Origin of the sequence: Vitreoscilla sp. C1 (assembly GCF_002951955.2) — a bacterium.
GTDB classification, from domain to species: domain Bacteria; phylum Pseudomonadota; class Gammaproteobacteria; order Burkholderiales; family Neisseriaceae; genus Vitreoscilla; species Vitreoscilla stercoraria.
Genome location: NZ_CP019644.2, coordinates 1089696 through 1147366 on the forward strand (window position 1 = coordinate 1089696; position 57671 = coordinate 1147366).

Below are 57671 nucleotides of genomic sequence, written 5' to 3' on the forward strand. Positions count from 1 at the left end.
CTCGCCTTTGCTGCGATAGATGCGGCAATACATGCATAAATATGCGCTGAAACCATCGCTGGATGAGGCTGTTTTTTTCAGAGTCACCATTAGGGCTAGCATTGAGTACTTTTAAAGAAAATAACCATGCAAAGCCCGGTGCGTTGGGCGGTAACGGTTGAGAGGTTTTTAAATACAGGCGCAACATATGCGGTGATACCATGGTTTGCCCTAACACCTCAAAATACTGTTTTTGATTGTGATGCAAAGATTTACCTTGTTTCACCATGGCGCTGTATGCCAAATACAGGATTTGCTCTTCCAAATCACCTCTGAGTACAAACGGTATCCATACTTCGGTCTCAGTGGCGTTAGGCGATGAATCAATTGCCAAATAACAACCTTCAACAAAAATATCCAAGAGTTTGGCTGCGCAGGCATCAGCATGGCCATGGGCTTGTGCGATGGCCAATAATTCGGTTTGATGGTCATCGTTTAAATGATCGATGATGTCTATTTTGGCATCAAAGTCAGTGATGGGAGTGTGTTGTTTAGGATTCATGAGGTTTACTTGAAAGAGAAGACAAGACAAAACGGGATAATACAGCTGCGGTAGCCGAACAAGTGACCGCCAAAATGGCGACAAAGGCATAACCAAAATGTTGCGCCAATGACATGCTCAGAGCAGCGGCAATAAAAGCAACCAACATGGGTAATGCGTTTTGTATGGTATAGGCTGTGGCTGGGGCATCGGTTTGAGATGCTTTATCCATCATCACAGCCGTAATGCTGGCATACAGCAAAGGCAAACTGATGAAATAGCCAAACACACCGACATATACCCACAAGCGTCCTGTAAATCCCAATGCAGGTGGAATTAATGCCACTAAGCACACTGCTTGTAACAAAGAGGTATTTTGGACATTGCGCACGCGGCTGTGGCGTTGAAACCAAAATTTAGCCAGTACAACCGCGCCAATGCCGACCAAAGAACCAAATACTTTGATGGCGAAACCAATATCAGGTAAGGCCCAGCCATGGTCTACCAAATTGGGGGTTAAAATGCTGAAAATCGGCATAAAGCCAAACGGGTATAACAACAGCAAAATGAGCCAGCCTCGGTTGCCTTTCCACACGGCAAACCATTGTTTTGCACTGTGATAGAGGGTGTTGGTTTGGATTTTTGCTGCCGAAGGTTCTGGAAAAAAGACCAATTGCAGCCATGCCAAACTGGTGAGTACCGCCATCACCATTAAGCACATTTTCCATCCCCAATCGGGATACAAAATCAACACCAAACCGCCGCCGATCATGTTGCCAATCAGGCCGCAGCCTACTTGTAACAAAGACACAGAGGCACGCTGATTCACAGTAAATACTTTACAACTGAGAGCATCCAAAGCCAGATCTTGGGTGGCTGTTAAGATTGCAAAGCAAAATAAGACCAGCAGCAAGGCGTGTAAATGGACAGCGGGCTGTAAAAAGCCAGCGCCAAACAAGGTTAATACCATGCTCGCTTGTGCCAGCAACAACCAATTTTTGTAGTGGGCACGGGACGTATGCCCCCAACTGTCAATCACAGGTGCCCACAAAAATTTCAATGCCGCTGGCAAGGCCATCAATTGCACCATCGCCAATTGACTTAAGCTATAGCCTCTTGTTGGCGCAATATGGCGATCAAAGCCACGCTGATAAAGCCTATGCCGATGTATTGGGTGATGTATAAGCTACAAAACAAATACCATACCGAATGGGCGCGTGTTTGGGGGTATTGCAACATCTTCTTCCTTAAAACTCGTATTTGTATTTCACACCAACACTGCGACCTTGAGCTTGGATTCCCAATTCATATGTGCCTTGCATCATGGCGTAAGTCATGTAACGCTCATTGGTCAGATTTTTGGTCCATAAAGACAATTCATGCTGTTGGTCTTGAATGCCCAATGCCGCATCCACTAATGTATACGATTTCAATTGCAATTTATTATCGGCTTAGGCGGGGCGTGAGCCGACATAGCGTAAATCCACATTTGCAAATGCTTGCGGTTTCTTTAAGAAAGAAATGGCTACAGGTCGCTTGTATTCCATGCCCAAACTGGCAGCAAAACGCGGTACTTCAGGAATGCGATTGCCATTTTTGGTGGTCACACTGGTGCTGACGATGCTTGGGTCATCTGGCGTAGAAGTGACTTTGGCATCGATAAAACTCAAACTGGATTTCAGATTGAAATAAGGGTGTGGTTTGATAAAACCACTGAACTCGATGCCTTGCGATTGGGTGTCTACGTTGAAGCTTTCAGTGACATAATCGGGCAAGACATAAACTGACAATTTGTCGTTTTTAATTTGATTGTGAAATAAAGCCAACGCCATGCCCCAGCGACCGTCAGATGCACCACCTTTCAAGCCCAATTCAAAGGCATCAATATGGCCTGCATCGTAAGGCAAGTCTTGTTTGCCTTTGGAAACTTGGGTGCCATAGTCGTTGTATCCCGCAGGTTTGTGACCCCGTGAATACGTGCCATATACATGCCAATTGGGTGTAAAGGCATAATCCAAACCCAAGCGTCCTGTAAGCGTGGTATCACTGAATTTTTGATTGTCTTGGCTGTTGACATGGCCTTTTTGATAATCCGCATGGTAGCGAGTGGTGTCATGCGCCACGCGCAATCCTGTGATGCTGGAAAGTTTGCTGGTCCACGGATAAGTGACTTCACCAAACAATGCCATATTGTTGTGCACATATTGACGCGCATATTCACCTTGCCCTGACCATGCATAGTTAAAATCACGGTCAAAGCGGCCATAATACACGCCACCAATCCATTTCACTTCGCTTTCAGGCAAAGAGCTCAAAGTGATTTCTTGTTCAAAATTGCGATTTTCTTCTTGTTGTTGGTTTAAATTGTTGGCCGGAATGCTGAAATACGGCAACATTTGTGGCATGGCTTTGCCAAGGTACTCCAATGCATACAAAGCGCGAGAGGCATCACCTTGATGGTGTAAATAAGCCGTTTTAGAGTTGATTTGGAAGTGATTTGATTGATGGTTCACATCCAAATCCACACCCGAAGTTTGGCGTTTGGAATAATGGGGAATATCGCCTAAGGTTAGATAACTGTCATTGTTGACAAATGGACCTGTCATCACCATCGGCATAAAATTGTTCAATTCCGAATGATGCCCTGTCAACATGATTTGGGTGTGGTCTTTAGGAGTCCACAATAATTTACCGCGCACACTTTGGTTTTTTTGTTGATTGACGGCATCTCCTGTGGTGCGTTCCATCACATAATTGTCTTGCCAGACGCTGCTGCCTGCCAAGCGAAACGCCCAATCTTCTGCCAACGGAATGTTGACCATGCCTTTAAGGCTGCGCTGTTGGTTGTTGGCGTAGCCGACTTCCATATTGGCACCAAAATAAGGAGTAGGGTTGCGCGATTTTACATTGACAGTGCCTGCTTCGGAGCTGCTACCAAACAACGTACCTTGAGGACCTTTGGCGACTTCCAACTGTTCTATGTCATACAGGCCGCTGGCCAAGCCCAATAAACCTTGATTCACACCATCAATACGGATACCGACAGAATTATCATCCAAGCTGGTGTGGCTCACCGCGCCAACACCGCGTATCCACATATAACTCATACCAGGATCACCACCATCATGGATGTCCACGCCAGGTATGTGTTTCAAACTATCTTGTACGTTGGTGAACTGGCGGCGATTGATTTCTGTACCGCTTAAGGTGTGAACGGTTAATGGGGCATCCAAGCTTTTTTCTTGCACACCTCGGGAGGTCACTATGATTTCGGATAATTCTGTATCAGTAGCATCATTGTCATGCTGTAAATCCACAGCGTGGCTCATGCCAGAAAATGCCAGTAATAAGCTAAAGTAAATGGTTTTTGGGGCGGGGTTAAACATTTGTTAACAATTCAATAGACAAGATGTATGAATTATCTTTTCAATGTTATTGATAATCAATATCAATAACATAAAAAATGGAAACAATTTTAAAAATTCGGGAAACTATTTGATTTATTAGGAAATTATTTTCATTCATCCATTAGGCTATTTGGCGTATAACCATGGTAGGTGGTAAAGACTTTAGTAAAATAATGAAGATTACAGTAACCCAAATGATTGGCTACTTTAATAGGACGCATGCCAGAACTTAACAAGACCAGTGCCGTTTCCATTTTGGCTTTCTTGGCATAAGACGCAATGGTCAAGCCTGTGTGATGTTTAAACTGCTTTTTTAAATCGCATTCGTTTAAACCTACTTGTTTGGACAATTGCCGAATCGTGTGATTTTGTATGACCTCTGTATCTAAGATGTGTTGCGCCATGACAATTTGTGTTGGCACCGAGTGGTAATGATGCGTCTGATCAGCGAAGAGATGCGTGAGTAAATTCAATGATATGGATTCGATTTTCAATAAATCGAATTCATTGCTTCCATGCGGTAAGTCGAGCAATTGTTCTGCGAGTAAAAATAAGACAGGGGGAGGTTTGCGCATGATTTGTACGGCTGCTTGGTCAGGGCTAGCCAAGAAAAACTGGCTGATTTCGTTCACTGCCTTATCAGGAAGCAATTGTTCCAATAGTTGTACATCAAAATCTAAACCCACACTTTGAATGATTGTTTGGTTGGGTATGTCAGCTTCGACAACACCCAAGCAACCACGACGCAGCCATACTTGCATAGGGAAAACTGAAATATCGGTGTGCAAATCTGGAAAGTGAAAATCAAAACGGCCTTTGATGGTGATGTTAATACCGAAGTTGAGTAGGTTTTTTTCATTAATCAGATGTTGCGCTGTATTAGATGAATAATTATTACGAAACAATACGATGCGATTGAATCGGTATAAGTCAGTATAACCATTGCAATGAGGGAAAATTCCAACATGATAATTGGGTTTACAATGTGTAAACGTAATCCCATTCATATTCGATGAAAGACCTGTTTCACGCAGCTGACTAAAACTGTTGAAATTACTCATCTCACAAGTATTTGTTGGTTTAGGAGTCATCATACATATCTCTTTGAATTCCAGTATTGTGTAACTTTGGCTCATCCTTGACAAGCAATCATAATAATCAAGACATCATTTCGATATATCGGTGTGGAACCTTACCTCAAATCTATCTTCGTTGAATCATCGTTCAAGCAACCGCGCACCTTTCTATCAAATAGGATTGGCAGCCAGTCATCTGTCACATGAAAAAATAGGAAGTGGTCACAGCGGTTGTTTACGATGTCGCGATTGTTGGTTTGGTTTTTAAATAATTGTAATCATAGGGTTATTTTGTATTTTATAAATTCAAGCTTACAAAGTTAATCAAGCGTCCTGTAAACTTTTTTTACAGGACGCTTGGTGATTGAGTCATGAAAATGCAAAATAACGCAATAGGGTTAATTTGTTTTTGAATGGTGCTGATTTGTACGTTTTAAACTCAACTGGATGGCGCCAATTGAGTTTAGATAGCATGTTTTTGATTGCAGATGCCGTTCCAGATTGGCTCAAGTTCACGAGTAGGAAGAGAACGGATTTAGTGTTTGCGTGAGCAGTTTTCAGATAAGGATTATTTTTTAACAGGATGTTTCTGTAACATTCTTTGCAAGGTGCGCCTATGCATATTTAAGGCTCGGGCAGTAGCAGAAATATTGCCATGATTTTCTTCTAAAACCCGTTGTAAATGCTCCCAAGTCAAACGTTTTAATGACAATGGATCTGCTTCCAAAGGCGTTTCAATGAGCAAATTTTCATCTTTATTTGGCTGGATAAAACAATTTAAAATGGTTTCAACATCAACAGGCTTAGGCAAATATTCACAAGCCCCTAATTTAATGGCACTCACAGCAGTGTTGATACTGGCATAGCCCGTCAAAATGAGAATGGGAGTGTTTGGAAATTGGGCGTGTAAAATGGGCAATAATTTTAAGCCACTTTCTGCCCCCAAATTTAAATCTAAAATAATGCCGTCGCCCGCTTCTTTTAATTGCAATGCTTCTTCTGTGGTATGGCAACATATTAATGTATGACCTAAGCGTTGCATACTGCGTTGGAGTAAGCGTGAAAAGGTTGGATTGTCGTCAATTAAAACATATTGGCTCATAATTCTGTAATCGGTACACAAATAACAGCTTGTACCCCTCCTTGTGGTCGATTAAACAAATTCAAGCTTCCGCCCATTTTTTCAAGAGTTGCATGGGACAATTGTATCCCCAAGCCCAATCCTGCTGGCTTTTGGGTCGCTTGTACTTGCAGACCTTCTTGGTAAAAATAGTGCTCAGTCAGTGAACCTTTTTCATTGATAACATGGACGGTTAACCATCCTTTTTCTATTCGCGTATCCAAGCTCACTTGATTTTCACCGGCATCTGCTGCGTTATTCAAAATATTGAACAATGCCGGCCAAAACAAAGGATCTAGGATGACTTTTTGTGTATTTTTATGAAAATATTGCCACTGTACCACCACTTGCGGGCGCAAATTGCGCCATTGATTCAAATGTTGTTCTAAGACTTGATCGAATACAGTAGGTTGATGGTTGATTTCTTGTTGCTCACGTAGTTGATGTAAAATTTGAGTACATTCATCCAATTGCAATTGCATTAAATCCAAGTCTTCCAAATCTTCAGAGCTGCTTTTGGCTCGATATTCTCCGACTAATAAATACAAGTTATTCAAAGGCGTTGACAATTGATGTGCCAAATTAGCCGCATTCATACCCAACCACAATATGTTTTCATCACGCATTTGGTTGCGATCTGCTTCTCTGAGTAAACGATCTCGTTGTTTTAAATCAGCCATCAGCCATGTCACAGCAGCAGTCATCATACTGATACTGATACCAAAGGTCAGCCACATGCCTAAAAAATGCAATTGAATGTTTTGATGTAGCCAGTGATGGCTGATTAAAGGTAAATACCAAACATACATGATTCCATAAGCCAACACACTGGCGATTGCCATGCCAATGGCAAAAACATATTGGCACATTAAAGCTGCAAATAAAACTGGAATCAAATACAAAAAAATCAGTGGATTGCTGGCGCCACCTGTAAAAAATAAAAATTCCGTCAATACCCACCAATCCAAACACAAACCTAATACCACGGCCCAATAAGGTTGGTAAGCATCGTGTTTTTGATAAACCGACAATAAAATATTGCCCAGTATCAATGTCAACCATGCTTGCGCAATTAAGAGATGCGGCAATGGAATATTCAAACCCAAGCACAATATCCACATTCCTAGAGCAGCCAGTGACCAAAGCCAACGAAGCTTGAGATTGGCATTTGCCAACCGCACTTGATCTATCAACAAACTTTTCATTCACGCAATCCATTGAAAATAAAAAACTAAAATTCAAGTGCGACAATATGTCGCATTGTGAAAAATCATTCATTTTTTAATAATAACCCTGATCGGTTGATTTTAGTCAAATTTGTATTGACGATTTGAAATTCAAAGGGGATTTACTATGTTTGAATGGGATGCGTTGCTTTTGGCACGCATACAATTTGCTTTTACCGTGTCTTTTCACATCATTTTTCCATCTATCACCATCGGCTTGGCCAGTTTTTTGGCTGTGTTAGAAGCTTGTTATTTGAAAACCAAGCAACCGCTTTACAGACAGCTTTATTTGTTTTGGTCGAAGATTTTTGCCATCAATTTTGGGATGGGTGTGGTTTCTGGATTGGTAATGGCTTTTCAGTTTGGTACAAACTGGAGTGGTTTTTCACAATTTGCTGGCAGCGTGACAGGGCCTTTATTGACTTATGAAGTGATGACGGCCTTTTTCTTAGAAGCAGGCTTTTTAGGTGTCATGTTATTCGGTTGGAATAAAGTTGGTCCTAAATTACATTTTTTTGCCACCTGTATGGTTGCTTTGGGTACTTTGATGTCCACTTTTTGGATTTTAGCCTCCAATTCTTGGATGCAAACCCCGCAAGGTTTTGTGATTGAAAATGGTGTGGTTGTGCCCACTGATTGGATGGCGATTATTTTCAATCCGTCGTTTCCATACCGTTTGCTTCATATGACGATTGCTGCTTACATTTGCAGCGCCTTGTTTGTGATTGCCACCGCTGCTTGGCATTTGCGCCAACAACAACATCAGGCCGCTGGTCGCAAAATGCTTTCTATGGGTCTGGGTTTATTGGCGGTATTGGTGCCTGTACAGATTTTGATGGGTGATTTACACGGTTTGAATACCCTTCAATATCAACCTGCCAAAATCGCAGCCATTGAAGGTCATTTTCACAACCATGGTCATGAGCCTACACCATTAAAATTGGTTGGTTGGCCTGATATGGAAGAGGAAACAACCCATTACGCTTTGGAAATTCCCAAATTAGGCAGTCTCATCTTGACACACAGTTTGGACAAACAAGTACCTGCTTTGACTGAGTTTGCGCCAGAAGACCGTCCGAATGCCACCATTGTATTTTGGTCGTTTCGCATCATGGTGGGTTTGGGTATGTTGATGTTGGTATTGACCATTTGGGGAAACTGCTTGCGTAAAAAGCAATGGCAACACAGTCCCAAATTCTTACGCTTTGCTTTTTATATGGGTCCATCTGGATTGTTAGCGGTGCTGGCTGGTTGGTTCACCACTGAAGTCGGGCGTCAACCTTGGGTTGTTTATGGTGTACAACGCACGGCCGATGCCGTTTCCAACCATGGTCAACTGCCAATGACCATCAGCTTAATTGTATTCATTGTGGTTTATTGTTCGGTTTTCGGTATGGGCTGTTATTACTTATGGCGTTTGTTGGTGCAAGGACCGCCAAGTCTTCCTCAAAATCTTCAACCAACATGGTCTTTTTCAGGACGCTTAGAAACAAATGAGCTTGCTGATAACGACACACGCAATCATTAGGGAGCAAAACATGGGTTTGGACTTAACTTTCATTTGGTTTCTCATCATCATCTTCGGTACTGGGATGTACATCATCATGGATGGTTTTGATTTGGGAATCGGCATTTTGTTACCGTTTGCGCACAATCGGCAGCAAAAAGACATGATGGTCAATACGGTGGCGCCTGTATGGGATGGCAATGAAACGTGGTTGGTGCTTGGTGGTGCGGCTTTGTTTGGGGCTTTTCCTTTGGCTTATGCTGTCATTTTAGAAGCTTTAATGATGCCATTGAGCCTGATGCTCATTGCTTTGATTTTTAGAGGGGTGGCGTTTGAATTTCGCTTTAAAGCCAACCCAAATCACCAAGCGTTGTGGGACAAAGCGTTTGTGACGGGTTCGATGATGGCCACATTTTGCCAAGGCATGGTAGTCGGTGCATTGGTACAAGGCACCAGTGTCACCAACCGTCAATACACAGGAGGTATGTTTGATTGGTTTAGCATATTTACATTGTTGTGTGGAATGGGTTTGTTGGCAGCTTATGCCTTATTGGGCGCAACGTGGTTGCTATTGAAAACAGATGGCGTGTTACGTCAATTGGCGCAAAAATGGAGTCGGTATTTGGTTATGGTTTTGTTAATCATGATGCTATGCATCAGTATTTACACGCCTTTGTTAAATGACACCATTGCACAGCGTTGGTTTGGACAGCCTCAATTTTGGATGTTTATGCCTGTGCCGATTTTGTGTGTTTTGACTGCCGTTGTGTTAATCCAATCCATAAAAAAACAAAGAGATGTTTTGCCATTTTTGTGTACCTTGGGTTTGATTTTTTTAGGATACAGTGGATTGGGCATCAGTGTTTGGCCACATATCATTCCCCCTTCGATCGACATTTGGCAAGCATCTTCAGGCTTGGCTAGCCAAGGATTCATGGCATTGGGAACACTGTTGATTTTACCCATTGTTTTGGCTTACACCGCTTGGAGTTATTATGTATTCAGAGGCAAGGTCAAGGAGAGTGGCTATGAACATTAATCAGATGAAACCTTTTTTTTGGCTCATTGCCATTTGGTTCATGAGTTTAATGGGGTTCAGTCTCGTGGCCTCTTTTTTTAAATGGTTAATGCGTATGGCAGGCTTGCTTCCTGAATAAATAGCAATATCAGGTTTTGTTGTATGACGAGCCATGATGATTCTCATATTGGAACGAAAGATGAACATTTTCAGATACAAGCGTCCTGTATGGTTTAATCCATAAAAATGTCATTTTTAATCCATAAAATTTATGATTTTTTTAGAAATATTTGTTTCTTTATAAATATAATAAAATTTCTTAACAAAACAAGTTTGCTATTGCAGTAAGCTTGTTTTTTGTTTTGATAAAAATAATTTTTTTTCGACTAACAGTGCATTCCATAGGGCACAGTTACACCTTCAGTCAAGACGCTGGATGTGCATCAATTTATGGTTGTCAGACACTTTTTGACAACGCACATTGGAGTTGAACATGCACACCACCTCTGGCATAGACCCGATTACCTTATCGGTAGTCCGTGGCGCTTTAGAAACTGCCCAACGTGAAATGACCATTACTTTAGAAAAAACAGGTCGTTCAAGTGTATTCAATTTGGCGCACGATTACAGCAATGCTTTATTTGACCACTATCCTGAGATGATTTTACAAGGACAAGACATTCCGATTCATTTGGGTTCTTTGATTCCTGCGATGAAAGCCGTTGCCAATTATTTTGGTGACAATATCCATGAAGGTGATGTGATTTATCACAATGATCCAGTTTATGCAGGCAGTCATATTTTGGATTGTTGTATGTATAAGCCTGTGTTTTACAAGGGCGAGCTGGTGTTTTGGGCAGTGTGTAAAGGGCATTTGACCGATATTGGTGGTCCCGTTCCAGCAGGATACAATCCTGATGCTAAAGAAATTTATGCCGAAGGTTTGCGCATTCCGCCTGTCAAATTGTGGGACAAAGGCGAACGTCGTGATGATGTCATCAATTTAATCATGTCAAACATGCGCGCGCGTCGCAATCAAGAAGGCGATTTGAATGCACAATTGGGTGCTTGTCGTGTCGGCGAGCGCAATTTGTTGGCATTAATTGACAAATATGGTTTGGAAACTGTTCGTGCGGCGATTGCAGAGTTGAAAAACATGGCAGACAGCCACATGCGTTCTTTAATCAGCTCCATTCCTGATGGTCATTATCGTGGTGAAGCGGTATTGGAAGACTCAGGTCACGGTTTGGGTGAGTTGACCATTACCGCTGACATTGAAATCAAAGATGACACTGTACACATTCAAATTGAAAGCCCGCCACAAGTGCCGTATTTCATCAATTCGTATGAAGGCAATTCGATGTCGGGCATTTATTTGGGTGTGATGATGTTTGCCCAAGTACCGCCGCCGTATAACGAAGGTTTGTACCGTTGTGTGACGGTTGATTTGGGTGCCAAAGGCACACTTTGCAATGCACAAGAACCTGCACCTCATGTCAATTGCACCACCACGCCTATGGAAACGCTAACCGATGCGGTGCGCAAAGCATTTGAAGCAGCTGCGCCTGAACGTGTGACGGCATCTTGGGGACATGCATCAGGCATTAATATTGCAGGCATTGACCCACGCACAGGTGAACAATACGTCACCATGGTTTTGGCATCGATTATTTCAGGCGCAGGTGCCACACAGCAAATGGACGGCTGGCATGCATGTGGTCCTTTGTGTTGTTTTGGTGCCTTGTCTTCAGGTGACATTGAATTATTGGAATACCAATATCCTATTTTGATACACCGCTATGGTTTGGCACAAGACAGTGGCGGGGCTGGTTTTTATCGTGGGGGCTCCGGTACAGTTTGGGAAGTGGAACCTTTGGACCATGAAATGACGGTCATTGCTTTTGGTGAAGGTCGACAAATTGCCACCATGGGCGCTTCTGAAGCTCAAAATACTTTATTAGAACCAAAATTAGGTCGCTTGGAAATTTTACAAGGCGATCAAGTGAGCAAAAGCTACATTCAAAATACATTGACTCATATTAAGCCAGGACAACGGGCACGCAATACCAATCCAGGTGGTGGTGGTTTTGGCAATGCGTTTACCCGTCCTGTCAATGCGGTGTTGAAGGATTGGCAACAAGGTTTGATTTCGATAGAAGGGGCTCGTTTGGATTATGGCGTGGTCATCGATGCAGAAACAGATTCCGTCAATGAAGCTCAAACAGCCACATTGCGCCAAGCTCAAACCATTGTTGCTTAACCATTATTGAGGATATTAAAGATGAAACATACTTTTCGCTTAGGCGTTGATGCAGGCGGTACTTTTACCGATTTTATTTTGTCCAATTCTGAAGGCAAGGTTTTGTTGTGCAAAAGTTTGTCGACGCCACAAGATGGTACTTTAGCCATTTCTGATGGTTTGAAACAATTGGCCGAACACACCAATATGAGCATTGAAGAGTTGGTACAAAGTTGTGATTTGTGCATCAACGGCACGACGGTTGCATTGAATGCGTTGATTGAATTCAAAGGCGTGAAAGTCGGTTTGTTGTGTACGGCAGGACATGAAGACAGCATTGAAATTCGTTTGGGTCACAAAGAAGAAGGTTATCGCTACGATGCCTCTTACCCGCCTGCACCGCAATTGGCACCACGAGAATTGCGTTGTCCTGTACGTGGTCGTATTTTGGCGACAGGTCAAGAACACGAGCCATTAAATGAAGACGATATTATGGCTGCCATTGCAGTATTCAAAGCCGCAGAAGTTAAAAGCGTGGCGATTTCTTTTGTGTGGTCGATTAAAAATGAAGCGCATGAAAAACGCGCACGCCAATTGATTGAACAACATTTGCCAGATGTATTTATTTGTTGCGGACATGAAGTGTATCCGCAAATCAAAGAATACACGCGCACTTCTACCACGATTGTGAATGCTTATTTAAGTCCAGTGATGAGTGCATATGTGGCTAAAATTGATGATTATTTCAAATCTTTGGGTGCGATGCAGCCTGTGCGTTATTTTCAATCCAATGGTGGTTTGGCAGTCGGTGAATTAATGCGTGAGCGTGCGGTCAATGCCATCAATTCAGGTCCTGCTTCCGCGCCGCAAGCGGGCTTATTCATTGCTGAACCTTTTGGTATCAACAATGTGATTACGGTAGACATGGGCGGGACTTCATTTGATATTACGATGGCCAAAGATGGACACACCAGCTTGAATCGTGACATCGACTTTTTGCGCAATCGCATTGGTGTACCGATGATTCATGTCGAAACTTTGGGTGCTGGTGGTGGTTCGATTGCACATGTTAATTCGTTTGGTATGTTGGAAGTGGGTCCACACAGCGCAGGTTCCTTCCCTGGTCCTGCTTGCTACCAACAAGGTGGTGACAAACCAACTGTCACCGATGCCAACGTGGTTTTAGGGTATTTGAATCCCAATGCTTCTTTGGGTGGCAAGGTACATTTGTGCAAAGAGCAGGCTGAAAAATCGATTAAATACCATGTGGCTGACCCATTGAACATTGAATTGGCACATGCCGCTTATGGCATCAGTACCATTGTGAATCAAAACATGGCCAATGGCATCCGTCGCATTACCATCGAGCAAGGCTATGATCCGCGCGATTTCAGTTTGGTTTGTGCCGGAGGTGCTGCTGGCATGCACATCATTGAATTGGCCGAAGACATGGGTATTCATTCTGTTTTGGTACCGAAATTTGCCTCAGGTTTGTGTGCATTTGGTCAAATCATTTCAGACTTCAAATACAATTATTTGGCCACCCAAACAATGTTGATTGAGAACAACGTCGATTACAGTGATTTGAATGCGACCTTGGCACGTTTGGAAGCCGAAGGGCGTGAAAAACTCAAAGCCGACGGTTTTACCGATGATCGCATTGTCATTGAACGCAGCATGGAAATGCGTTATGTCGGTCAAGTACATGAATGCAATGTTGCCATTGGCAATGAAGACATTAACCATGACACCATGGCAGTGATTTTGAATGATTTTCATAAGCGTCATGAAGCTTTGTTCACTTATTCAGAACGCAGTAGCACCGTTGAGTTGGTCAATGTGGAGGTGATGATCCGTGGCTTAATCAATAAACCACACATTGCTGAAATTCCAGATGCTACCGTTGCGGTCAATGAAACGATTATTGGGCACCGTCCAATGATTTTGTCACACAGTTATGAATGGCAGCAAACCCCTATTTATGATGGCTCAGCTTTGGGAGCCGGTGCGATGATTGAAGGACCTGCGGTGATTCAAGAGCCGACCACCACTTTGTTGTTAAAGCAAGGATGGACAGCCAATTTACATAAATCAGGCACTTACCACCTGACAAAAGCAGCATAATCCATTATCTTAAACACCCAAGTCATGTATTTTGCATGGCTTGGGTTTTGGATTTTTCAGGCTATTGAGGACTGGATGATGTTATCGATGAACACCCCCCATTATTTGCATGAAATGCAACCTTTGATTTTAGGCAATTTGGATTGGCAAAAGCGAGTCAGCCACACGTATTTTGATTTGAACGTCACCTTTCAATCCCCCAAAACGGGTTCAGGACGTTTGTGTGATGAAACGCTCGATACCTTGGGTTTTTCTTGTTTACAGTCTTCACCTATCCAATATTTACGCAGCAAAGCGTCTGCGGTGGAATCTTATTTTTTGATTACCTTGCCTTTGTCCAGTCGCTTACACATGCAGCAATGCCATCGTGATGTGACGTGTGAACAAGGGCATATTTTATTACAACACGCCAACGATCCATATTTATTTGAACATGCACAAGACAATATGATGTGGGTGGTGAAAGTCCCTTCAAAATTGTTACAAAAATATGTACCATGTCCAGAGATTTATACTGCGATGGCATTTGATGGTTTGAATGGCGTAGGCAGATTGTTCAGTCAGAATGTGTCTTTATTGGGTGAGGAATTGCTTTCAGGACGCTTAAATCGCACTCAAGAACATTTTTACAGTGATTATTTGCTCACACTGTTTGCACAAGTTTTACAACAAGACAATCGCATCGTGTTCAGCGAAGAAAGCAGTATTCGTGAAGCGCAATTGTATAAAGTTAAAAATCACATTTTGCACCATTTACAGGACGCGGGTTTAAGTCCGCAAACCGTGGCGACAGCTTGCGGTATCTCGCTGAGATATATACATAACTTATTCAAAAATCAAGATATTACATTTACGCAATTTGTTCAAAAACAACGTCTGCGTTATGCTTTTGAGCTTTTGTCACAAACAAACTCTTTGTCTATTACAGAAATTGCGTATCAAAGTGGTTTTAATGACCAATCTCATTTTACGCGTTTGTTCAAGCAAACCTACCAATTCACACCCAAAGAAATCCAACAACACAAACATTTGGTTTGAAATGCACATTATTTCATTCCGTTTTAGATAGCGTGCAATCAATTGGCTGCCAAGCTTAAGCGACCATGGTTTGACCTTGAATCATTTCCAATACCAACGAAGCATTCTGATTTTGTTTTTAGGGCTCATTTGGCTATTCAGAGTAAGCCTCAAGGCAAAATACCTGAGCAGTCATGAGCGGTTTGTTACAGAAATTTGTAAAAATACAATTTGAATCATGATGCCTGTGGTATTGGATAATAGAGTCAGCTTGGATTTGTTTTTGTAGGTTGGTTTAGGTGTAGTGATGGCTGTTAATTGTGTAAAGGATGGGTATAAGCCAAAGCACCAATGACATTCGGTTGCGCCACAATCAAAGCCATTTGTCGCCAAGTAATCGGCCAATGAACGCCTTTTTTCTTGTTGGTCATGCGAATATCCACTGATTTGGCCATGAATGCCATGGCAAAGGCGCGGGTGAGGGTTTCGTCTATGCTATGCAATTTGGCGGTTTGGGCTGCTAAAGTGAATTGTTCTTGCATGTGATGCAATTTAACCAGATTGTTGATGTAATCACTGGTAAATTGTTCGCTCCATTGGATATTAATGCCCCACCAATGTTTGGTCATCGTGATGGCTGGATCGTTCGGTGGCGTGGTTTGCTCCAAGGTTAAAGTGTTTAGAATATTGGTTTCTAGTTCATTGTCGCTGAGGGCTTTTGGAAAGCGCAAATTGTCGATGATGGGAATGTCTAAATGTTGTAATACGGCGCTTGGGTTGCTGAGGAATTTGTTTTGTAAATCGGCATCGTCTTGCATACGTGACAACAATTGATTGAATTTGTTTTGTTCATTCATGAGACAGTTCCTTTTTTGGAATTACGATAAGTCCGTATTGTTGCAGGATGATTTAGCATAATGATGACAAAGGAATGATTGGAATATGATGTAAATCAAAACTTTGCGGCTTAGCTTGAAAAGTGTTGTGGTATGCTTAAAAAATATATTGAGTTTAAATGCTTGAAAGCATTGATTTTAAATGCCTATAAACTAAAACCAGAATGAATCTTTTGGGAATGAAGTTGATTGTGGCTGCTGTCGTGCAAAGACTTCGGCGTGTGGTAAATATGCTATTTGAATAATAAATGCATTGAAAAAGCGTTTGAATAAGTTGACCAAACGCTTTTTTTGTTATTTTAATCTTGTTTTAACAATGACATGCCGTAAGCCAAATAATCTACTCGCTCAGCTTCTGGCACCATAGAGCCACCTGTCGCCCAAACAATGTGCGTGGCTGTTGCTGGCGTGTCTGTTTGTGCCATTTGCATTTGGTAAGCGGCGAAACCTGCCGCTGCTGAGGGCTCAATGAAACATTGTTCTTGTTGCCACAGCAAAGCTTCGTAGCGATACAAATCATCATCGGCAACAGTGCTTAATGCATGCAAACGGTCGCTCATTAAGCGTGACACCAAGCCCGATGCCCGACCCACAGCCAAGCCATCTGCGGCTGTTTTACCATCCAAGCCGATATCGGCGACGCTGATGGCTTCGTGTTGCTCGGTGGCAATCGACAACAACATGCATGGTGCGGCAGTGGGCTCCACAAACACAGGTTTAACATGTTCACCATACAAGTGTTTCAAACCATAAGCCACGCCACCGGGACCGCCGCCCACACCACAAGGCAAATAAACGTACAATGGGTGTTCGGCATCTACTCTGACATTCAAGTCTTGTAATTGCTGTTGTAAACGCTCAGCGGCAACGGCATAACCGAAAAACAAATCGGTCGATTGCTCATCATCAACAAAATGGCACAATGGGTCTTGCGCTGCCAATGAGCGGCCTGAAGCCACTGCTGCTTCATAGTCATCGTCATATTCCACCACAATGACACTATGCTGACGCAATAAATCTTTTTTCCATTGTCTGGCATCAGCAGACATGTGTACGGTGACTTCAAAGCCCAATTGTGCTGACATAATGCCGATGCTCAAACCCAAGTTGCCCGTAGAGCCGACGGCGATGCGATAGCCATTGAAAAATTCACGCCAATGATTTTGTGCCAGCACAGAGTAATCATCGTTTAAGCTCAGTTTGCCGCTTTGCAAGGCTAAAGTTTCGGCATGTTTTAACACTTCATAAATACCACCACGGGCTTTGATAGAGCCCGAAATAGGCAAATCACTGTCACGCTTGATTAATAAGCGTCCTGTAACTTGTTGCAATGCTTTTTGCATGGCGGCAATGTCTTGTAAGGGCGATTCAATCAAGCCATTTGTAGCTTGGGTTTGTGGGAAAACCTGAGCGATATAAGGGGCAAAGCGTTGCAAACGTGCGGCGGCGTCGTGGATGGCCGCTGGCGTAACGGCGGCGATGTCGTGTGTGCGCAAAACATGGTTGCGCCAATACACAGCTTGTTGTTGGCGCAAAGCCAAGTCTAGGGATGTGGACATCATGGTAATCTCCATGGCAAAAATGAAAAATCGTCAATGTCATTTGTACGATAAAAAAATGGAAGAGAGAAACAAGCGTCCTGTAAAGCTTACAGGACGCTTGTTTTATTGTGGGTGGCGTTGTTGTATCAATTCGCTGAATAAACGATACACTTGTGCGCTGTCGGTTTGTTGAAGTTGCGCCAATAAGGCTTGGTGCATATTTAAAATCCCGACATCATGACGCCTTGCGGGACCAGTTTGTACGGTGTGTGGCTCGTGTTGCGTGGCTTTGTGTGCGGTTTCTAGCATCAATGGTGCCAACAAAGCAAAATCCACGCCACGGGCATCGACCACTTGCTTGGCCAAGTCATAACAATAATTGCTGAAATTGCATGCAAAAACGGCCGCCAAATGCAAACTCAATCTTTGGCTTGACTCATAAACATACACACGCTCGCTCAGTGATTGTGCCAATTTTAATAAGGTTTGTTGGTCATCGCGGTGAGCCGCTTCAATCAATAAAGGGGTGTTGTGCCAAGCAATGTGGCTTTCAAAACTGAAAGTTTGCAAGGGATAAAACACGCCGCAACGCGCGTGGTGTTGGTTTAAAACAGCCATATCGGTGCTGCCTGAAGTATGCACACACAAAACATCGGGCATATAAGCATGGACAGTTTCAATGGTCGCGGCAATAGCACTGTCGCTGATGGCAATGATGACAAGGTCGATATTGCACTCTAATAAACTTAAATCATTAACAGCTTGGGCTTGAACGTTTTGTGCTAAGGCTTGGGCTTTGGTCAAAGAACGACTGAATATTTGTACAATTTCGTGATGGGCAGACAAAGCCACTGCCAAATGGTGTGCGACTCGGCCTGCACCAATTAGGGTAATGCGCATAGATAGGGTTCTTTTTTAAAAATCAAACAGGTTTAAATATGCCGTTAAATCCGCCAATGGGCAAGCGTATTGGTATTTTTAAGGTGAGATAAACCTGTGTTGTATTTATCAAACATTTTTAATTATCAAATGGTGATTGTTTAAAAATAGTTATAAATAAAAAATAATTGATAAACTTGTAAATGAATAAGGCGATAGTGCTTGTTTTGGAAATATTTTCTAATAATAAGATTGATTTTTAAAAAAATATTCTAATAAATAACCAATTTAAAATATATTCATTCTTTCGGGCTTGGATACCAATATGGATTTTTTAAGACAAAGGCATTTAATGAGTGCGGTATTGGGCAAATAAGCACTTAGAAATGATTGGCATCGTCTGAATTTTTTACCTACAATATATCCATATTCTCAATAAATAACATGGACGCTTATCATGAATTTCGATAAAACAATTGAAGCTTTGTTAAAGGTAGACGGTGCTTTGGCAGCTGCTGTAGTAGATTACGCTAGTGGCATGTTGTTGGCTGGTAGTGGTACTTCTTCATTGGATTTGGAGATTGCAGCGGCGGGTAATACTGAAGTGGTTCGTGCTAAAATGAAAACCATGAAATTGTTGAATTTGAACGATATCATTGATGATATTTTGATTACTTTGGGTGAGCAATATCATTTGTTGCGTCCTGTACAAAAACACGATGGTTTGTTCTTATACACCGTATTGGACAAAAGCAAATCTAACTTGGCTTTGGCTCGCCGCGGTTTGGCTGATGCAGAAAAAGCATTGTAATTGCATGTAGTGGGCATTATGAAACAAGCCATGTGGTCGGTTGACGCACGCATGGCTTTTTATTTTGGATGCATGTATTGGAGCATAGCTGTCATGGCAATGGTATGATGGCTTGCAGCAAATTTTAAATATAGCAAATACAGGCCGCTTGTCTTTTACTCTTTATCTCCGATTGGTAAATATGCAAGAAAGACTCAATAACCTACATGCTTTTATGGTGGTTGCCAGAGAGCAAAATATTACCCGTGCAGCAATGGCATTGGGTATGTCACAAGCTTCGTTAAGCCAAGTCATCAGCAAAATGGAACAGCAATTGGGTTTGAAGCTGCTCAACCGTACCACGCGCAGCATCAATTTGACCGAAGCGGGTGAACAATTCATCACTTTAATCGGTCCTGCACTGGAAGACATACAACAAGGCTTGTCCCAAATTATGGATGACAAACACAAGCCTAGCGGTACCATTCGCATTGTGGCGGATGATTTTGCGATACAAAATGTGTTGTGGCCGAAATTGCAGCCATTTTTACAGCATTATCCCAAAGTGCATTTAGAGCTGATTTCCGATCATGGCGTGGTGGACGTGAACAAAAGCCCATACGATGCGGCAGTGGTGCGTGGAGACTTGTTGGCCAAAGACATGGAAACGGTGCAAGTGAGCGCGCCCATTGCCTTGCGCTTGGTTGCATCACCTCGCTATTTGGAAAACAATGCCGTATTGAAAAAACCTCAGGATTTGCTCAATCATACTTGTATCAATTTGCGCTCACCCACACAAGGTGGTGTGTTGGTGACGTGGCATTTTTTACACAAGAAAAAAGAAATCAAACTCCATGTTAATGGTCAATTGACGTTTAGCAATATGCATCAAGCTTTGGATGCGGCAATTGCAGGTTATGGCTTGGCGTATTTGCCTGAGCAATTGGTGTGTACGGCGGTAGAGCAAGGCCATTTACACGTTTTATTGCCTGAATACAGTGTGAATTTGCCACCGTATTTCATTTATTACCCAACACGTTTACAAGCGAATGCTGGGTTTACCAAGTTATTAGACAATGTGGCGTATCAGGCAGTCAAAACGTAAATAATCCAAAGTAATAAGCCAACCAAGCCAATAATACTATCAAAGCCAAATTACTGGCCCAAATCAGCGCATTTTGAAGCGGGGATTTGGGCATTTTTGCGTTTTTGATTTTGCCTCGGTTCATTAACATAAAAGGTGTGGTCAAAATCGACAATGCCGACAAAATGACGACTACTGTAATAAAAATATCGCGTTCGCTCATGGAAATTTAAACATGCTTGGGAAAAAGTTTGGAAAAAGGCAGATTGTTTGAAATGATAACATTTTGAGTCGTTTTGAGTATTTTGGAAACTATTGATGTGCAATTTTAGACGAGGTGTTCATTGAAAAGAACAAGCCATTTCATTTACAAACAGCATTTTCAGTTAAAAAGCCACCTATATTCATATTCATAGGTGGCTTTTTGGATTTTAAGCATGATTTTTATGTGTTTGAGTATTATTGTTGCTGTTGCTGTTGCTGTTGCTGTTGCTGTTGCTGTTGCTGTTGCTGTTGCTGTTGCTGTTGTCCTTGTTGGGTTTGTGGTTGGTATTGGTATAAATTGCGTTGTTCTTGCTGTGGCTTATGATTCATGGAAATTTTCCTTTGCAATCGGTTCAAAGCAAACAATCATCCATCATCCATTGGATTTCTGTCTGGAACGAAGCAGCAACTCCAATGTAAGAAAGATAATTTACTTTATTGTTTTTATGAGTACAATGAGATTTTAAAACCATTAATTAAATTTAAATAAATTGAAATGAAGCAGAGAAACTTTTGCAAATCATCTGATGGCTTATTGGAATGTGAGGATGGTTGGGCTGGCAAAAATGTTACTTATTTCAAATATATTGGTATGGGACGAATGAGATTTGAAATTGTGTCATATTGAATTTTGTTTTACATTACAAGCGTCCTGTAACAAAGTAATGACATGTCTTATTTGATTGAAGAACATTGGCAGCAACCCAAATGGTATTTGACGCCTGTGCTCAAACCCTTGTCTTGCGTGTTTGCGCGGATTGCGCAGCAACGCCACCAAAATTTTTTACAGCACCCTGTTATGAAATGGCCTGTGCCGATTGTGGTGGTGGGCAATATTCATGTCGGTGGCGTAGGTAAAACGCCGATGGTGATTGCCTTGACCCAAGCTTTGCAAGAACAAGGCTTGAAAGTGGGCTTGGTGAGCCGTGGTTATGGGCGCAAGAGTTCGGAGGCGTGTTGGGTGAATCAAGACAGTCATGCTGCTGATGTTGGTGATGAACCTTTATTGTTGGTGAAAAAAACCCAAGCGCCGATGGTGGTGGCGTCCAAAAGAGTGGAGGCGGTGGCGTTATTGTTGTCGCAAGCGCAAGTGGATGTGATTGTGGCAGACGATGGTTTGCAACATTATGTATTGAGCCGTGATTTGGAATTGGTGGTGTTTCCTAGTGAGGATGTAGGTAGGGTTTTGGATGTGTTGCCCAATGGGCCATTGCGTGAAGCATTGCCGCGTTTGCAAAGCGTGAATGCGGTGATTGTCAGTCGTACTCAGGATTGGCAAGATGCGAAGGCATTGCAACAGCAATTAGGTCTATCTGCAAATGTGGCTTTGTTTCAAGCCAAGGTTACAGAAGGTGAGCTTTATGCTTGGAATACGCAAGAAGCTTGGCAAGGCAAACGATTGTTGGCGGTGTGTGGCATAGGGCGGCCTGAACAATTTGAACAATCATTGCAAAAAGTAGGTGTGAAGGTTGATGCGCTTAAGCGTTTGCCCGACCATGGTTTATTGGATTGGAATACCTTACCTGAAGGCATCGATGGCATCGTTACCACTGAAAAAGATGCGATTAAATGGCAAGGTGAGCTGCCATTACCTGTGTGGGTTTTGCCTATTAATGCTACAATCATGCCCAATTTGGCGACTTGGGTTATGGATCAATTGGCTTTGTCGCCAACACAGATTATTTAAGGAAGAACATCATGACACAAGCTCAATTGGATATTTTGGTTTGCCCTTTGTGCAAAGGCTCATTGCAATGGGATGCACAAGCGCAGGAGTTGATTTGCCAAAGTGATAAATTGGCATTTCCCATCAAAGACGGCATTCCTTTTATGTTGGTGACCGAAGCCCGTCCATTGACTGGTGAACAGGAATAAACCATGAGTTTGCCATTTGTGGTATTGATTCCAGCACGTTTGCAATCTAGTCGTTTGCCTAACAAGCCTTTGGCTGATTTGGGTGGCAAGGCGATGGTGGTGCGAGTGGCTGAGCGAGCAAGGCTCAGTGGTGCACAGCGTGTGGTGGTGGCAACAGACAGCGCAGCGATTTTAGATGTGTGTGCGCAAGCCAATGTAGAAGCGGTATTGACCCGCGCAGACCACGACAATGGCACCGATCGCTTGGCAGAGGCTGCCAGCTTGTTGCATTTGCCGCCTGAAACGGTTGTGGTCAATGTGCAAGGCGATGAACCGATGATAGACCCGCAATTGATTCAAAACGTCGCAGCGTACTTGCATGAAAATCCTGTGCCTGTGGCCACTGCTGCGCATCATGTTGACAGCTCTGCGGACTTTTTGAATCCCAATGTGGTGAAAGTGGTGTTGAACAAGCAAAGCGAAGCGATTTATTTCAGTCGTGCGCCGATTCCATACCCACGTGATGAAATGGATGCCATCGGGCAAGGACAAGGCATATTGCCACCTGTATACCGTCATATTGGTATTTATGGTTATCGTACTGAGTTTTTGAATCTGTATACACAATTGTCAGCCTCGCCCTTAGAGTTGATTGAGAAACTCGAACAATTGCGTATTTTGTGGCATGGCCATCGCATAGGCGTGGTAGTGACCGATAATATTCCTATGGCTGGTGTAGACACGCCTGAAGATTTGGCGCGGATGCAGCAACAGTTTAAAGCATAAATCAAAGGGGCATATTCAAGCTTGGGCTTGAGATGTTCTCAAAAGAATTAATCGTGGTTTTTTATTGATTGAAACAAAGGAAAACAAATGAAAGTATTGTTGTTAGGCGCTCCTGGTGCAGGTAAAGGCACTCAAGCTCAATTTATCAAACAAGAATTCAACATTCCGCAAATTTCTACTGGCGACATGTTGCGTGCTGCTATCAAAGCAGGCACGGCTTTGGGCTTGGAAGCGAAAAAAATCATGGACGAAGGTGGTTTGGTTCGTGACGACATCATCATTGGTTTGGTGAAAGAGCGTATCGCTGAAGCCGATTGTGCCAATGGTTTCTTGTTTGACGGTTTCCCACGCACTTTGCCACAAGCAGAAGCGATGCAAGAAGCGGGTGTGGTATTGGATTATGTGGTGGAAATCGACGTTCCTGATGCGGTGATTGTAGACCGTATGTCGGGTCGCCGTGTGCATTTGTCTTCAGGCCGCACTTACCATGTGGCTTACAATCCGCCTAAAGTAGAAGGCAAAGACGATGAAACAGGCGAAGACTTGATTCAACGTGATGATGACCAAGCGCAAACGGTACAAAAACGTTTGGATGTTTACCACCAACAAACAGAAGTATTGGTGGATTTCTACGGTAAACAAAGTATTGAAACAGGCTCTCCAGCTTACATCAAAGTAGATGGTACTCAAGACGTTGAAGTGGTGAAAACCCAAGTTTTGGCACAATTGAACTGAATCGTTTAAACAAAAAACGCTGCCTTATTGGTGGCGTTTTTTTGTTTGATGAAAGCCAAAATTTTTTAAATCTCTTATTTTGGTGCAAACAGGTTTTGAGCTTGCAATGGTTTGTTATCAAAGCCATTACCGAATGTAAAAATACAGATGGCTAAGACTTCTGGTTCCAATGTGGAGTCTAGTCAATGATTGGTATTTCGCTATACAATAACAAGCGTCCTGTAAAGTTTACAGGACGCTTGTTATTGCTTCATCTTAATCTAAAAATCAATCTACATATACAGGACGCTTAGCGCACAAAGCCGTTACTTTCACTGCAATCGCTTGCAACGCAGCAGCATCGTTTGGTGTATCCAAAACGTCCGCAATCAAATGAGCCAATTCGCGCGTGTCGTTTTCGTCAAAACCACGAGTGGTGATGGCCGGTGTACCCAAACGGATACCTGAAGTCACGAATGGTTTTTCAGGGTCGTTAGGGATGGCGTTTTTGTTCACAGTGATGTGTGCTTTGCCCAAAGCTTCTTCTGCCGCTTTGCCGGTGATTTGCTTAGCACGCAAGTCTACCAAGAATACATGGCTTTCGGTGCGGCCTGAAACAATGCGCAAACCACGCTCGGTCAACACTTCAGCCAAAACTTTGGCATTGGCTTTCACTTGTTTGGCGTAATCTTTCCAAGATGGATCCAAAGCCTCTTTGAAAGCCACCGCTTTGGCAGCAATCACGTGCATCAATGGGCCGCCTTGCAACGATGGGAAAATCGCTGAGTTGATTTTTTTCGCCAAAGCTTCGTCATTGGTCAACACGATACCTCCGCGAGGACCACGCAAGGTTTTGTGAGTGGTAGAGGTCACAAAGTGCGCGTGAGGCACAGGGTTAGGGTATTCGCCAGCGGCAATCAAACCCGCGTAATGCGCCATATCAACAAACAAATACGCACCGACTTTGTCTGCAATTTCGCGGAAGCGTTTGAAATCGATTTCCAACGCGTAAGCCGAAGCACCTGCCACAATCATTTTAGGTTGGTTTTCGATGGCCAAGCGTTCTACTTCATCGTAGTCAATTTCTTCGGCATCATTCAAGCTGTAAGGCACAACTTTGTACAATTTGCCCGAAATATTCACCGATGCGCCATGCGTCAAGTGACCGCCATGCGCCAAATTCATGCCCATGATGGTGTCGCCTGGTTGCAAAACCGAAGTGTAAACCGCTTGGTTGGCTTGTGAGCCTGAATGTGGTTGAACATTGGCAAACTCAGCACCAAACAATTGTTTCAAACGGTCAATCGCCAATTGTTCAGCCACATCGACAAACTCGCAACCGCCATAATAGCGTTTGCCAGGATAGCCTTCTGCGTATTTGTTGGTCAATTGTGAGCCTTGGGCTTCCATAACGGCTGGTGAAACATAGTTTTCAGAAGCAATCAATTCAACGTGGTCTTGTTGACGTTCTACTTCTTGGGCAATGGCTTGCGCCAACTCTGGATCAAATGATGCAACGGTAACACTGCGAGAAAACGTGGTTGGTACTTTCAACATGAATGACTCCTTTGTGCGTTTTTGTTTGGGTTTTATCTTAAGATAATGGTACGTTCGCCATTAATGAAAACACGGCGCTCTAATACATGTTGCAAGGCGCGCTCTAACACCACACTTTGAATGTGGCGACTTGAACGCAATAAATCTGCAGGTAAATAAGCGTGGTCCACTCGCTCTACACCTTGTTCAATGATAGGACCTGCATCCAAATCAGGGGTGACATAATGTGCGGTCGCGCCTATCAATTTCACGCCACGAAAATGGGCTTGTTCGTAAGGCTTATCCGTTTGCGTCGTGGCACCTGGTAAAAATGCATGGTGAATGTTGATGGCTTGACCATTTAAAGCACGGCAGGTTTTAGGGCTTAAAACTTGCATATACCGAGCCAATACCACAAATTCTGCTTCCAGTTGCATTTTCAAATCCACCAATTGTTGTTCTTGGCGAGCTCGGTTTTCGTCGGAGACTGGTAAATAGAAATAAGGAATGTCGTTGTATTGGGCAATCGGTTGCAAGTCTTCATGATTGGATGCAATACCGACAATGTCCATATGCAAAGCGCCGACTTTGCTGGCACCAATCAAAGTTTGTAAACAGTGGTCGGTTTTAGAGCCCAAAATTAAGACTTTAACCGGTTCATGAGCATCCCAAATTTGTCCTTCGGCATGTTGGTCACGCAAAAAATTTTGGTAATCGGTGTGTAATTGGTTCAGATTCAGCTCGTTACGGTGAATATTGAACACGCTGCGCATGTAAAAATAACCGCTAGAAACATCATCAAACACACTGAACGCTTCAATATAAGCACCATGTGCTTCCAAAATCTGCATCAATGCACCCACTTGGCCTCGTTGACTGGGTGCGGAACAATTCAAAATAAAACTGATTTGGCTCATTGCCTGAATCCTTAATGATGGCTGCTGCTGGTGTGTGACTATGATTGTCAAAATCCATTAAACGCAGCATTTAAAAAGCGACAATAAATGATGTCGAAACGACAAAAAAAGGGGATGTCGTTTTTGCGATATTTATTGTCTTTACATGACGGTTTTATGCCATAGAAATCTTAATAATGAGCAACACCTAATGCAACACCAACAGCCAATATTCTGATAGGGATGCGAGCATAACATGAGTAACGACACATTTGGGCGGCAGAAGTACTCGTGGCAAACTTTGTTGAAAAACAGTTTGTCGCACAATCAACAGTGGCATGAGGCCAGACGCATGGCTTCTTTGCAGTCATCATACGATGTCGTCATCGTAGGTGGCGGTGGTCACGGTTTGGCCACTGCGTATTATTTGGCCAAAAATCACAATGTCGGCAAGATTGCGGTATTGGAAAAAGGTTATTTGGGCGGCGGTAATACCGCTCGTAATACGACTTTGGTGCGTTCTAACTATCTTTGGGAAGACGCTGCTAATTTGTACGAGCATTCTATGAAATTGTGGGAAGGCTTGTCGGAAGATTTGAATTTTAATACGTTCTTTAGCCAACGTGGCGTTTTTAATTTGGGTCACAATTTACAAGACATGCGCGACATTGAGCGTCGTGTGAATGCCAATAATTTGTTGGGCATTGATGCTCATGTTTTGACCGCTCAAGAAGTCCAAGACAAAATTCCTTTATTAGATTGTTCACGCCGTTCGCGTTTTCCTGTGTTGGGTGCATCGTGGCAACCGCGTGGCGGCATTGCTCACCACGATGCGGTGGCACGTGGTTTTGCCCGTGCAGCGAGCGCTTTGGGCGTGGATTTGATTGAAAACTGTGAAGTCACGGGCATGGACATTTCCGAAGGGCGCATTCAAGGCTTACAAACGACACAAGGCTTTGTGCGTGCCAACCAAGTGGGCGTGGTGGCAGCAGGCCATACATCGGTTTTGGCTGGCATGGCAGGTTTGCGTTTTCCGATTGAAAGCCATCCATTACAAGCATTTGTATCTGAATCAATGCAAAAAGTGTTTGATACGGTGGTGATGTCCAATGCGGTGCACGGTTATATGAGCCAATCGGACAAAGGTGAATTTGTGATTGGTGCGGGTATTGATGGTTATTTGGGTTATGGCCAACGTGGTAGTCCACATGTGATTGAACACACTGCTGCTGCCATCATTGAGTTGTTCCCGCAATTGTCGCGTGTGCGCATGAATCGCCAATGGGGCGGTATTGTAGACACCACGCCAGATGCGTGTCCAATTATCAGCAAAACCCCTGTTAAAGGTTTGTATTTCAATTGTGGTTGGGGCACAGGTGGCTTTAAAGCGACACCGGGCTCTGGCAATGTGTTTGCTCACACCATTGCCCATGACAATCCACATCCATTAAACCGTTCATTCAGCTTAGATCGTTTTTACTCAGGCCGCTTGATTGACGAACACGGTGCCGCAGGCGTGGCTCACTAGGAGGTTTTATGCTGTATTTAAATTGCCCATTTTGTGGTGAAAAGCGTGATGAACAAGAGTTTCATTATGCAGGTGAAGCGTATATTGCCCGTCCTGAAAATCCTGAAAGCTTGAGTGATGAACAATGGGGTGACTATGTGTTCATGCGCAGCAATCACAAAGGTTGGATTTGGGAGCAATGGGAACATGTGGCCGGTTGTCGCAAATTTTTTGTGGTCAAACGCCACAATGTCAGCAACCAAGTACAAGGCTCTTACACTTTGGCCGATGGCAAGGCTTTATTTTTAGAAGACATGGAACAAACTGAGGTGGTGGTATGAGTGCAAAACGGGTGTTCAAAGCATCGGTGCAAATTGATGAAAATCAGCCATTGACATTTGAATTTGATGGCAAGACTTATCAAGGCTATCAAGGCGATACATTGGCTTCGGCATTGCTTGCCAATGGTGTGAAAGCGGTGGCGCGCAGTTATAAATATGGTCGTTTGCGCGGCATTATGAGCGCGGGTGCAGAAGAGCCGAATGCTTTGGTGCAAATGGAGTCGGGTGCTTACAGCGCGCCTAACATCAAAGCCACGCAAGCGGAATTGTATGCAGGTTTGAGTGCTTTTCGCACTTCGGGCTGGCCTAGCTTGGAATTTGACATCAAAGGCGTGATGGGTAAAGTCGGTCAGAACATGATGGGACCGGGCTTTTACAGCAAGACTTTCAAATGGCCGCCTAAAATGTGGCCGATGTATGAAAATGTGATTCGCCAATTTGCAGGTTTTGGTGAAACGCCTCCTGTGGGCGATGCGGAATATTATGACCATTTGCACCATCATGTGGATGTTTTGGTGGTCGGTGGTGGGGTGAGTGGTTTACAGGCCGCTTTCCATTGCGCCCAAAGCGGCCTGAAGGTGTTGTTGGTAGACGAACAAGCCCAAATGGGCGGGTGGTTGCTTTCTGATACAAACACCACGTTTAATGGTTTAAAAGGGGTGGATTATGCCAATTCACTGTGCGAGAAATTGGCACAATATGCCAATGTAGAGATTTTAAGTCGCACCACGGCTTTTGCTTTACACGACCATAATATGATTCAAGCGGTGGAATTGTTGCAAGACCATTTGCCGATTGATCAGCGTGATAGCAGTCAACCACGCCATCGCTTGCACCGCATTCGTGCCAAGCAAGTGATTTTGGCAAGTGGAGCGATTGAACGCCCGTTGGTGTTTGGCAATAACGATATGCCAGGCGTTTTCACAGTGTCTGCTGCGCAAACCTATTTGAACCGTTATGGCGTGTTGCTAGGCGAACGTGTGGTGGTGTGTGGCAACAATGATGAGATTTACTTGGCAGCACGTGATTTGGCGCAAGCGGGAGCGATAGTCACTGTGGCAGATACGCGCCCGAATGCCAATATTCCGGATTATTTGCCGCGCAGTGTCAAAGTGCATTTACATCATGGCGTGGGCAAAGTCGGTGGTAAAAACCATGTTGAGCGTGCAACGCTGATTGATTTGAAATCGTTGCAGACATTCAATGTGGATGCGGAAGTGGTATTGAGCAGCGGTGGTTTGTCGCCAACGGTGCATTTGTATTGTCACGATACCAGCCGTCCGATCTGGAGCGAGGCACATTTGTCATTTGTTGTGCCTGCTGTTTACCAAGATTGTAAAGCCCATGTGTGCAATATTGGTGCTATCACGGGTCAAAAAACGTTTCAGGCCGCTTTAAAGCAAACTGAACAAGTTTTGGCAGCGTTTTTCGCAGCGCAAAACATCCAACATGATGTGGTTTTACCAGTGGTGAATGAAGCCGCGCATCAAGACATGGTTTTGGCAGTGCGCATTCCAGATGGTATGGCAGCAGGTACAGGCCCGAAAGCATTTGTCGATTATCAAAACGACGTGACGGCTGAAGCCATTAAGCAAACCATTCAAGAAAATTATCGCCATATTGAGCATGTGAAGCGTTACACGGCTTTTGGTTTTGGTACCGATCAAGGCAAATTGTCCAGCGTGAACAGTTTTATTTTAACGGCAGAAGCAATGAATGTGCCTGTTGAACAAGTTTCGACGACGACGTATCGTCCTGCATATACGCCTGTGAGTTTGGGCGCTTTAGCAGGTGTGGATGTTGGCAATACGTTTGATCCTGAACGCATTACGGCCATACACCAAAGCCATGTGGCACGAGATGCTGCGTTTGAGCCTGTCGGTCAATGGTTGCGTCCATGGTATTTTGCAAAAAATGGCGAAGACATACATGCTGCGGTGAAGCGTGAATGTTTGGCTGCGCGCAATGGTGTGGCGGTGATGGATGCATCGACTTTGGGCAAAATTCAAATTGATGGCCCTGATGCACGTGAGTTTTTGAACCGCATTTATTCCAATGCTTGGACCAAATTAGAGCCTGGTAAATGTCGTTATGGTTTGATGCTTAATGAAAATGGCATGGTGATGGACGATGGCGTGACCGCTTGCATCAACGATGAACAGTTTTACATGACCACCACCACTGGCGGTGCTGCGAATGTATTGAGTTGGTTAGAGTTGTGGCATCAAACGGAATGGTCGGATTTGGATGTGTGGTTGACTTCGGTCACCGATCATTGGAGTACGATTGCGGTGGTGGGTCCGAAAGCACGCCAAGTATTGCAAAAACTGTGTCCAGATATTGATTTTGCTGCTGAAAACTTCAAATTCATGGATTGGCGTGCGGGAACGGTGGCAGGTTTGCCAGCTCGTGTGTTCCGTGTGTCTTTCTCTGGTGAATTGGCGTATGAAATCAATGTGGAAGCTGGCTTTGGTCAATACTTGTGGGAACAAGTGATGGCAGCAGGCAAAGAGTTCGACATCACACCATACGGCACCGAAACCTTGCATGTGTTGCGCGCTGAAAAAGGCTTTATCATTGTCGGTCAAGACACCGATGGTTCGGTGACGCCAATTGATTTGGGCATGGCTTGGGCTGTAGGGATGAAAAAGCCATTTTCATTTTTGGGCAAACGTTCTTTGAGTCGTAGCGATACTGCGCGTGATAACCGCAAACATTTGGTGGGCGTTTTGGCTTTGGATGCATCGGTAGTGATTCCTGAAGGTGCCCAAATCATTGCCTCTAACAACATTACCGTACCACGTGTGGGCAGCAGTGATGCCAAAATACCTTTGTTGGGTCATATTACTTCCAGCTATGACAGCGCCTTTTTAGGTCGTTCGATTGCGATGGCCGTGATTGAAAATGGTCGCAATATGGTTGGCAAAACTTTATATGCTTATGCACAAGGCAAGATTATTCCATTTACTGTGGCCGACAGCTGTGTGTTTGTCGATGCCGAAGGAGTTCGTCAACATGCTTGATGTCAATATTTACCGCCAACATTGGCAACACCCTTTGTTCGTACAATGGCAAACTGTGGTTGAACAAGCGGCACATCCTCATGTCAATTACAGCTCAGGTATGGGCGTGGGTATTTTTCATTTGCGTGGCAAAGTCAATCAACCTGATTTTTTGCAAGCGGTGGAAAGTGTTTTGGGCGTGGCTTTGCCACAAAAAGCCAAACAAAGTGTGTATTCAGAACAAGCTGCGGTGTTTTGGTTGTCGCCTGATGAATGGATGCTGGTTTGTGCTTTGGAACACAAACACGTGTTATTTCATGCTTTACAGGACGCTTTAAAAGGTGTGTTTGCACAATTGGTGGATAACAGCGGTGGTTTTATGATGATGCGCATTCATGGTCAAGAAGCCTCAACCGTCTTGCGTCACTTAATGCCTTACGATGTTTTGTCATTGCAAACCACGCAATGCGTGCATACCGTGTTCAAGCGCAGTACGGTGGTTTTGAGTAAGGTGGCTGATGACGATTATGTGGTGGTATTTCGTCGCAGCTTTGCCGATTATGTGTGGCGTATCTTGCAAAAAGCTGCCAAACCTTATGGTTATACGGTGCAAAAGAGTTGGCAATTTGCGCACTCTGATTGGCAGCGTTATACTGCCTAGCCTGTCATCCTCCTCAATGGGCGTTGGGGAGGATTTTTTGTTTCCAACTGAATGGTTTTTTGATGGCTGTTTGGTTTTGGGTATTAAAAGAATTTCAGAAAAATCATGTTGCTAAATTAACATGAAAAGGATTTTGTCATGCAAAACCAAACCCATAAAAGTCAGCCATACCATACCCAAAAGATTGGTTTTATATTGTTGCATGGTTTTACCATGATTACCTTTGCCAGCGCTGTGGATGTGTTGCGTATGGCCAATTATTTGAGCCAAAAAGAATTGTATTCTTGGTATATTTATCAAGAAGAAAATGGTACACCTGCCAGTAATGGTTTGGGCTTACAAGATTCAGTGGATGCAGAAGCGTTATTTGATTGTGATATGGTTTTTGTGTGTGGTGGCGTAGAGGTACAAAAAGCCACAACGCCCACCATCAAGACTTTGCTCAAGCAATTAGACCATCAAGGTATGGTCTTGGGCAGTTTGTGTAATGGCTCGGTGGCTTTGGCTTCGGCCAAATTAATGGATGGTTATAAAGCATCATTGCATTGGGAAGCTTTGTCGGCGGCCAAAGAAGCGTTTTATAAGGTGGAATTCAGTGAGCAACTGTATACCATAGACCGCAATCGTTATACTTGTGCAGGCGGAACGGCATCTATGGACATGATGTTGCATTTGATTCGCCTCAAGCATGGTAAAACTTTGGCCACAGCAGTAGCGCAGCAATTTGTTATGGACCGCATTCGCGATGCTTCGACCACGCAATACATGACGCATACCGAAATCATTGGGCCTGGTTATGAATATGTGCAAACAGCGATTGAATTGATGCAAGCGAATTTAGATGAAGTGTTGTCTATGCAAGAAATTGCCGAATTGATTCCTTTGTCTTTACGCCAAATGGAGCGTTTGTTCAAGCGTTATTGTCATGTTTCTCCTGCGCAATATTATTTGCGCTTGCGTTTGCAAAGGGCAAAAGAATTGTTAGCGCAAACCAGTATGTCGGTGATGCAAGTGACGGTGGCGTGTGGATTCTCTACTTCTTCGCATTTTTCCAAAGCTTATCGCAATTACTATGGTTACTCTCCACGCGATCAACGCAAACCCATAGATCCTGAATATACTTATCGTATTTCAGGGTCAGGTGGCGTGATTAATTCGGATTTGTGTGGTTAATCTGTTTTTGATGTTTAAGCTTCAAATTTACACTATGTTACAGGACGCTTGTTTGTAAAATGGCTTCAGTCATGGTTTTTTGAAGCATGAACGATGGAATATCACTGCGGTGATTTGATAATCGATTGAGATTCGCTAGCGTGTATTTTCTGAAGCCACACCAACAATTGCATACCCAAATAGCTTCGTAAATTGCCCAAATCGACAATGTTGACTATCATTGCCATTTTCGGGTCAAAATTGGTTCATCATGCAACAACACATACATATCATCGGCATTGCCGGTACATTCATGGGCGGGATTGCTGCCATTGCCAAAGAGGGGGGTTTTAAGGTTACAGGTTGTGATGCCAAAATTTACCCACCAATGAGCACACAATTGGAAGAATTGGGTATTGATGTGGTAGAGGGTTTTGAGCCTGAACAATTAGACCAATTTCCAGCCGATATTTATGTGATTGGCAATGTGGCTAAGCGCGGTATGCCGGTGATAGAGGCGATTTTGAATCGTGGTTTGCCGTATATTTCAGGACCGCAATGGTTGGCTGAAAATGTATTGCACAAATTGTGGGTGTTGGCTGTGGCAGGCACTCATGGCAAAACCACGACGGCTTCTATGTTGGCGTGGGTTTTAGAAGATGCGGGTTTGGCACCTGGTTTTTTAATCGGTGGCGTGCCACAAAACTTTTCTGTTTCAGCCCGCTTGCCGCAAATTTCTGCGCAAGATGGCTTTCAAACACCTCAAGGGATTCAACAAGCGAGTTTTAGCGAACGCAGCCCATTTTTTGTGATTGAAGCCGATGAGTACGACACGGCATTTTTTGACAAGCGTTCTAAATTTGTTCATTACCGTCCACGCACCGCTGTTTTGAACAATCTTGAGTTTGATCATGCCGATATTTTTCCTGATTTAGCTGCCATTGAACGTCAATTCCACCATTTGGTGCGCACGGTACCTAGTGAAGGCTTGGTGTTGAGCAATGCCACGCAGCCAGCTTTAGAGCGTGTTTTAGAGCAAGGCGTTTGGACACCTGTGGAGGCATTTGGCAGCGATACAGGTTGGCAAGTGGTCAATGTGGTGTCTGAAGGCGTGTTTGATGTGGCATACCAAGGTCAAATTTTAGGTCACATTGATTGGACATTATTGGGTGAACACAATCGCATGAATGCATTGGCTGCGATTGCTGCGGCACGCCATGTTGGTGTGGATATCACCACTGCGTGTGCGGCATTGTCTAAATTTCAGAATGTGAAGCGTCGCATGGAAATCAAAGGCGTTGCTGCAGGTGTGACGGTTTATGATGATTTTGCACACCATCCTACTGCGATTGCGACGACTGTGGCGGGCTTGCGCGGCAAGATAGGTTCAGCACGCATTTTGGCGGTATTGGAGCCACGCTCGAATACAATGAAATTGGGCACGATGAAAGCGGCTTTGCCTGAGAGTTTACAGGACGCTGATTGTGTGTTTTGTTACAGTGGCGGTGTCGATTGGGATGTACAGGACGCTTTGTCACCATTAGGTGATGTGTTGCATGTTGAGGTGCAATTAGATGTCTTGGTTGCCCAGATTGCGGCTTTTGCACAAGCAGGTGACCATATTTTGGTAATGAGTAATGGTGGTTTTGGTGGTATACATCAAAAATTATTAGAGGCCTTGGCGCAAAAAGGAGCATAGACATGCCTCATTTGATTTTATCGGTCAGTGCACCATTGGCAGAGCACAAAATACACTTGTTAAAAACAGCACATCAAGCCATGTTATCGACCCAGATTGCTCCTGCATTGGATGTAAAATCCCGCGTGATGGTTTGGGATGATTTTATGGTGGGGCAGGGCAGTGATGATGCATTTGTACACGTTGAAATTCGTCTTTTACAAAAGCCTGAGCGCACCAATGAAGTGCAAAAAGCTTTGTCTGATGCAGTCATACAAGCTTTACAACAGGTTATTTTGGCAAAAGATAGGGCTGTGCAAGTGAGCTGCGAGATTGTATTGATGAATGCCGCCGTATATGGCAAAGTCAAAATAGAAGCCTTTCAATAAAATTTGTTTATTTTATGATTGGAAGCGTCCTGTAAATACTTACACAGGACGCTTTTTTAATATGCATATATTTTTTTAATTCTTAAATTAACATAATGTATTTACATTTTTAAGTATTTTAAAAAATTTAAATACTTAAAAATCAAAAAATATCAACACTTAAAAATTAACCTAACATTTTCCACAAATAAAACCATCAAATCCATCGGTTCATCTCGTACCAAAACCCCATTGTGAACCATCACCATCCAAATCGGTGCATTAATTAACAAAGCCGTTGCGGCAGTATCAATAGAAGAGGGCAATTCTTGTCTATCAATGGCAATTTGTAATAATTTTTGAATTTCTTGATTCCATGGGGTATAAATTTTTTGACGATATAAGTCTGTCAAATGAGGAAATTGATTGCCTTCACTCAAAATCAATCTTGCCATATGTGCCCGACCTGAAGATTCAATATTGCTGACCGAAGCGACCATTTTTTCTACAATAAAATCCGCCACAGTTTGATTGTCAGGTAAATCTACACTTTGAATCGGATCTAAAGTTTCTTCAATCAAATAATCAATCACACCTTCAAACAATGCATCTTTGGTATCAAAATACGAGTAAATAGTGCCTTTGCCTAATCCTGCTGCAGATGCAATAGCCGCAACTTTGCTATTGGCAAATCCCAATTCAATAAACGAGTCTAAAGCTGCCAAAATAATTTTTTGGCGTGTTTCAGCCGTTTTTTCAACAGAAAGCCCACGTTTTTTCATATTTCTACCATCCTTAATTCAAACAAAATTGACTCGCGGGTCAATTTGTAATTAAAATTGACTTAATGGTCAATTTTAACGAGTATCTCTCATGCAGTCATCTATTTTTCAACAACGCAATGCAGTTGAATATCTCATATTAAGTTTAAGCTTGTGTTTGGGTGTGATGAGTACTGCATTGGCAAGCCCTTTGTATGCTATTTATGTCACACAATGGCATTTAAGTACAACCGAAGTTGGCTACGCTTTCATCACTTATATGATAGGGGTGGTATTTTCTTTATTGTTTCTAAATGGCTTAGCAGGAAAACATGGTTATAAAAAAGAGGTGATGTTGGGTTTATTCATCAACATTATGGCTTTGGCTTATTCTGCACTTGCCAATAATATTTGGCATTTATGTACGTCACGATTCTTAATTGGTATCGCCTCTGGCTTACTCACCACTGCCACCATGAATGGCTTAAGTGATAAATATCCATTTCCCAACAAAGCCAAAGCAGGAAAATTGTCGTCTATTGTAACGGTTATCGGTTTTTCTTTAGGACCTATTTTTGGCGGTTTGGTCGCAGATAGCAGTCAAACACCATTAAGTACGCCATATTGGATTGTCTGCGCAGGTTCGATAGTGGTTTTTTTGGCTTGTTTTGGGATTCGTTATCAACATCAAACTTCTCACAAACTGATCAAACCACGAATGTGGAATACACCTAAAACATCTGAAAATAAACGTATTTTTTGGCCATATGCCTTGGCAGCCTCAGCATGTTTTGGTGTTTTTAGCTTGTATGCTGCATTAGCAGGATCGATGCTGGCACAACTGCCTTTACCCAAATCTGCCACTTTAACCGGCTTGTCTATTTCAATCATTTTATTTATTTCCACCATTGTTCAAATGACATGCAAGGGTATGAAGGAATCTTTGAGCTTGTCTTTTGGCATGATTTTATTAACCTTGGGCTGCTTGGGTCTCATCTTATTACAATTGACACATGCCAATTTGTGGTTGGCCATCAGCATCATCAGCATCGGTATAGGGCATGGTTTAAGCTTGAATCCTGCTTATTATTTGATTGATAAAATCTCACGTGCAGAAAATCCTGCCATTTTTTCAACTTTTTTATTAGTCGGTTATCAAGGCACTATTTGGCCAATTTTATTATCAAGTAAATTAATTGATTTATATGGTTATTTGGTGTCTTTGAGTGTGTTTGCTGGATTGGTGACCGCCATTTTTGCATGGGTTGCGATTCAAATACGTTCACATTGATAGACATGATAAAATAAGCGTCCTGTAAAATTTACAGGACGCTTATTTTATCACCGACGTTTATATTGAATTCGTATTTGCCAACCAATAATACAACGCCACCAAAGTCTTGCCATCAGCAATGCGATTGTGTTGTAAAGCGTCCTGAACTTGTTCACGATTCATCATCACCAATTCCACAAATTCATCTTCATCGGCAGTGGCGATACTGTTTTGAACAATGCCTTCGGCCACATACAAATACATTTTTTCATCGCAAAAACCAGCTACAGTATAAAACGTGTGTATCAAACGCATGGATTGAGCGGTGTAGGGCGTTTCTTCAGCCAATTCACGAAATGCACATTCACTCGGGTCTTCGCCTTGTATATCCAATTTTCCCGCAGGAATTTCCAATAATTCTGTACCGCAAGCATGGCGATATTGACGCACCAAAATCACTTCTTGATGTTCCGTAACAGCTAATACGGCTACCGCACCAGGATGTCTAACCACTTCGCGTGTCGCGGTTTTATCATTAGGTAAAATCACAGTATCCACACTGACTTTGATAATCTTGCCATCAAAAATGGCTTGTGATGCAAGCAAGGTTTCTTGTAAAGACATATCTCAACTCATTTACAGATAAAAATAAAGTGTAACCAAAATAACAGAAGTAGACACTGAAAAAATTAAATTTTCAAAGAAGGGTGCACATTGATTTCATAAAAATGAATTTTAAACTGAGAGTTCTATAATTTAACATAATATATATTATGCGTAATCGGGTACTCAGTGGAATTTTATTCCAAAATTTCAATTATTATTAAATCTACGCTTTTTATAAAATCCCATCGGAACAGCTACATTGTAAGTCTTCATCACCGATTTGAAATATTCAGTTTTCAAAAATTCTTTCTCCTCTTCACGTGCCTTGTAATACTCACAAGATATAAAAACCTGTAACGGGTCTAGGCTCAATGCTTGAGCAATCATGATTTTCTTCGCAAGCGGTAGTTTTCTTGAGCCTCGTCTTAGCTGTGCCATCTCAGCCGTTCCAAAGCCCCAATGCAAACCTAATTTGTAATCTGGATTCAATATTTTTTTCCCGTTTGTATAAGTCAATCCATTGAGCTTGAGTTTGCATAGCTTTTTCCTTTTCGCAATTTTATTGCTATTGTTTCATATTTTTTTGGACTGTCAATCCTATTATTTTTTCCTCACTATAAATATTATTCGCTCATGTTTATTGAAACACCATGTTAAGGGAAAGAACATGACTATGAATAATAAGCCTCTACCACCACATGACAAGCACACTGCTTATATAGAAATCAGTAAAGCTGGTTCAAAGTTCTTGTGTGTCTTGTTGGATTCTTCTACTCGTCATCCTGTGCGCTCTTTTAATACAAAGCGTGAATGTCAAAAATTTGCTGCTGCTCATCAATTGGATTTCGTACTGGTTGGGGGTGCAAAATGAGCTTTTCATATTTACATACGCCTTTAAACACGCCTCAGGTTTTTGATTCAATTTCTGAGTACCCTGAATTATGTGTTGTTCTTACTTTTGATCGTGATGTTCCAGAAGCATCTTTTGTTCTTGTTCTTTTAAAGCGTTCCCCTATTTCTCCTAGTCATGCTTTTAATCTTGCCTCTTCTGTTGAAATCAATCGAGGTGCTTCTTTTCAAGATATGTTTATTGAAGCTCATAATTTAGCTGTTTCTTTAGACATTCCTTTTATTAATCATTCGTCTTTAACTTTTAATGGTGAAAACAATGGTTAATTTCGTTAATCTTTATCGAGACCCAAAGCAGCTTTGCAGCCGACCTGAGGAGGCGCAAGTTGCTTTGGGTCGTCCGAGCGCAAATTTTGACCGACACCTTTCTAATAGGTGGGTTGGTGAAAACTTAAAAGCTGCTGCGGATTTTGGTTTTGATTTATCTACCCCCCTACCTTTTCAAACCTCTGTTGCTCAAGTGGATGACTTAATTTCCAAATCTGAAAGTTTTGAGTCTTTTAAACAAGAATTTTTGGATTGTCGAGGCAATATTGTTGAATTGCTTTTAAAACGCAACATTGAACAAGAAGGTGCATTTATTGACCAAGTCACGTTTACAGGCGATTTAGAGTCTTTAAATAGACGCTCTGCCCAGTTCTTTGATGGTTTAGATGGCTCTCACAAGGTTGATACTGTTGCCCAACGCTCTCGTGCTATTTCTGAGATTTTAAAAGAGATTTTTGGTTTTGGTATTACATCCCAATTAATGACTTCTAATTTCTTTTATGACTATTGTTTTGAATGTAAAGCCAACGAGAAGCTACTGTATGCAAAAGTACATTTTGGCGGTCAAAGCAATACTTTTTGCATAGAAGTAAAAGGTTTGGGTATCTCTGCGGCTCATCCAGATTGGAATAAGCGTCTTTTTAAAGTCATGTCTTCGTCTTGGTTCGTGCGTCCGAAGATTACCCGTATTGATATCGCTATGGATTTTTTTCATGACGAATATTCACCAGAACAAGCTCGTGAAGACCGTAATAATGGTTTATTCAATACTCGTAACAAGCTCATTCCCAAAGCTCAATGTATTGGTACTGAGTGGGAAGATGATACAGGCAGAGATAAAAGCGGTAAGACTTACACCATTGGCACACGCAATAGTGCCCGTTTTATCCGTGTCTATAACAAAGCAGCTGAACAAGGTGTTCAGGGGACTTGGGTTCGTTTTGAAGTCGAATTTGGTCGTAAAGCCATCATTCCACTTGATGCTTTGGTTCACCCTACTGATTACTTTTGCGGTTCTTCCACTGCTGCGGCACGTTTCACAAATCACAATGCTCGCTTTGTTGACAGTCAAAAAGTGAAATTGTCTTCAACCATTGAGCACCATTTACAAGTTTTGAAAAAACAGTCAGGTCGTGCAATCAATTTCTTTATTGAATTCTTTAAAGATGCTACGCCTGAACAAGTCTTGAATTTCATTAAGCCTAATCACAATCGTTTGCCTGAGCGTTTGCATCCTGCTGCATGGTCTGTTGATGCTTCTGAAAACGTGCCTTTTGATGAACTTGATGATTTTGAATTAAATAACACCCTTCTTTTTGGATTTTAGGAGCTTGATATGCCTCGTTATGTTTTGAAAAAGGTTTTTGCCTTTAAAGGTGATGTTGATGGCAAACATTATGATTATTGCCGTGTTGAATGTGAAATGAAAATTCAATCTACTGATTTGTCTTTTGGTTTGGGTACTCGTCTTTTTGAAATTGGCACATCTGACAACATGGCTTTGTTTGAACAATGTCGCCCATTTTTTGATGCTAAACCTCTTGAAATTGCTCCTATTGTTGTTGAGTTTGAATGGGAAGAAGAATTATCAAGAAATGAACAAAAGACCGTTTACATCGTTGACACCTCTACTTTGAAGTTTCACTTCCCACGATCCCAACAACCAAAAGTTTAAGCGTTACGGGGGCGACGCTTTGCAGCTCTTTCCTAAGCCCCCACAACACCCAAGATTTAAGACTTGGGGCGGTTTTAAATTTTGCTTATGAATTGCCCCAAGTGAGATTTTTATGACTAGAGATGAATATTACGCTCAATTTCCTGAAGATTGGACTGACACTGACATTATGGAATATGAGTTTTCAGGCAGTACTCCTGATGATTTTGATGATGGCCATGTTTCTTCTGGTGAAGAAATGTTCGATTTAAATCTTGTTGATGATTTTGAGTTTAATTTTTAAGCGAAGCAGACACGCTATTTTGTTTGCATTTTTCGGAGTGTTTATTATGAAACGCATGAATCAAGTTGTGAAGTATGGTGTAGGTTCTTCTTTGGTTGCTGTTGCTGTTGCTGCTGCTGCAAATGCTGCTTCCCTGCTGATGTCACTACTGCCATTGGCGATATTGGTGTAGATGGTGCCACTGTAGCTTGGGCTGTTTTGGTTGGTTTGGTTGCGATTGTTGCAGTCAAATACATCCGAAAAGCTTTGTAATTTGGTTTTGTAAATTTCGGGGGCAATATGGGCTATCAAGTTGGTTTTCAATGTTTTGAGTCTTTACAAGAGGCACAAGATTATAAATATAGCTCTATTGCTCCTGTTATCAATTCAAACAATCAATTAATGCAGCCTGTCAAAATTGATGATGTTTGGACGTTAAACGGTATTCAAATTGTTGATTCTTTCCCATTTTGCAGTTCTCTTGAACAGTTTCAAGATGGTATTCAAATGGGCTGGTCTTTGATATTGGTTGCCGTTTCTATTATTGCCGTTGCAATTTTAAGGCGTGCATTATGAATCATATTGTTGTTGCTTTGCATCCTTTGGAGTACGCCATGTCAATTTATACAATTTTAGGTTTGTTGACTTGTTTAATCATTGCAGCAGTCATTTTAACAATGGGGCGTTGATATGCGCTCTTTTTTTATCTTCTTATGTTTGATTCCAATTTTTGCCTATTCATCTGAATTTGATGGTGTTGTTCGTTCAAATGGTCAGTTGCATCCTGTGAGTATTGATAAACAAAATCCTTCACAGATGCGCTTTTGGCAAAAATACGCTGAACATGGTGATGCATGGGTCAATTCTCGTACTGGTCAAGGTCGTCTAGGTCTTCCAAGTGGCGTGATGGCTCCGTCTACTGTTCCTGTGACTATTCAGCATAAAGTTGATAAAAAAGCGGTTATGAATAATATTTTTAGCAAAGTTAAAACTTATGCTAAAAGTCCTGTCGTTGGCCGGGCAGGTTGGTACGGTATGGCTGCTAGTATTGCAATACCTTATCTTTTAGATGAGTTTTTTCTTGATGAAGAAAAAGGTGAATTTGTTTCTATTGTTGGTAGTCATTTTATTTTATTTTCTAATAATGTGAATCATATTTCTGGGTCTTCTTGGGGTAATTATTCTACTAAACAGCAATGGAAAGATTTTTGTTTTACTAATTCTTATACATGTCAAGAAATTTCTACTTCTAATGCTCAATCTCCTATACAAGTTTTTTATGATTATTGCAATGGAAAATCTACTGTTTACAACGGTTTAACTCTTTATTCAGAAGGTGCCGTTCATGCTGGACGTTGTCTTGCTAAGGACCCTAGATATCCAAATAATATTGGTGTTACTTTTGGTCCTATTATTCAAGTAGTTAAAATTTTTCAATCTTCCCCTTTAACTTATAATGATTTTGAACGTTTAACCTTGCCTGTTGCTGAATCAAATCCAACTCCTTGGGTTAATGCTGCTCGTCCTTATCAAAATGGACCAATTGCTGGTGGTGCTGTCGTTGCGTCTTTTTCTGCGCCTGCGGGTACTTCTGTTACAACAGACCCTTATACAGATCCTATTGATGGCAAAGCAAAACAAACAACCATTACAATCAATAATGACAATCGTACTGCTAGAACTTCACATATGTTAAGACCTGATTTGGATGGTCAAACCGATGTTGCGCCTGTTCCTGAGCCATTACCTGAAAATCAAATGCCTGTTGAAGAGAATCCAGCACCTCAAGCTTCTGCACCTACTCAATGTGACAAATATCCTGATTCATTAGGTTGTCAAAAAATGGGGGATGGTTCAGAAGCTGAAACTATTTTTGATGATATTACAATCCCTGAGATTCAAAATCCAACTCAATTTACTTTAGACAGTTTTATGCCTGATAGCGGTTCTTACCCTGCTCCGACTTCTTATAATACTTCTCATGGTTCGATTATTTACAGCTATGAAAAACATTGTGATGTTGCTGTCATGTTGCGTCCTTTCATTATCGCTTTTGCAAGTTTGACCGCTTTGTACTTGATATTTTTTAGAAAAGCATAGGAGTTTGTCATGCCTGCTGTTTTAGCTGCTATGTTGGCCACTGTTGCCCGTTTTTTGGTTTTAAAGTTGATTGCAGTTTTTGGCATCGCTTTTGTGACTGGCGGTGTTAGTCTTGCATTGTTGCAAACGTTCAAAGGGTATATTTTGGATGGTTTTGCATCTTTAACGCCTACTGTCTATCAAATCGCAATGCTTGCAGGTGTTGGCTATGCTTTGAATATCATATTCGGAGCAATGGCTTTTAAAATTGCTTTGAATGTTGGCAAAAAGCTGATGGCCGGTGTTTCGGATGTTGCATCATGATTATTCTGCTCACTGGCAATATGGGTACTGGCAAGACTTCAAAAGTCATACAAATGATTATTGATAATGAAGATAAATTGTCTGAAATGCCTGTTTATGATACAGATGGTAAAACTATTTTGGATTGGATTAAACGCCCAATCTATACCGCTCACATTGACGGTATTGACGAAGTAAAGCTCGGTGTTTGTTCTGTTACTCATGAACACATGCGTTCTGATACTTTAGAAAATTTGTTTCCTGTTGGGTCTTTGATTATTGTAGATGAATGTCATTATGTGTATCCAGTACGCCCATCAACTAAGGCTGTGCCTGATTACATTTCAAAATTGACGGAATTACGTCATCAGGGTCATACGCTCATTATCATGACGCAACACCCTAGCAATATTGATTCGTATGTTAGAAACTTGGTTTCAAGACACATTCATTTAGCTCGCAAACAAGCCACTACGAGGCTTTATGAATGGAATGAATGTGTGACTAGCTTTAGTCCTATGATGCTTAAAGAAGCTACGTCTAGACTTTATAAACCGCCTAAAAAGGCTTTTGATTATTATAAAAGCTCATCTGTACACGTTAAGCATAAACGTCGTGTTAGTCCGATGGTCTATGTTTTATTTGCGTGTATCGGCATGATTTTATTGTCTGCTTGGCATATGTCTAATCGTATAAAAGAAACCACACAGAAACCTACTGTTGTAGATGTTGCACCTCAAAATAAAATTGAAGCTCAAATGAATAATGATGTTTTACAGCCTGTTCCGGTGGGCTCTGGAACCTCTTCTGCAACTCTTTCCAAATCTTTGACACCTCAGCATTTTACGCCTGTATTACCTGAAATGCCCGAGTCTAAGCCCATTTATGATGATGTGCGTAAGGTTCAGTCTTTTGAATATCCTGTTGCATTGATTGAATCCAATGGTGTTTGCAAAGCATATTCTGACCAGGGTACTTTATTAGATATTCCACAAGCATTTTGTAAAAAGTGGTTGAAAGAAGGTCGTTACAATCCTTATAAGTCATCAAGTCAGTCTGTAAATCAATCTACTATCCAACAGCCTACAAATAAAGAATAATGTCATTATTCTTTATTTGTAGGGCTTTATCATGTCTAAAGATACATATGATTTAATCATTTTTTCTGCAATTGCTTTTTGTTTGTTTATGGCTATTCGTCCTAAAAAACCATTTAAGCAAATTTTTCAAAAGTCATCAAAAAATGGTAATTTTAAACAAATTGTTCAAGATACTTTTCCGAATTACATTGTTTTGAATCGCAGTCAATCAATTATGATTTGTGAACCCGATATTAGAAATGAACCGATTGAATTGGTCATTATTCGTATTGATCCTACTGTTTGTAAGAATTTATCCTTTAAATCCAAGATTCTTATTGCAGTATATCCAGTAGAGCCGACACCTTTTCAGATGAAACAAGATTTTCAGAATTTGAAGACATAGTGCCTTTTTTTGTTTTGCTTCGCTTTGGCGAAGTGAAATGAAAAAAGGTGCAAGGGGTGCGGGTTCTCCCGCATCTTTGAATATTTGTAAAGCTTTATGTATAGCTATAAAATATTAGTATGGAATATTATTTATATGACAATGAACTTGAGGTATATTTTTGTTGTATAGATGCGAAATAATAAGACTTTGCTACATAACAAGATATTTATTATGCGTAATTTAATACTTATTTGTAATCAAAAAACTTCATTCCATTCTGATTTATTCACAATAATCTAGCTTTTATGGAGTATTTATTTTTCTATAAATTGAAATTATATTTCATAAAACATATAAAAAATTTATATAAATATTTATATGTTTCAATAATTAAAATGATTTCTAGCTAATTATTGAAAATTGTAAAATATATTATAAAAACATCTTCATACCGTTATTTATATTAAATACGTTACAATATGATTGTTTTATTAACAACTAAATCAAAGACATCATGAAACTCAACGATTTTTTTAATGTGCTTAATCGTACCAGTTTGGTCGTCCAAATTTTTATTGGATTGATAGCTGGTGTGATTTTAGCTTTGGTCATGCCTGCTTGGGCGGGAAAAATTGAAATTTTAGGCCAATTATTTATCACCGCTTTAAAATCGGTGGCTCCTATTTTAGTATTTGTTTTGGTGACTGCGGCCATATCAAATTACGATAGCAACCAACCCAACCATATCAAACCCATCTTATGGTTATATTTAATTGGTACGTTTGGTGCTGCTGTGGTTGCTGTAATAGCCAGTATGATGTTCCCATCACAATTGGTTTTGAGCCAAGCTGCTGAAACAGCCACTGCACCACCGACCAATATTGCGGATGTTTTGAATACTTTGGTTTTGAGCGTGGTAGACAATCCAGTTAAAGCGATTGCCAATGCCAACTTCATTGGTATTTTAGCGTGGGCCATTGGCTTAGGTATCGCCTTACGTCACGCCAGCGAAACCACACGAAAAGTGGTCAATGATTTGTCTGATGGTATCGGCTGGATTATCAAAGGCGTGATTCGCTTTGCCCCTTTGGGTATTTTTGGTTTGGTTGCTACCACTGTTGCCGATTCAGGTTTGGGTGCATTATTAGGCTATGCACATTTATTAGCGGTATTATTAGGTTCCATGTTGATTGTGGCTTTGGTCATTAATCCATTATTGGTATGGTGGAAAATTCGCCGCAACCCTTATCCGTTGGTATTCATATGTTTGCGTGAAAGTGGTATCACCGCATTTTTTACCCGTTCATCAGCAGCAAACATTCCTGTGAACATGAATTTGGCTAAACGTTTGAATTTGGACTACGCCACCTACTCTGTGTCTATCCCATTGGGTGCGACCATCAATATGGCAGGTGCAGCTTGTACTATCAGTGTTTTGACCTTGGCTGCGGCACATACCTTGGGCATCACCGTCGATTTTGGTTCGGCATTATTATTGTGTGTGATTTCGGCAATATGCGCTTGTGGTGCATCAGGTGTCGCAGGCGGCTCTTTGTTGCTCATTCCTTTGGCATGTAGTCTATTTAACATCGATAGTACCATTGCCATGCAAGTGGTCGCCATCGGCTTTATTATCGGCGTAATACAAGATTCTGCAGAAACTGCGTTGAATTCATCTACCGATGTTTTGTTCACCGCAGCAGCAGACATTGCTGCCAAAGAGCGTGGCTAAATCATTTTAATTATAACGCCACCTTATTAAAGAAGCGTCCTGTAAACATTTACAGGACGCTTGAGAACTGTTTCAGTTCCAATCAATCATTGAATGTATGGTTCAATTCACGGGTTTCATGGAATGTGATGTCAGGCCAACGTTCTTGGGTCAAATTCAAATTGACCCGATTCGGTGCCAAGTAAGCCAAATTACCACCAGCATCGGTAGACAAATTCAACACATTGGCGCGTTCAAACTCAGCCAGTTTTTTCTTATCGTCACAAGACACCCAACGAGCCGACCAAATGCTGGCAGAATCAAATACCGCATCCACACCATACTCACCCGCCAAACGAGCGGCAACCACTTCAAACTGGAGCACACCCACCGCACCCAAAATCAAATCACCGCCATTGTGTGGTTTGAAAACCTGTACCGCACCTTCTTCACCCAATTGTTGCAAACCTTTTTGCAATTGCTTCATCTTCAGAGGGTTTTTAATACGGACACTGCGGAACATTTCAGGCGCGAAAAATGGGATGCCGGTGTAGGTCAAAATTTCACCTTCAGAGAAGCTGTCACCAATTTGAATATTGCCATGGTTTGGAATGCCGATGATGTCACCTGAATAAGCTTCTTCGACCAATTCGCGATCATGTGACATGAATGTCACCACGCTAGACGCTGCAATATCACGGTTAATACGGATGTGTTTCATTTTCATGCCACGGGTAAACTGGCCTGAACACACACGCAAAAATGCAATGCGGTCACGGTGTTTCGGGTCCATATTGGCTTGAATTTTGAACACGAAACCTGTGAATTTTGCCTCGTCTGGCTCTACCACGCGTTCAATGGCTGCACGTGCATGCGGAGCTGGTGCCCAATCAATCAAGGCATCCAAGATTTCACGCACACCAAAATTGTTAATTGCTGAGCCGAAGAATACCGGTGTTAATTCGCCTGCCAAGAATTCTTCCAAATTGAACTCATTGGAAGCGGCCTGTACCAATTCAATTTCCATGCGCAATTGTTCCATTTCCATAGGGAACAATTCGTCCAAGCGAGGGTTGTCCAAACCTTGAATCACTTCAAACTCATGACTGAGTTTTTGTGCGCCCGCTTCAAACAAATACACTTCGTCGTTGAGCATGTGGTACACACCACGGAAACTTTTGCCCATACCAATTGGCCAAGTCACAGGTGCACAGCGAATTTTCAGGACGCTTTCAACCTCATCCAACAATTCTAAAGAATCACGTACTTCACGGTCATATTTGTTCATGAATGTCACAATCGGCGTATTGCGCATACGACAAACATTCAACAATTTGATGGTTTGTTCTTCCACACCTTTGGCAGCATCAATCACCATCAAAGCGCTGTCTACGGCTGTTAATACTCGATAAGTATCTTCTGAGAAGTCTTGGTGTCCGGGAGTGTCGAGCAAATTGACAACGTGTTCACGGTAATCAAATTGCATCACTGATGATGCCACCGAAATGCCACGTTGTTTCTCAATTTCCATCCAGTCTGAAGTGGCAAACTTGCCAGACTTCTTACCTTTGACCGTGCCTGCTGATTGGATAGCACCCGAGAACAGCAATAATTTTTCTGTTAAAGTGGTTTTACCCGCATCGGGATGTGAAATGATTGCGAATGACCTTCTTCGCTTTGATTCTTCTTGGATTTTTTCAATCATCTTGCTGTCTTTGATAGTGATATGTACACAATTATGTACAAATAAAAAATTTGGCTAATTTTTAAAAATACGGAAGCCCTGCATCTAAAACAGGGCTTCTTTTGTAACTTGAGAATAAAAACATTTTAGCACTACCACTAAAGTGCATCAAGATTCATTTGTACTGAGTTTTTCATTGCTGTATTGTTATTAAATGAAGATATCCCTTAATTATTCAATTCTCCTCTTTGAATAACTTTATCAAAAAACGCAGACAAATGATTATGGCTAATATAACCTCTATTCCTATTAGCCACCACGGCACCAAGGGATCAAATCTTAACAAACAATAGATTCGGGCCATGGCATAAGTACCAAACGATGCATGAAACAGCAAACGCACCACTTCATGTTGGCAATTCAAACAAAAACGTTCTTTGGCCACCACGCACGCAGAAAAAACAAACATCACGGCCAAGATGACCAATTGTAAAATCACCATCTCAGCCACCTCCCCATTTCTTACTCAACAGCTTTTTAATCACATCCGGTAACAAATCAGGCATGGCCAAAATCAATTTGTTACACGCTACAAAAAATGCTTCATGTAGTCGCAATGAAATAAATGGCCAAGCAATGGCTGAGAATACTGCTACAAATAAATAGCCTTCACGCGGCAAGCCTAACCACATCCCAAAAAATGGCGGCAAACTGCCTGCCACAAACGAAGTAATCACGATTGTGGCCACGCTGTTCCAACGGGTCACGCGGCTATGTACACCCACCAAACAAAACCCCAAAAAACAACCTGCAAAAAAACATTCAGCTGGCAAAGACCCGATAAGAGTCATGAAGCCAGCACCCAACCAAGCGGCAAGGTATCCTGCAATCGTGGTTTCTGCACTCATCGCATTTCCTTTGCAATCTTGGTATGGTTGGCCACCTTCAGAATGTAATCACGCAACATTTCATAGTGAGCCAATTCACTGTTACGGGCTGCCCACAACATTTCAATCGGATGGTTATAGCCACATTCACGGTACCAGCGTCCTAAAACCTGAAATTTGCCAATACTGATAGCTTGAAAAGCTGCCAATGGGTCTTTACAGGCTGCATAGCTGAGCTTTTCCCAAGAATCATTGATGCCGTTTTTGTTGGCATCCATCGTATAGTCACCGGCTTTTTGATGCGTTGGGTGTTGGTGTCGCCCAATTGCTCGGCAATGGTTTGAAGTTGGTATTCAAGAATGGGCATGGCATGTTTGTTGGTGAACACTTGAATAATCGCCGCACGCGTCAAACTGCCACCATCGCCATCAACAACCAGAGCAGGATAAGCGCCATGTACGTTCAGCCATTTTTGCATCCATGCCACGTTCAAATCTTGGACTTTTACAGCCTCTTGGGCCGTTAAAGTAATCTGTTGCATCGGTTTCACCTTTGAATTAAAAGTGAATCCATTGTAAGAATAAAAAAACGGCCTTTTCGGACCGTTCCCTATGTAAATATTATTTCTTAGGCTTTTGAATTAACAGAATTTACAATATTAGTCAATAGAAATACGTTGACAATCAAGGCTGATAAAAATATAATTCATTCTAATAACTCCCCCATTTTTGCCTAGCTTTTTTGGCTAGGAAAAACAAGAATGGGGGTTTTCTCATTTTAAGAACTCCATAGTTTCCAACTGTCAATATCAATAACCAACCCAAAGTTTTTTAAATTGACATTTTCTATATCAATATCAGGAAATTCATTCAATAAAGATTTAAAGCTATGTGCATCAATTATCTAAAATGGCTCATCCGTTGTACCACCACCGTCACCATTTTCACGGTGTTTGTGGGTAGAGCCGACATTTTTATCATTGTTGGTCATCGTACCGGTCACAATCAAACCACTCAATAACTGTGTCAACAAAGCCACTGTCAGCGTTTTCAGGATGCTTAAAAAACCTTTGATGGTCACATCACCGGTCACTTCCATGGTTTTGCAATCAATGAGTACATGATCGGCAATCAACTCAATGCGCTTTTGGCGCCAGCGACGAATGCTCACCAAATTACCGGTTTCCGGCTGTCGGTATCCCACAATCACAGGATAACGCCAGTCACCATCAATCAAAAAATCAATCCACACCTTATCACCGGCTTCAATTTCAATTTCAGTGTCGTTGTGGCTGTCACCAAGCGAGTACATCAATTCAGCTTCAGGATACACATTGGAACCGTCGGTCATACCTGGGATGGCAATGCGTGCACGTCGGCGCTCACCATCGTAAGATTCCACTATGGCAGGGTATAAAGGCATTATTGTTTCACTCCGGTCCAAAAAACAGATTGGCTTTCTTCGCCACCATTGCCCGCACCTTGCCTGAAGGAATGGGCAGCGGTAATGATGGCAAACTTGATTTGACCGCCATCGATCAATTGGCCACTGTGCACGTCTGGCGCAAATTGGCTGGGTATCTCTTTGGCATTGATCAGTACGTCGGTCATGCTGTTCAATTGGGCTTCGGTTTTGTGCGGCATGAATTCAACATTGCGGTCTTTGTCAAAATTGCCTTTTACGATGCTGCCATCGGGTGCACAACTGATGTAAGCCGGCAATTCATGGCGTTCTAAAAAGCCTGATTTTTGGGTGTAATCGGCCAGAGTTTGCAACTTCATAATCGGCTCTTGGGTGAACAAATCGTTGATGCGGGTAAACTCCAACTGATCACCGTCTGGCATCCAACGCACCACGCCACCTTGCTCTTGGCACACACGGGCAATCAAATAACTGGGGGTTTCGCCTTTGAAGCAGTAAAACTTGGGTACCGCAAAGTCTTTGCCTATCTCGGACTTGCCACCACAAGCTTTGTAGATTTCGGACAAGGTGGTGTTTTCCAAAAAGATGCCTTTGACGGCGCGGTGGCTAATGCCTTCGGTGTTTTTGTGTAAGGCAATGAAATAACGGATTTGCACCATGCCGCCTTGGTAGACGCTGCTGATAGAATCGCGTACGTATTTAATCACCATCGGTGCTTGGTCACGCCCTACTTTGATTTCCATACCTTCTAAAAGCTGATTGGCAAATGATTCTTTCAAACGGATGGTGGCTTCAAACGTGACTGGTACAGGCGTTAAACTGTCACGCAGCGTGGCATCGACAATCAAGTCACCATCTATGGTTTGGCCATTGGCCATTCGAACAATCATGGGTTCACCTGAATATTGACATCACCAGTCTGAATGGCAGTAACTGCATCACCCACAAACGGCAACACATAGTTCAAAGTTAAATCCCATGCAAAAATGGTGATGTTTTTACGGCCACCGTCCACATCAATGACCGATTCCATAGGCTCAAAACCATCTTCAAACGTGCCTGTGGTTTCAAAGTCTTCCCCATCATGGTGCCAAGGGATTTGCCAACGGTGGTTTTTGAAGCGCTGCATGTACAAACGCATCTGATCGGTCATAGCGGTAGCTGTTTCATGTTCGTGCGCCACAAACACCAATTGGCAGCGCCAAGACTTGTGCTGCATACGCACCTGGTAAAAGCCGCTGGTATTGTTCAGGTTCACATTTTGGACATCTGCCACGCTGCGTCCTCGATCTGTTGGAATCGGCGAGGTTTCTTTAGTAAAAGCAATGAACATCACCGGCAATGGTGAATCGATGGATTTGCCATTGACATCACTGCTGCGACGGTAAGTATTGAGCATGTCTTGCACATCATCCACCATCCGACTTGGGCACACCCGTAAGCGGCTTGAACGTGGCTTTGTGATGAATTTTTGCAGTGCAGGTGTGATAGGTAACATTTCATCCACGCCAGCCATGATATAGCGAACGAATGCCTCTTTGACCACATCTTGGCGGCCTGTATTGTTAGTGGCCATAAGGCGTTACCTCATCTGTATCAGGCAAGTCCAAATTGACCAACAATGGCTGCAATTGCTTTTCCAATTTGGGCAGCTCTTGGGCATACCATTTTTTGCGCTGTTTCCATTGTGACAAACCTTTGCCACATTGCGATGCGTCCAATTCTTCACGGCTTTTGTGAACTTGCATGGTGCAGTATTGCTGCATGATGTTGATTTGATGGTATTGGCTATTGTGCATTTGCTGTTCAATCAAATCCAACACCCATTTACGAAACTGTTTGGCCACTTCAGTTTTGGCAAACATGGCAATCAAGTGACAACCTCGCAAACTGAAAATACGGAAATTATTGTTATCCAACTCATTGTTTTTATTCAGATACGTCAAATTGACGTAGCGGCTCATTTGGTCAGTAAACTCATCTGAGTTACGCTCAAAAATTTTATTCACTGAGCCTGGTCGCGCATAGCCAAGTGCATTGGCCAAATCAGCAGAAGTCACCCAAATTTGATTGTCAGGCTGCGCCACAGGATTCAAAACCACTTGATTGAAAGTAATCGTATTCATTTATCCACCTACACCCATAAGATTTGAAATGCTTGGCCATTCACGCAGACAAACCGTTATGGGTGGAATTTTGGCTTGTCTGCTACCGATGCGCATCGGTGAATGGTCAAACAGTGGGCAAAGAAAAACCCACAAGCGATATTGTGGGCTGGGTTTGAGTAGGGATTTCGGAGCGTTCCCTGAGTTTAGGCTTCAATCAACTTTAATCAACTTTTCTAAATATAGCTAATGGCATCAACCCATACTCTGAAAAGCTACGCCCCATGGTAATCCCCCCTTTACATAAATGAAGCGATAAGTAGAATTTTCTCGTAATCTATACGCAGGAGATTTTGCATGAAACAATCACGATTTACCGATGGCCAAATCATTGCCATTTTGAAACAAGTTGAATCAGAAATGCCGGTGCCTGAAGTATGCCGAGAGCACAGCATCAGCTCAGCCACCTTCTACAAATGGCGATCCAAATATTCAGGTATGGACGCTTCATTGATGGCCAGAATGAAGGAATTGGAAACCGAGAACGCTCGCTTGAAGAAGATGTATGCCGAAGAGCGGCTCAAAGCTGAAATCATTCAGGAGGCCATGGCAAAGAAGTGGTGAAGCCATCTTCGCGCAAGAAGATGGCGTATGATGCAGTCGAACACAAGGCTGTCAGCATACGTTTTGCCTGTGCAGCCTTCCAAATCAGCGAAACGTGTTATCGTTATCAGCATCGAAGCGAAGACGATAATACGTTGGTTGCCAATTGGTTGATCAAGCTCACCGATACGCATCGAGATTGGGGGTTTGGTTTGTGCTTTGCCTACATCCGCAATGTAAAAGGATTTAAATTCAATCACAAACGGGTGTATCGTATTTACTGTGAGTTGGCTTTAAATCTTAGAATCAAACCTAAACATCGAATTAAGCGTCCTGTACCGGAAGTATTGAAGGAGCCTGAACATATCAATGACATTTGGTCTTTGGACTTCATGCATGACCAAATGAGTGATGGCCAAAGCTATCGTTTGTTGAATATCATTGATGATTACAAACGTGAAGGTTTGGCAATGGAGGTGGGTTTGTCATTGCCAGCGAGTCGAGTGGTTCGCACTTTGAACCAAATCTTAGAATACCGATTAGTACCGAATACCATACGTTGTGATAATGGCCCAGAGTTTACCAGTCATGAGTTTCAGGCTTGGGCAGAGCAGAAAGGTATCAGAATTGAATACATTCAACCTGGCAAACCGCAACAAAACGCCTATATTGAACGTTACAACCGTACGGTGCGGTATGGATTGTTGAATCAATATCTGTTCAACAATTTAAATGATGTTGAAGACCATGCCACTCGTTGGCTGTGGTTTTACAACCATGAAAGGCCTCATCAAGCCAACGGCGGCAAGCCGCCATTGATGAACATTTAATTCTACTAATCCTGTCTGCTGATTCAACCGGCCAGCGCAACACCAATCCTACTTTTTATGTTAAAAGGATTGTTATGGTTTCCATACATGGAGCAATGACTGATGAACGTAAGAAACGAATCTGGTTTCTATGGAAGCAGGGAAAGCCTATGGCCTTCATTGCCAAAGACATTATGAAACCACCTGCGACCGTTTACTCATTTCTAGAATACCATGGTGGTATTGAACCTGATATTCGACGCCGAAAAGCGACCGATTTAACCTTGCAAGAGCGCGAATGCATTTCTCGAGCATTGGTAGCAGGACTGAGTTTAAGAGCCATAAGTCGCCAATTAAATCGATCGCCATCGACCATTTCGCGTGAGGTTTCACGTAATGGAGGTGCTCATAAATACAGGGCTTATTTAGCAGAGCAATTGGCTTTAAAGAAAGCAAAAAGGCCAAAATCTTTTATTTTATAAAGCAATTCATTATTAAAACAGATGGTTATTGATAAACTGTCATGTTGTTGGTCTCCCGAACAAATAGCAGGCTGGCTGAAATTCATACAGTTTCCTCATAATCCATCGATGCATGTTTCTTATGAAACCATATACAAATCACTGTATCTGCTGAAAAAAAAACATTCTGCCTCCAAAGCTAAAAAGACATCTTCGCAGAAAAAGAATGTTTCGCCACGCCCGCAATCATCACAACTCTGGTAAGCAGCAGATTCCAAATTTAAAGTCAATTTGGGACCGCCCTAAAGAGATTAAAGACAGACAGTATGTTGGTCATTGGGAAGGAGATATGATTATTGGCACATTAGCTTCAGCAATAGTGACTTTGGTAGAACGCAAATCTCGTTATACATTGCTAGGTAAAACGGCTGATAAAAAATCCATATCTGTTATAAAGGCTGTCATTGACCAATTAGCTGGATTACCTTCATCCATCAGGCAAACACTGACTTGGGATAGAGGTCATGAAATGTCTAAACACCATCTTTTAACTGCTCAATGCAATATGTCTGTTTATTTCTGTGATGCTAGCAGTCCTTGGCAAAAAGGCACAAATGAAAATACAAATGGGCTTTTAAGACAATATTTACCCAAAGGTAAAAATCTTGGTCTTTATTCACAAGAACAATTAGATAAAATTGCTTTGCAACTTAATACTAGGCCGAGAAAAATCTTGGGCTTTAAAACACCTCTTGAGGTCTTTCAAACAGGTGTTGCGCTGACCGGTTGAATCCGCATCATTTATTTAAAGGGGGGATTACCGTTTGCCTATTTCCGCATTAGGTACGGACAATGGTATCAATTACCGCATCATGACGTTTGATGCACCATATGCCAACGTCAAAAACACGCTGAAATCGGTTCAATATCAAACAGAGGTAAATATAGAGATGGACACGACATATCAAGCGAGCTTAGATACACAAAAAAACAAAGCTGTGTTGCTTTGTGATACCAGCACATAAATCAAAATTGTAAAAATAAAAGCGTCCTGTAAATATTTACAGGACGCTTTGTCTGTGCTGCATTATTGATTGTTGGCAAAAAAGTTAAAAGTAACGAAACCATTGCTAAAAGTCATCGGGATGATTCATTAATGACTGCCCTCAATTCATTCAGTAACCTAACTCGTTTTGAAATTTGAAAATAGAAAACTAATTTTATGATACTGACTATGTATCAAAAGATGGACGCCAGCTTTTCTAAATCATGATGGCTAACCCATCCCAAAACACATTCATGCCACTTTTCATACGCCACCGTTTGCTCACTCAAATAATCATAATGATCGTAAGTGGCCTGTATTTTAGGTAATGCATGACCTAACATGATTTCAGCCACTTCAAACGTGGTCAAACGGCTAAAATTGGTGCGGGCGGTACGGCGCAAGTCATGCATAGACCAATATGGCATGTCTATTTGGTGCTGAGATTTCAACCATTGCATGATATTGGTTGGTAAAGACAAAGGCACAGAACGTGACATCGCTTCTACGCCACCTGCATTACAAAACAAAAATTCACTGTCATTCAAATCCATGGCCAAATGCAATAAAGCCTCGGTATGCGAGGTTATGGGACGCAACAAAGCTTTACCGCTGATAGCACCTGTTTTGTGATTTTCTTGTGGAACAGTCCAGACTTTGGTGTGAAAATCAAAATCGCTTTTTTTAGCCAAGCGCAATTCACCATTGCGACAACCATACAACAAACACAGTTTCACAAACAATTGGTTTTTCAGCATCATGCGCGAATGACTCAAAGCATGCCACAGCCATTGAATTTCAGTCTGGCTCAATACCCTATCACCACTGCGTTTTTTCACTTGCAAATCATGTTTGGCAGAAATACCCAATAAGACATTGTGCTTGGCATATTCACGTTTCATCGCCCATTTGTACAATTGTTGCGCATTGGACAAAATCCGCGCGGCAATCGATTCTTTGTGCAAAGCCAAATCGTCCAATAACAACATCCATTGCTGCAAACTGATGTCACCAAAACATTGACGTTGAAAATGCGGAAAGACATGAATTTCAAAAGAGCGTTTGATATCGGCATGGTTTTTCTTGTTTACAACACAATAAGCCTGATACCAACGCTCGAAAACCGCAGGCAAATCATCATCAGAAGCGGCCTGTAAGCCTTGCTTGGGGTCTATGCCTTGAGCGATTTGCTCCCGCATCTCCCAAGTGTGTAAGCGTGCTTGTTTCAATGACATGTCAGGATAAACGCCTAAATCCAAACGTTGCGCTTTCCCACGCCAGCGAAAGCGCAATTGAAACACAATTTTCCCTTTAGGCGATACCCGCACACTCATACCGTCCCTGTCTGCCACTTCTGTGACTTTGTCATGTGGTTTTTGGTGGTGGGATTTTAACCAAGATTCTGTCAATGCCATGTGTACTTATGCTTTCTACTGCCCAAAAATATGTTGTGATGTTATTTTGAAATTTACGTGCTTTAGCATGGATGTACCATAATGCAGCTAAAACCCTGCCTATTTTAGCGTACAATAGCGGCAAATTCGCTTCAATAAAGACTTATACAATATTATGACGCACTACAAAATCATAGATTTGGACACCATGGGGCAAGGCGTGGCCAAAGACGATGGACAAATTACATTTATTGCCAAAACCTTACCTGAAGAAATAGTAGAGGCCAAAGTCTATCGCAGCAAAAAAAACATCCACTTTGCCCATGTCATCGACATCATTCAAGCTTCACCCAAACGCCAAGATGTGCCTTGTCCTCATTATGCACAATGTGGTGGTTGTGATTACCAACATGTGGACTATCCAACCGAATTGAATTTCAAGCAACAAGCCTTACAACGCCACCTACGCAAATTCCCACCTGTGGATATTACCGTACATGCTGCACCACAGCGTTTTCATTATCGCAACCGCGTGCAATTGCATTACCAAAAAGACAAACAAATTTTGGGTCTGATGGATGTTAATTATGAACCGTTTGCCGTTTCTCAATGCCAATTGATGCAAGCACAAGTGCGTGAAGCGGTTTTAGGTTTGTATGAAAACCAAGCATGGCTACAATTGGTCGAACAAGAACCTGTACGCGGTCACATTGAATTGTATTGGCGTGACGATGAAATACACATC

General features: G+C 42.2%; 61 protein-coding genes and 1 pseudogene (2 of these 62 cut by a window edge). 35 read left to right on the forward strand and 27 right to left on the reverse strand.

What is annotated here, in order from left to right; translation table 11 throughout:
- From ADP71_RS05310 to ADP71_RS05345, 8 genes are all read right to left on the reverse strand, one after another.
- Window positions 1-541, reverse strand: partial view of a siderophore-interacting protein gene (locus tag ADP71_RS05310; protein WP_158667129.1) — the beginning only. The gene continues 557 nt to the left of window position 1, outside the view; 541 of the gene's 1098 nt are visible here — the first part of the coding sequence; it begins with the start codon at window positions 539-541; its stop codon lies off the left edge, out of view.
- Window positions 531-1610: an MFS transporter gene (locus tag ADP71_RS05315; RefSeq protein ID WP_104931660.1), complete on the reverse strand. Its 1080-nt coding sequence runs from the start codon at window positions 1608-1610 to the stop codon at window positions 531-533. The genes ADP71_RS05310 and ADP71_RS05315 overlap by 11 nt, the downstream gene beginning before the upstream one ends.
- 11 nt (window positions 1611-1621) lie before the next feature.
- On the reverse strand, window positions 1622-1759 hold the full coding sequence (locus tag ADP71_RS05320) for a hypothetical protein (protein ID WP_158667131.1): 138 nt from the start codon (window positions 1757-1759) through the stop codon (window positions 1622-1624).
- 8 nt (window positions 1760-1767) lie between these two features.
- Window positions 1768-1959, reverse strand: a complete 192-nt coding sequence (locus tag ADP71_RS05325; protein WP_104931661.1) for a TonB-dependent receptor — start codon at window positions 1957-1959, stop codon at window positions 1768-1770.
- 12 nt (window positions 1960-1971) lie between these two features.
- On the reverse strand, window positions 1972-3906 hold the full coding sequence (locus ADP71_RS05330) for a TonB-dependent receptor (RefSeq protein ID WP_104931662.1): 1935 nt from the start codon (window positions 3904-3906) through the stop codon (window positions 1972-1974).
- Window positions 3907-4037: 131 nt separating this feature from the next.
- Window positions 4038-5021 carry a helix-turn-helix domain-containing protein gene (locus ADP71_RS05335; protein WP_158667132.1) on the reverse strand — a complete coding sequence of 328 codons (984 nt, stop codon included), beginning with the start codon at window positions 5019-5021 and terminating at the stop codon, window positions 4038-4040.
- 550 nt (window positions 5022-5571) lie between these two features.
- Entirely contained in the window at window positions 5572-6105 is a 534-nt protein-coding gene (locus ADP71_RS05340; RefSeq protein ID WP_019959380.1) for a response regulator transcription factor, read from the reverse strand.
- Complete coding sequence (locus ADP71_RS05345) at window positions 6102-7328, reverse strand: sensor histidine kinase (RefSeq protein ID WP_019959381.1); 1227 nt, start codon at window positions 7326-7328, stop codon at window positions 6102-6104. The genes ADP71_RS05340 and ADP71_RS05345 overlap by 4 nt, the downstream gene beginning before the upstream one ends.
- A 148-nt stretch (window positions 7329-7476) precedes the next feature.
- On the opposite strand from ADP71_RS05345, the gene ADP71_RS05350 reads away from it, so the two are divergent.
- A complete protein-coding gene (locus ADP71_RS05350) occupies window positions 7477-8877 on the forward strand; it encodes a cytochrome ubiquinol oxidase subunit I (protein ID WP_019959382.1) in 1401 nt (466 codons plus the stop codon).
- A 10-nt stretch (window positions 8878-8887) separates the two neighbouring features.
- Window positions 8888-9895: a cytochrome d ubiquinol oxidase subunit II gene (gene cydB, locus ADP71_RS05355; RefSeq protein WP_104931666.1), complete on the forward strand. Its 1008-nt coding sequence runs from the start codon at window positions 8888-8890 to the stop codon at window positions 9893-9895.
- Here cydB and ADP71_RS13000 read toward each other — a convergent pair whose 3' ends face one another.
- On the reverse strand, window positions 9896-10048 hold the full coding sequence (locus ADP71_RS13000; protein WP_019959384.1) for a hypothetical protein: 153 nt from the start codon (window positions 10046-10048) through the stop codon (window positions 9896-9898).
- Between the two features lie 319 nt (window positions 10049-10367).
- Here ADP71_RS13000 and capB point away from each other — a divergent pair, with 319 nt between their 5' ends.
- The 3 genes from capB (at window position 10368) to ADP71_RS05375 (ending at window position 15275) form a co-directional block, all read left to right on the forward strand.
- The gene (gene capB / locus ADP71_RS05365; RefSeq protein ID WP_104931668.1) at window positions 10368-12134 is read left to right on the forward strand and encodes a caprolactamase subunit beta; all 1767 of its coding nucleotides are present in this window, start codon (window positions 10368-10370) and stop codon (window positions 12132-12134) included.
- A 21-nt stretch (window positions 12135-12155) separates the two neighbouring features.
- Entirely contained in the window at window positions 12156-14237 is a 2082-nt protein-coding gene (gene capA / locus ADP71_RS05370) for a caprolactamase subunit alpha (RefSeq protein ID WP_104931669.1), read from the forward strand.
- 87 nt (window positions 14238-14324) lie between these two features.
- Window positions 14325-15275: a helix-turn-helix domain-containing protein gene (locus ADP71_RS05375; protein WP_169708884.1), complete on the forward strand. Its 951-nt coding sequence runs from the start codon at window positions 14325-14327 to the stop codon at window positions 15273-15275.
- A 293-nt stretch (window positions 15276-15568) separates the two neighbouring features.
- Here ADP71_RS05375 and ADP71_RS05380 read toward each other — a convergent pair whose 3' ends face one another.
- The 3 genes from ADP71_RS05380 to ADP71_RS05390 form a co-directional block, all read right to left on the reverse strand.
- On the reverse strand, window positions 15569-16111 hold the full coding sequence (locus ADP71_RS05380; protein ID WP_019959388.1) for a hypothetical protein: 543 nt from the start codon (window positions 16109-16111) through the stop codon (window positions 15569-15571).
- A gap of 338 nt (window positions 16112-16449) precedes the next feature.
- On the reverse strand, window positions 16450-17712 hold the full coding sequence (locus ADP71_RS05385) for a D-serine ammonia-lyase (protein WP_104931672.1): 1263 nt from the start codon (window positions 17710-17712) through the stop codon (window positions 16450-16452).
- A gap of 102 nt (window positions 17713-17814) precedes the next feature.
- Complete coding sequence (locus tag ADP71_RS05390; RefSeq protein WP_104931673.1) at window positions 17815-18591, reverse strand: Rossmann-like and DUF2520 domain-containing protein; 777 nt, start codon at window positions 18589-18591, stop codon at window positions 17815-17817.
- A gap of 436 nt (window positions 18592-19027) precedes the next feature.
- On the opposite strand from ADP71_RS05390, the gene ADP71_RS05395 reads away from it, so the two are divergent.
- Together ADP71_RS05395 and ADP71_RS05400 are read left to right on the forward strand one after the other, a co-directional pair.
- On the forward strand, window positions 19028-19381 hold the full coding sequence (locus ADP71_RS05395) for a hypothetical protein (RefSeq protein ID WP_019959391.1): 354 nt from the start codon (window positions 19028-19030) through the stop codon (window positions 19379-19381).
- A 181-nt stretch (window positions 19382-19562) separates the two neighbouring features.
- Window positions 19563-20465, forward strand: a complete 903-nt coding sequence (locus ADP71_RS05400) for a LysR family transcriptional regulator (RefSeq protein WP_171460953.1) — start codon at window positions 19563-19565, stop codon at window positions 20463-20465.
- Window positions 20466-20903: 438 nt separating this feature from the next.
- On the opposite strand, the gene ADP71_RS13115 is transcribed toward ADP71_RS05400, so the two are convergent.
- Window positions 20904-21038 carry a hypothetical protein gene (locus ADP71_RS13115; protein ID WP_257793070.1) on the reverse strand — a complete coding sequence of 45 codons (135 nt, stop codon included), beginning with the start codon at window positions 21036-21038 and terminating at the stop codon, window positions 20904-20906.
- Window positions 21039-21378: 340 nt separating this feature from the next.
- Between ADP71_RS13115 and lpxK the strand changes: the two genes are divergently transcribed.
- The 4 genes from lpxK to adk all read left to right on the forward strand — a co-directional run bounded on the left by lpxK (window position 21379) and on the right by adk (window position 24083).
- Window positions 21379-22395, forward strand: a complete 1017-nt coding sequence (gene lpxK, locus ADP71_RS05405) for a tetraacyldisaccharide 4'-kinase (protein WP_104931676.1) — start codon at window positions 21379-21381, stop codon at window positions 22393-22395.
- Window positions 22396-22406: 11 nt separating this feature from the next.
- Window positions 22407-22583: a Trm112 family protein gene (locus tag ADP71_RS05410; protein ID WP_104931677.1), complete on the forward strand. Its 177-nt coding sequence runs from the start codon at window positions 22407-22409 to the stop codon at window positions 22581-22583.
- A 3-nt stretch (window positions 22584-22586) separates the two neighbouring features.
- A complete protein-coding gene (gene kdsB, locus ADP71_RS05415; protein WP_019959397.1) occupies window positions 22587-23348 on the forward strand; it encodes a 3-deoxy-manno-octulosonate cytidylyltransferase in 762 nt (253 codons plus the stop codon).
- An 87-nt stretch (window positions 23349-23435) separates the two neighbouring features.
- Complete coding sequence (adk, locus tag ADP71_RS05420) at window positions 23436-24083, forward strand: adenylate kinase (protein ID WP_019959398.1); 648 nt, start codon at window positions 23436-23438, stop codon at window positions 24081-24083.
- Window positions 24084-24350: 267 nt separating this feature from the next.
- Here adk and glyA read toward each other — a convergent pair whose 3' ends face one another.
- Window positions 24351-25619 carry a serine hydroxymethyltransferase gene (gene glyA / locus ADP71_RS05425; protein ID WP_104931678.1) on the reverse strand — a complete coding sequence of 423 codons (1269 nt, stop codon included), beginning with the start codon at window positions 25617-25619 and terminating at the stop codon, window positions 24351-24353.
- 32 nt (window positions 25620-25651) lie between these two features.
- On the reverse strand, window positions 25652-26515 hold the full coding sequence (locus ADP71_RS05430) for a formyltetrahydrofolate deformylase (protein ID WP_019959446.1): 864 nt from the start codon (window positions 26513-26515) through the stop codon (window positions 25652-25654).
- Window positions 26516-26750: 235 nt separating this feature from the next.
- On the opposite strand from ADP71_RS05430, the gene ADP71_RS05435 reads away from it, so the two are divergent.
- From ADP71_RS05435 to ADP71_RS05465, 7 genes are all read left to right on the forward strand, one after another.
- Window positions 26751-28022: a sarcosine oxidase subunit beta family protein gene (locus tag ADP71_RS05435; protein ID WP_019959447.1), complete on the forward strand. Its 1272-nt coding sequence runs from the start codon at window positions 26751-26753 to the stop codon at window positions 28020-28022.
- Between the two features lie 8 nt (window positions 28023-28030).
- Window positions 28031-28342 (forward strand): sarcosine oxidase subunit delta, encoded by a 312-nt coding sequence (locus ADP71_RS05440; protein ID WP_019959448.1) that lies wholly within the window; start codon window positions 28031-28033, stop codon window positions 28340-28342.
- Window positions 28339-31365, forward strand: a complete 3027-nt coding sequence (locus ADP71_RS05445; protein WP_171460954.1) for a sarcosine oxidase subunit alpha family protein — start codon at window positions 28339-28341, stop codon at window positions 31363-31365. The genes ADP71_RS05440 and ADP71_RS05445 overlap by 4 nt, the downstream gene beginning before the upstream one ends.
- Entirely contained in the window at window positions 31358-32005 is a 648-nt protein-coding gene (locus tag ADP71_RS05450; protein WP_019959450.1) for a sarcosine oxidase subunit gamma, read from the forward strand. The genes ADP71_RS05445 and ADP71_RS05450 overlap by 8 nt, the downstream gene beginning before the upstream one ends.
- A gap of 138 nt (window positions 32006-32143) precedes the next feature.
- Window positions 32144-33178: a GlxA family transcriptional regulator gene (locus tag ADP71_RS05455; RefSeq protein ID WP_019959451.1), complete on the forward strand. Its 1035-nt coding sequence runs from the start codon at window positions 32144-32146 to the stop codon at window positions 33176-33178.
- 250 nt (window positions 33179-33428) lie between these two features.
- On the forward strand, window positions 33429-34856 hold the full coding sequence (gene mpl / locus ADP71_RS05460) for a UDP-N-acetylmuramate:L-alanyl-gamma-D-glutamyl-meso-diaminopimelate ligase (RefSeq protein ID WP_171460955.1): 1428 nt from the start codon (window positions 33429-33431) through the stop codon (window positions 34854-34856).
- Window positions 34857-34858: 2 nt separating this feature from the next.
- A complete protein-coding gene (locus ADP71_RS05465; protein ID WP_019959454.1) occupies window positions 34859-35224 on the forward strand; it encodes a 5-carboxymethyl-2-hydroxymuconate Delta-isomerase in 366 nt (121 codons plus the stop codon).
- A gap of 152 nt (window positions 35225-35376) precedes the next feature.
- On the opposite strand, the gene ADP71_RS05470 is transcribed toward ADP71_RS05465, so the two are convergent.
- Window positions 35377-35985 (reverse strand): TetR/AcrR family transcriptional regulator, encoded by a 609-nt coding sequence (locus ADP71_RS05470; protein ID WP_019959455.1) that lies wholly within the window; start codon window positions 35983-35985, stop codon window positions 35377-35379.
- Between the two features lie 91 nt (window positions 35986-36076).
- On the opposite strand from ADP71_RS05470, the gene ADP71_RS05475 reads away from it, so the two are divergent.
- Window positions 36077-37255 (forward strand): MFS transporter, encoded by a 1179-nt coding sequence (locus ADP71_RS05475; RefSeq protein ID WP_171460956.1) that lies wholly within the window; start codon window positions 36077-36079, stop codon window positions 37253-37255.
- A 60-nt stretch (window positions 37256-37315) separates the two neighbouring features.
- Here ADP71_RS05475 and ADP71_RS05480 read toward each other — a convergent pair whose 3' ends face one another.
- Together ADP71_RS05480 and ADP71_RS05485 are read right to left on the reverse strand one after the other, a co-directional pair.
- Complete coding sequence (locus tag ADP71_RS05480) at window positions 37316-37861, reverse strand: NUDIX hydrolase (RefSeq protein ID WP_019959457.1); 546 nt, start codon at window positions 37859-37861, stop codon at window positions 37316-37318.
- Window positions 37862-38050: 189 nt separating this feature from the next.
- Window positions 38051-38332 carry a hypothetical protein gene (locus tag ADP71_RS05485; RefSeq protein WP_171460957.1) on the reverse strand — a complete coding sequence of 94 codons (282 nt, stop codon included), beginning with the start codon at window positions 38330-38332 and terminating at the stop codon, window positions 38051-38053.
- 178 nt (window positions 38333-38510) lie between these two features.
- Here ADP71_RS05485 and ADP71_RS05490 point away from each other — a divergent pair, with 178 nt between their 5' ends.
- From ADP71_RS05490 to sstT, 13 genes are all read left to right on the forward strand, one after another.
- Entirely contained in the window at window positions 38511-38714 is a 204-nt protein-coding gene (locus tag ADP71_RS05490) for a hypothetical protein (protein WP_158667136.1), read from the forward strand.
- A complete protein-coding gene (locus ADP71_RS05495) occupies window positions 38711-39019 on the forward strand; it encodes a hypothetical protein (protein ID WP_171460958.1) in 309 nt (102 codons plus the stop codon). The genes ADP71_RS05490 and ADP71_RS05495 overlap by 4 nt, the downstream gene beginning before the upstream one ends.
- The gene (locus ADP71_RS05500) at window positions 39000-40346 is read left to right on the forward strand and encodes a replication initiation factor domain-containing protein (protein WP_171460959.1); all 1347 of its coding nucleotides are present in this window, start codon (window positions 39000-39002) and stop codon (window positions 40344-40346) included. The genes ADP71_RS05495 and ADP71_RS05500 overlap by 20 nt, the downstream gene beginning before the upstream one ends.
- Before the next feature lie 9 nt (window positions 40347-40355).
- Window positions 40356-40694, forward strand: a complete 339-nt coding sequence (locus tag ADP71_RS05505) for a hypothetical protein (RefSeq protein WP_171460960.1) — start codon at window positions 40356-40358, stop codon at window positions 40692-40694.
- A gap of 112 nt (window positions 40695-40806) precedes the next feature.
- The gene (locus tag ADP71_RS05510; protein WP_158667138.1) at window positions 40807-40977 is read left to right on the forward strand and encodes a hypothetical protein; all 171 of its coding nucleotides are present in this window, start codon (window positions 40807-40809) and stop codon (window positions 40975-40977) included.
- Window positions 40978-41023: 46 nt separating this feature from the next.
- Window positions 41024-41149 carry a hypothetical protein gene (locus tag ADP71_RS13120; protein ID WP_257793071.1) on the forward strand — a complete coding sequence of 42 codons (126 nt, stop codon included), beginning with the start codon at window positions 41024-41026 and terminating at the stop codon, window positions 41147-41149.
- Window positions 41140-41229, forward strand: coding sequence for a major capsid protein (locus tag ADP71_RS13190; protein ID WP_443089127.1), 90 nt, complete (start codon window positions 41140-41142; stop codon window positions 41227-41229). Before ADP71_RS13120 ends, ADP71_RS13190 begins: the two co-directional genes overlap by 10 nt.
- A 27-nt stretch (window positions 41230-41256) precedes the next feature.
- A complete protein-coding gene (locus tag ADP71_RS05520; protein ID WP_019959464.1) occupies window positions 41257-41532 on the forward strand; it encodes a hypothetical protein in 276 nt (91 codons plus the stop codon).
- Between the two features lie 114 nt (window positions 41533-41646).
- A complete protein-coding gene (locus tag ADP71_RS05525) occupies window positions 41647-43056 on the forward strand; it encodes an IgG-binding virulence factor TspB family protein (RefSeq protein WP_171460961.1) in 1410 nt (469 codons plus the stop codon).
- Window positions 43057-43065: 9 nt separating this feature from the next.
- Window positions 43066-43359, forward strand: coding sequence for a DUF2523 family protein (locus ADP71_RS05530; protein ID WP_019959467.1), 294 nt, complete (start codon window positions 43066-43068; stop codon window positions 43357-43359).
- Window positions 43356-44438: a zonular occludens toxin domain-containing protein gene (locus tag ADP71_RS05535; protein ID WP_104931688.1), complete on the forward strand. Its 1083-nt coding sequence runs from the start codon at window positions 43356-43358 to the stop codon at window positions 44436-44438. The genes ADP71_RS05530 and ADP71_RS05535 overlap by 4 nt, the downstream gene beginning before the upstream one ends.
- A 31-nt stretch (window positions 44439-44469) precedes the next feature.
- Window positions 44470-44823, forward strand: coding sequence for a hypothetical protein (locus ADP71_RS05540; RefSeq protein ID WP_019957863.1), 354 nt, complete (start codon window positions 44470-44472; stop codon window positions 44821-44823).
- A gap of 496 nt (window positions 44824-45319) precedes the next feature.
- The gene (sstT, locus tag ADP71_RS05545) at window positions 45320-46537 is read left to right on the forward strand and encodes a serine/threonine transporter SstT (protein WP_104931689.1); all 1218 of its coding nucleotides are present in this window, start codon (window positions 45320-45322) and stop codon (window positions 46535-46537) included.
- An 82-nt stretch (window positions 46538-46619) separates the two neighbouring features.
- Here the strand turns inward: sstT and ADP71_RS05550 are convergent, their stop codons facing one another.
- From ADP71_RS05550 to ADP71_RS05585, 8 genes are all read right to left on the reverse strand, one after another.
- On the reverse strand, window positions 46620-48221 hold the full coding sequence (locus ADP71_RS05550; protein WP_019957861.1) for a peptide chain release factor 3: 1602 nt from the start codon (window positions 48219-48221) through the stop codon (window positions 46620-46622).
- Between the two features lie 482 nt (window positions 48222-48703).
- Window positions 48704-49108, reverse strand: a complete 405-nt coding sequence (locus ADP71_RS05555; RefSeq protein WP_171460962.1) for a hypothetical protein — start codon at window positions 49106-49108, stop codon at window positions 48704-48706.
- Window positions 49105-49365, reverse strand: a complete 261-nt coding sequence (locus ADP71_RS13195) for an N-acetylmuramidase domain-containing protein (protein ID WP_104931690.1) — start codon at window positions 49363-49365, stop codon at window positions 49105-49107. Before ADP71_RS13195 ends, ADP71_RS05555 begins: the two co-directional genes overlap by 4 nt.
- A complete protein-coding gene (locus ADP71_RS05565; protein WP_171460792.1) occupies window positions 49251-49628 on the reverse strand; it encodes a hypothetical protein in 378 nt (125 codons plus the stop codon). Before ADP71_RS05565 ends, ADP71_RS13195 begins: the two co-directional genes overlap by 115 nt.
- A gap of 362 nt (window positions 49629-49990) precedes the next feature.
- A complete protein-coding gene (locus tag ADP71_RS05570) occupies window positions 49991-50509 on the reverse strand; it encodes a hypothetical protein (RefSeq protein WP_104931692.1) in 519 nt (172 codons plus the stop codon).
- Window positions 50509-51399: a hypothetical protein gene (locus ADP71_RS05575; protein WP_104931693.1), complete on the reverse strand. Its 891-nt coding sequence runs from the start codon at window positions 51397-51399 to the stop codon at window positions 50509-50511. The genes ADP71_RS05570 and ADP71_RS05575 overlap by 1 nt, the downstream gene beginning before the upstream one ends.
- A complete protein-coding gene (locus tag ADP71_RS05580; protein WP_104931694.1) occupies window positions 51396-52085 on the reverse strand; it encodes a hypothetical protein in 690 nt (229 codons plus the stop codon). The genes ADP71_RS05575 and ADP71_RS05580 overlap by 4 nt, the downstream gene beginning before the upstream one ends.
- The gene (locus ADP71_RS05585) at window positions 52075-52635 is read right to left on the reverse strand and encodes a BRO family protein (protein WP_104931695.1); all 561 of its coding nucleotides are present in this window, start codon (window positions 52633-52635) and stop codon (window positions 52075-52077) included. Before ADP71_RS05585 ends, ADP71_RS05580 begins: the two co-directional genes overlap by 11 nt.
- A gap of 336 nt (window positions 52636-52971) precedes the next feature.
- On the opposite strand from ADP71_RS05585, the gene ADP71_RS05590 reads away from it, so the two are divergent.
- Both ADP71_RS05590 and ADP71_RS05595 read left to right on the forward strand, forming a co-directional pair.
- A protein-coding gene (locus ADP71_RS05590) for an IS3 family transposase (protein WP_104931696.1) occupies window positions 52972-54047 on the forward strand; the annotation gives its coding sequence in 2 pieces (ribosomal slippage) (window positions 52972-53233 and window positions 53233-54047; 1077 coding nt in all).
- A 95-nt stretch (window positions 54048-54142) separates the two neighbouring features.
- A pseudogene (locus ADP71_RS05595) lies at window positions 54143-55277 on the forward strand (IS30 family transposase).
- A 449-nt stretch (window positions 55278-55726) separates the two neighbouring features.
- Here ADP71_RS05595 and ADP71_RS05600 read toward each other — a convergent pair.
- Entirely contained in the window at window positions 55727-56947 is a 1221-nt protein-coding gene (locus ADP71_RS05600) for a tyrosine-type recombinase/integrase (RefSeq protein ID WP_019957854.1), read from the reverse strand.
- 154 nt (window positions 56948-57101) lie between these two features.
- On the opposite strand from ADP71_RS05600, the gene ADP71_RS05605 reads away from it, so the two are divergent.
- Window positions 57102-57671: the 5' portion of a class I SAM-dependent RNA methyltransferase gene (locus ADP71_RS05605; protein ID WP_171460963.1), read on the forward strand. 552 nt of this gene lie beyond the right edge of the window; 570 of the gene's 1122 nt are visible here — the first part of the coding sequence; the start codon lies at window positions 57102-57104; its stop codon lies off the right edge, out of view.

Bases quoted from the DNA above. Each gene is read 5' to 3' on its own strand.
- glyA (WP_104931678.1), bottom strand. From the start codon at position 25,619: ATGTTGAAAGTACCAACCACGTTTTCTCGCAGTGTTACCGTTGCATCA.
- ADP71_RS05345 (WP_019959381.1), bottom strand. From the start codon at position 7,328: ATGAAAAGTTTGTTGATAGATCAAGTGCGGTTGGCAAATGCCAATCTC.
- cydB (WP_104931666.1), top strand. From the start codon at position 8,888: ATGGGTTTGGACTTAACTTTCATTTGGTTTCTCATCATCATCTTCGGT.
- ADP71_RS05490 (WP_158667136.1), top strand. From the start codon at position 38,511: ATGACTATGAATAATAAGCCTCTACCACCACATGACAAGCACACTGCT.
- ADP71_RS05600 (WP_019957854.1), bottom strand. From the start codon at position 56,947: ATGGCATTGACAGAATCTTGGTTAAAATCCCACCACCAAAAACCACAT.
- ADP71_RS05500 (WP_171460959.1), top strand. From the start codon at position 39,000: ATGGTGAAAACAATGGTTAATTTCGTTAATCTTTATCGAGACCCAAAG.
- mpl (WP_171460955.1), top strand. From the start codon at position 33,429: ATGCAACAACACATACATATCATCGGCATTGCCGGTACATTCATGGGC.
- sstT (WP_104931689.1), top strand. From the start codon at position 45,320: ATGAAACTCAACGATTTTTTTAATGTGCTTAATCGTACCAGTTTGGTC.
- ADP71_RS05580 (WP_104931694.1), bottom strand. From the start codon at position 52,085: ATGGCCACTAACAATACAGGCCGCCAAGATGTGGTCAAAGAGGCATTC.
- ADP71_RS05430 (WP_019959446.1), bottom strand. From the start codon at position 26,515: ATGAGCCAAATCAGTTTTATTTTGAATTGTTCCGCACCCAGTCAACGA.
- ADP71_RS05570 (WP_104931692.1), bottom strand. From the start codon at position 50,509: ATGCCTTTATACCCTGCCATAGTGGAATCTTACGATGGTGAGCGCCGA.
- ADP71_RS05475 (WP_171460956.1), top strand. From the start codon at position 36,077: ATGCAGTCATCTATTTTTCAACAACGCAATGCAGTTGAATATCTCATA.
- ADP71_RS05350 (WP_019959382.1), top strand. From the start codon at position 7,477: ATGTTTGAATGGGATGCGTTGCTTTTGGCACGCATACAATTTGCTTTT.
- ADP71_RS05535 (WP_104931688.1), top strand. From the start codon at position 43,356: ATGATTATTCTGCTCACTGGCAATATGGGTACTGGCAAGACTTCAAAA.
- ADP71_RS05450 (WP_019959450.1), top strand. From the start codon at position 31,358: ATGCTTGATGTCAATATTTACCGCCAACATTGGCAACACCCTTTGTTC.
- ADP71_RS05555 (WP_171460962.1), bottom strand. From the start codon at position 49,108: ATGAGTGCAGAAACCACGATTGCAGGATACCTTGCCGCTTGGTTGGGT.
- ADP71_RS05480 (WP_019959457.1), bottom strand. From the start codon at position 37,861: ATGTCTTTACAAGAAACCTTGCTTGCATCACAAGCCATTTTTGATGGC.
- ADP71_RS13120 (WP_257793071.1), top strand. From the start codon at position 41,024: ATGAAACGCATGAATCAAGTTGTGAAGTATGGTGTAGGTTCTTCTTTG.
- adk (WP_019959398.1), top strand. From the start codon at position 23,436: ATGAAAGTATTGTTGTTAGGCGCTCCTGGTGCAGGTAAAGGCACTCAA.
- ADP71_RS13195 (WP_104931690.1), bottom strand. From the start codon at position 49,365: ATGGATGCCAACAAAAACGGCATCAATGATTCTTGGGAAAAGCTCAGC.
- ADP71_RS05575 (WP_104931693.1), bottom strand. From the start codon at position 51,399: ATGATTGTTCGAATGGCCAATGGCCAAACCATAGATGGTGACTTGATT.
- ADP71_RS05585 (WP_104931695.1), bottom strand. From the start codon at position 52,635: ATGAATACGATTACTTTCAATCAAGTGGTTTTGAATCCTGTGGCGCAG.
- ADP71_RS05495 (WP_171460958.1), top strand. From the start codon at position 38,711: ATGAGCTTTTCATATTTACATACGCCTTTAAACACGCCTCAGGTTTTT.
- ADP71_RS13115 (WP_257793070.1), bottom strand. From the start codon at position 21,038: ATGAATCATAAGCCACAGCAAGAACAACGCAATTTATACCAATACCAA.
- ADP71_RS05540 (WP_019957863.1), top strand. From the start codon at position 44,470: ATGTCTAAAGATACATATGATTTAATCATTTTTTCTGCAATTGCTTTT.
- ADP71_RS05320 (WP_158667131.1), bottom strand. From the start codon at position 1,759: ATGTTGCAATACCCCCAAACACGCGCCCATTCGGTATGGTATTTGTTT.
- ADP71_RS05440 (WP_019959448.1), top strand. From the start codon at position 28,031: ATGCTGTATTTAAATTGCCCATTTTGTGGTGAAAAGCGTGATGAACAA.
- ADP71_RS05380 (WP_019959388.1), bottom strand. From the start codon at position 16,111: ATGAATGAACAAAACAAATTCAATCAATTGTTGTCACGTATGCAAGAC.
- ADP71_RS05330 (WP_104931662.1), bottom strand. From the start codon at position 3,906: ATGTTTAACCCCGCCCCAAAAACCATTTACTTTAGCTTATTACTGGCA.
- ADP71_RS05520 (WP_019959464.1), top strand. From the start codon at position 41,257: ATGGGCTATCAAGTTGGTTTTCAATGTTTTGAGTCTTTACAAGAGGCA.
- ADP71_RS05470 (WP_019959455.1), bottom strand. From the start codon at position 35,985: ATGAAAAAACGTGGGCTTTCTGTTGAAAAAACGGCTGAAACACGCCAA.
- lpxK (WP_104931676.1), top strand. From the start codon at position 21,379: ATGTCTTATTTGATTGAAGAACATTGGCAGCAACCCAAATGGTATTTG.
- ADP71_RS05395 (WP_019959391.1), top strand. From the start codon at position 19,028: ATGAATTTCGATAAAACAATTGAAGCTTTGTTAAAGGTAGACGGTGCT.
- ADP71_RS05465 (WP_019959454.1), top strand. From the start codon at position 34,859: ATGCCTCATTTGATTTTATCGGTCAGTGCACCATTGGCAGAGCACAAA.
- ADP71_RS05455 (WP_019959451.1), top strand. From the start codon at position 32,144: ATGCAAAACCAAACCCATAAAAGTCAGCCATACCATACCCAAAAGATT.
- ADP71_RS05400 (WP_171460953.1), top strand. From the start codon at position 19,563: ATGCAAGAAAGACTCAATAACCTACATGCTTTTATGGTGGTTGCCAGA.
- capB (WP_104931668.1), top strand. From the start codon at position 10,368: ATGCACACCACCTCTGGCATAGACCCGATTACCTTATCGGTAGTCCGT.
- ADP71_RS05530 (WP_019959467.1), top strand. From the start codon at position 43,066: ATGCCTGCTGTTTTAGCTGCTATGTTGGCCACTGTTGCCCGTTTTTTG.
- ADP71_RS05340 (WP_019959380.1), bottom strand. From the start codon at position 6,105: ATGAGCCAATATGTTTTAATTGACGACAATCCAACCTTTTCACGCTTA.
- ADP71_RS05550 (WP_019957861.1), bottom strand. From the start codon at position 48,221: ATGATTGAAAAAATCCAAGAAGAATCAAAGCGAAGAAGGTCATTCGCA.
- ADP71_RS05335 (WP_158667132.1), bottom strand. From the start codon at position 5,021: ATGATGACTCCTAAACCAACAAATACTTGTGAGATGAGTAATTTCAAC.
- capA (WP_104931669.1), top strand. From the start codon at position 12,156: ATGAAACATACTTTTCGCTTAGGCGTTGATGCAGGCGGTACTTTTACC.
- ADP71_RS05445 (WP_171460954.1), top strand. From the start codon at position 28,339: ATGAGTGCAAAACGGGTGTTCAAAGCATCGGTGCAAATTGATGAAAAT.
- ADP71_RS05505 (WP_171460960.1), top strand. From the start codon at position 40,356: ATGCCTCGTTATGTTTTGAAAAAGGTTTTTGCCTTTAAAGGTGATGTT.
- kdsB (WP_019959397.1), top strand. From the start codon at position 22,587: ATGAGTTTGCCATTTGTGGTATTGATTCCAGCACGTTTGCAATCTAGT.
- ADP71_RS05565 (WP_171460792.1), bottom strand. From the start codon at position 49,628: ATGCAACAGATTACTTTAACGGCCCAAGAGGCTGTAAAAGTCCAAGAT.
- ADP71_RS05510 (WP_158667138.1), top strand. From the start codon at position 40,807: ATGACTAGAGATGAATATTACGCTCAATTTCCTGAAGATTGGACTGAC.
- ADP71_RS05435 (WP_019959447.1), top strand. From the start codon at position 26,751: ATGAGTAACGACACATTTGGGCGGCAGAAGTACTCGTGGCAAACTTTG.
- ADP71_RS13000 (WP_019959384.1), bottom strand. From the start codon at position 10,048: ATGGCTCGTCATACAACAAAACCTGATATTGCTATTTATTCAGGAAGC.
- ADP71_RS05390 (WP_104931673.1), bottom strand. From the start codon at position 18,591: ATGCGCATTACCCTAATTGGTGCAGGCCGAGTCGCACACCATTTGGCA.
- ADP71_RS05315 (WP_104931660.1), bottom strand. From the start codon at position 1,610: ATGGTGCAATTGATGGCCTTGCCAGCGGCATTGAAATTTTTGTGGGCA.
- ADP71_RS05410 (WP_104931677.1), top strand. From the start codon at position 22,407: ATGACACAAGCTCAATTGGATATTTTGGTTTGCCCTTTGTGCAAAGGC.
- ADP71_RS05525 (WP_171460961.1), top strand. From the start codon at position 41,647: ATGCGCTCTTTTTTTATCTTCTTATGTTTGATTCCAATTTTTGCCTAT.
- ADP71_RS05375 (WP_169708884.1), top strand. From the start codon at position 14,325: ATGAACACCCCCCATTATTTGCATGAAATGCAACCTTTGATTTTAGGC.
- ADP71_RS05385 (WP_104931672.1), bottom strand. From the start codon at position 17,712: ATGATGTCCACATCCCTAGACTTGGCTTTGCGCCAACAACAAGCTGTG.